The organism is Trinickia sp. (assembly GCF_057351765.1).
The window spans coordinates 57,672-112,861 of the sequence record NZ_JBMRBK010000020.1 but is presented as its reverse complement, the minus strand read 5'-3'; the positions used below and the strand labels follow the sequence as shown (position 1 = coordinate 112,861).

At 63.7% G+C, this 55,190-nt stretch carries 57 protein-coding genes, 1 tRNA gene and 1 riboswitch (2 of these 59 cut by a window edge); of the genes, 21 read left to right on the top strand and 37 right to left on the bottom strand.

Annotated features, from left to right (window positions below; translation table 11 throughout):
* On the bottom strand, nucleotides 1-330 hold the beginning of the coding sequence (locus ACO1XS_RS03965) for a M15 family metallopeptidase (protein WP_440559452.1). It extends 534 nt beyond the left edge of the window; 330 of the gene's 864 nt are visible here — the first part of the coding sequence; it begins with the start codon at nucleotides 328-330; the stop codon falls past the left edge of the window.
* Nucleotides 331-455: 125 nt separating this feature from the next.
* On the opposite strand from ACO1XS_RS03965, the gene ACO1XS_RS03960 reads away from it, so the two are divergent.
* The 6 genes from ACO1XS_RS03960 to ACO1XS_RS03935 all read left to right on the top strand — a co-directional run bounded on the left by ACO1XS_RS03960 (nucleotide 456) and on the right by ACO1XS_RS03935 (nucleotide 4,994).
* Nucleotides 456-1,466, top strand: a complete 1,011-nt coding sequence (locus ACO1XS_RS03960) for a hypothetical protein (RefSeq protein ID WP_486390051.1) — start codon at nucleotides 456-458, stop codon at nucleotides 1,464-1,466.
* Nucleotides 1,467-1,562: 96 nt separating this feature from the next.
* Nucleotides 1,563-2,138 (top strand): thiamine phosphate synthase, encoded by a 576-nt coding sequence (locus ACO1XS_RS03955; RefSeq protein ID WP_331567924.1) that lies wholly within the window; start codon nucleotides 1,563-1,565, stop codon nucleotides 2,136-2,138.
* Nucleotides 2,139-2,258: 120 nt separating this feature from the next.
* On the top strand, nucleotides 2,259-2,753 hold the full coding sequence (locus tag ACO1XS_RS03950) for a YciE/YciF ferroxidase family protein (protein WP_331567923.1): 495 nt from the start codon (nucleotides 2,259-2,261) through the stop codon (nucleotides 2,751-2,753).
* A gap of 93 nt (nucleotides 2,754-2,846) precedes the next feature.
* A complete protein-coding gene (phaP, locus tag ACO1XS_RS03945) occupies nucleotides 2,847-3,392 on the top strand; it encodes a TIGR01841 family phasin (RefSeq protein WP_486390050.1) in 546 nt (181 codons plus the stop codon).
* Nucleotides 3,393-3,470: 78 nt separating this feature from the next.
* Nucleotides 3,471-4,007: a hypothetical protein gene (locus ACO1XS_RS03940; RefSeq protein WP_414720180.1), complete on the top strand. Its 537-nt coding sequence runs from the start codon at nucleotides 3,471-3,473 to the stop codon at nucleotides 4,005-4,007.
* Nucleotides 4,008-4,133: 126 nt separating this feature from the next.
* Complete coding sequence (locus ACO1XS_RS03935; protein ID WP_331567921.1) at nucleotides 4,134-4,994, top strand: MBL fold metallo-hydrolase; 861 nt, start codon at nucleotides 4,134-4,136, stop codon at nucleotides 4,992-4,994.
* Between the two features lie 12 nt (nucleotides 4,995-5,006).
* On the opposite strand, the gene ACO1XS_RS03930 is transcribed toward ACO1XS_RS03935, so the two are convergent.
* A complete protein-coding gene (locus ACO1XS_RS03930) occupies nucleotides 5,007-6,329 on the bottom strand; it encodes an MFS transporter (protein WP_331567920.1) in 1,323 nt (440 codons plus the stop codon).
* A 106-nt stretch (nucleotides 6,330-6,435) separates the two neighbouring features.
* Nucleotides 6,436-6,981: a gluconokinase gene (locus ACO1XS_RS03925; RefSeq protein WP_481580230.1), complete on the bottom strand. Its 546-nt coding sequence runs from the start codon at nucleotides 6,979-6,981 to the stop codon at nucleotides 6,436-6,438.
* Nucleotides 6,982-7,155: 174 nt separating this feature from the next.
* Here ACO1XS_RS03925 and gntR point away from each other — a divergent pair, with 174 nt between their 5' ends.
* Nucleotides 7,156-8,184: an HTH-type transcriptional regulator GntR gene (gntR, locus tag ACO1XS_RS03920; protein WP_486390049.1), complete on the top strand. Its 1,029-nt coding sequence runs from the start codon at nucleotides 7,156-7,158 to the stop codon at nucleotides 8,182-8,184.
* Between the two features lie 60 nt (nucleotides 8,185-8,244).
* Here gntR and ACO1XS_RS03915 read toward each other — a convergent pair whose 3' ends face one another.
* Complete coding sequence (locus ACO1XS_RS03915; RefSeq protein ID WP_331567917.1) at nucleotides 8,245-9,474, bottom strand: multidrug effflux MFS transporter; 1,230 nt, start codon at nucleotides 9,472-9,474, stop codon at nucleotides 8,245-8,247.
* Between the two features lie 184 nt (nucleotides 9,475-9,658).
* On the opposite strand from ACO1XS_RS03915, the gene ACO1XS_RS03910 reads away from it, so the two are divergent.
* The 3 genes from ACO1XS_RS03910 (at nucleotide 9,659) to ACO1XS_RS03900 (ending at nucleotide 12,628) form a co-directional block, all read left to right on the top strand.
* Entirely contained in the window at nucleotides 9,659-10,591 is a 933-nt protein-coding gene (locus ACO1XS_RS03910; RefSeq protein ID WP_486390048.1) for a LysR substrate-binding domain-containing protein, read from the top strand.
* Nucleotides 10,592-10,788: 197 nt separating this feature from the next.
* Entirely contained in the window at nucleotides 10,789-11,535 is a 747-nt protein-coding gene (locus ACO1XS_RS03905; protein WP_331567915.1) for a glucose 1-dehydrogenase, read from the top strand.
* 142 nt (nucleotides 11,536-11,677) lie between these two features.
* Nucleotides 11,678-12,628 carry an HTH-type transcriptional regulator ArgP gene (locus tag ACO1XS_RS03900; protein WP_331567914.1) on the top strand — a complete coding sequence of 317 codons (951 nt, stop codon included), beginning with the start codon at nucleotides 11,678-11,680 and terminating at the stop codon, nucleotides 12,626-12,628.
* On the opposite strand, the gene ACO1XS_RS03895 is transcribed toward ACO1XS_RS03900, so the two are convergent.
* The 12 genes from ACO1XS_RS03895 to ACO1XS_RS03840 all read right to left on the bottom strand — a co-directional run bounded on the left by ACO1XS_RS03895 (nucleotide 12,625) and on the right by ACO1XS_RS03840 (nucleotide 26,270).
* Nucleotides 12,625-13,872: a hypothetical protein gene (locus ACO1XS_RS03895; protein ID WP_331567913.1), complete on the bottom strand. Its 1,248-nt coding sequence runs from the start codon at nucleotides 13,870-13,872 to the stop codon at nucleotides 12,625-12,627. The two genes, ACO1XS_RS03900 and ACO1XS_RS03895, sit on opposite strands and share 4 nt — an antisense overlap.
* Complete coding sequence (locus ACO1XS_RS03890) at nucleotides 13,862-14,890, bottom strand: fatty acid desaturase family protein (protein ID WP_486390047.1); 1,029 nt, start codon at nucleotides 14,888-14,890, stop codon at nucleotides 13,862-13,864. Before ACO1XS_RS03890 ends, ACO1XS_RS03895 begins: the two co-directional genes overlap by 11 nt.
* Nucleotides 14,891-15,029: 139 nt before the next feature.
* Complete coding sequence (locus tag ACO1XS_RS03885) at nucleotides 15,030-15,539, bottom strand: ACT domain-containing protein (protein WP_486390046.1); 510 nt, start codon at nucleotides 15,537-15,539, stop codon at nucleotides 15,030-15,032.
* The gene (locus ACO1XS_RS03880) at nucleotides 15,499-16,017 is read right to left on the bottom strand and encodes an NADPH-dependent FMN reductase (protein WP_331567911.1); all 519 of its coding nucleotides are present in this window, start codon (nucleotides 16,015-16,017) and stop codon (nucleotides 15,499-15,501) included. The genes ACO1XS_RS03885 and ACO1XS_RS03880 overlap by 41 nt, the downstream gene beginning before the upstream one ends.
* 61 nt (nucleotides 16,018-16,078) lie before the next feature.
* Nucleotides 16,079-17,380, bottom strand: coding sequence for a homoserine dehydrogenase (locus tag ACO1XS_RS03875; protein ID WP_331567910.1), 1,302 nt, complete (start codon nucleotides 17,378-17,380; stop codon nucleotides 16,079-16,081).
* Complete coding sequence (locus ACO1XS_RS03870) at nucleotides 17,377-18,234, bottom strand: transporter substrate-binding domain-containing protein (RefSeq protein ID WP_486390045.1); 858 nt, start codon at nucleotides 18,232-18,234, stop codon at nucleotides 17,377-17,379. The genes ACO1XS_RS03875 and ACO1XS_RS03870 overlap by 4 nt, the downstream gene beginning before the upstream one ends.
* A gap of 4 nt (nucleotides 18,235-18,238) precedes the next feature.
* A complete protein-coding gene (locus ACO1XS_RS03865) occupies nucleotides 18,239-18,976 on the bottom strand; it encodes a thioesterase II family protein (RefSeq protein WP_486390044.1) in 738 nt (245 codons plus the stop codon).
* 4 nt (nucleotides 18,977-18,980) lie between these two features.
* A complete protein-coding gene (locus ACO1XS_RS03860) occupies nucleotides 18,981-19,562 on the bottom strand; it encodes a gamma carbonic anhydrase family protein (protein WP_331567907.1) in 582 nt (193 codons plus the stop codon).
* On the bottom strand, nucleotides 19,559-20,719 hold the full coding sequence (locus ACO1XS_RS03855; protein WP_486390043.1) for a MupA/Atu3671 family FMN-dependent luciferase-like monooxygenase: 1,161 nt from the start codon (nucleotides 20,717-20,719) through the stop codon (nucleotides 19,559-19,561). Before ACO1XS_RS03855 ends, ACO1XS_RS03860 begins: the two co-directional genes overlap by 4 nt.
* Complete coding sequence (locus ACO1XS_RS03850; protein WP_486390042.1) at nucleotides 20,712-23,732, bottom strand: beta-ketoacyl synthase N-terminal-like domain-containing protein; 3,021 nt, start codon at nucleotides 23,730-23,732, stop codon at nucleotides 20,712-20,714. Before ACO1XS_RS03850 ends, ACO1XS_RS03855 begins: the two co-directional genes overlap by 8 nt.
* A gap of 3 nt (nucleotides 23,733-23,735) precedes the next feature.
* Nucleotides 23,736-25,622: a non-ribosomal peptide synthetase gene (locus tag ACO1XS_RS03845; RefSeq protein ID WP_486390041.1), complete on the bottom strand. Its 1,887-nt coding sequence runs from the start codon at nucleotides 25,620-25,622 to the stop codon at nucleotides 23,736-23,738.
* A 15-nt stretch (nucleotides 25,623-25,637) separates the two neighbouring features.
* The gene (locus ACO1XS_RS03840) at nucleotides 25,638-26,270 is read right to left on the bottom strand and encodes a LysE family transporter (RefSeq protein ID WP_331567903.1); all 633 of its coding nucleotides are present in this window, start codon (nucleotides 26,268-26,270) and stop codon (nucleotides 25,638-25,640) included.
* Nucleotides 26,271-26,508: 238 nt separating this feature from the next.
* On the opposite strand from ACO1XS_RS03840, the gene ACO1XS_RS03835 reads away from it, so the two are divergent.
* Nucleotides 26,509-26,772 carry an SDR family oxidoreductase gene (locus tag ACO1XS_RS03835; protein ID WP_414720182.1) on the top strand — a complete coding sequence of 88 codons (264 nt, stop codon included), beginning with the start codon at nucleotides 26,509-26,511 and terminating at the stop codon, nucleotides 26,770-26,772.
* 788 nt (nucleotides 26,773-27,560) lie between these two features.
* Nucleotides 27,561-27,833 carry a hypothetical protein gene (locus ACO1XS_RS03830; protein WP_486390040.1) on the top strand — a complete coding sequence of 91 codons (273 nt, stop codon included), beginning with the start codon at nucleotides 27,561-27,563 and terminating at the stop codon, nucleotides 27,831-27,833.
* A 77-nt stretch (nucleotides 27,834-27,910) separates the two neighbouring features.
* Here ACO1XS_RS03830 and ACO1XS_RS03825 read toward each other — a convergent pair.
* The 9 genes from ACO1XS_RS03825 to ACO1XS_RS03785 form a co-directional block, all read right to left on the bottom strand.
* Nucleotides 27,911-27,986, bottom strand: a tRNA-Lys gene (locus ACO1XS_RS03825).
* A gap of 84 nt (nucleotides 27,987-28,070) precedes the next feature.
* Complete coding sequence (gene ybgF / locus ACO1XS_RS03820; RefSeq protein WP_331567901.1) at nucleotides 28,071-28,820, bottom strand: tol-pal system protein YbgF; 750 nt, start codon at nucleotides 28,818-28,820, stop codon at nucleotides 28,071-28,073.
* Between the two features lie 18 nt (nucleotides 28,821-28,838).
* Entirely contained in the window at nucleotides 28,839-29,342 is a 504-nt protein-coding gene (gene pal, locus ACO1XS_RS03815) for a peptidoglycan-associated lipoprotein Pal (RefSeq protein ID WP_331567900.1), read from the bottom strand.
* 19 nt (nucleotides 29,343-29,361) lie between these two features.
* Nucleotides 29,362-30,654, bottom strand: coding sequence for a Tol-Pal system beta propeller repeat protein TolB (tolB, locus tag ACO1XS_RS03810; protein WP_331567899.1), 1,293 nt, complete (start codon nucleotides 30,652-30,654; stop codon nucleotides 29,362-29,364).
* A gap of 109 nt (nucleotides 30,655-30,763) precedes the next feature.
* Complete coding sequence (tolA, locus tag ACO1XS_RS03805; protein WP_331567898.1) at nucleotides 30,764-31,762, bottom strand: cell envelope integrity protein TolA; 999 nt, start codon at nucleotides 31,760-31,762, stop codon at nucleotides 30,764-30,766.
* On the bottom strand, nucleotides 31,759-32,208 hold the full coding sequence (tolR, locus tag ACO1XS_RS03800; protein ID WP_331567897.1) for a protein TolR: 450 nt from the start codon (nucleotides 32,206-32,208) through the stop codon (nucleotides 31,759-31,761). Before tolR ends, tolA begins: the two co-directional genes overlap by 4 nt.
* A 10-nt stretch (nucleotides 32,209-32,218) precedes the next feature.
* Nucleotides 32,219-32,896 carry a protein TolQ gene (gene tolQ / locus ACO1XS_RS03795; protein WP_173256280.1) on the bottom strand — a complete coding sequence of 226 codons (678 nt, stop codon included), beginning with the start codon at nucleotides 32,894-32,896 and terminating at the stop codon, nucleotides 32,219-32,221.
* 158 nt (nucleotides 32,897-33,054) lie between these two features.
* Complete coding sequence (ybgC, locus tag ACO1XS_RS03790) at nucleotides 33,055-33,525, bottom strand: tol-pal system-associated acyl-CoA thioesterase (protein ID WP_331567896.1); 471 nt, start codon at nucleotides 33,523-33,525, stop codon at nucleotides 33,055-33,057.
* Nucleotides 33,526-33,650: 125 nt separating this feature from the next.
* Complete coding sequence (locus tag ACO1XS_RS03785; protein WP_331567895.1) at nucleotides 33,651-34,397, bottom strand: SDR family NAD(P)-dependent oxidoreductase; 747 nt, start codon at nucleotides 34,395-34,397, stop codon at nucleotides 33,651-33,653.
* Between the two features lie 302 nt (nucleotides 34,398-34,699).
* A riboswitch (ZMP/ZTP riboswitch) is annotated at nucleotides 34,700-34,799 on the top strand.
* A gap of 171 nt (nucleotides 34,800-34,970) precedes the next feature.
* Between ACO1XS_RS03785 and glyA the strand changes: the two genes are divergently transcribed.
* The 7 genes from glyA to ACO1XS_RS03750 all read left to right on the top strand — a co-directional run bounded on the left by glyA (nucleotide 34,971) and on the right by ACO1XS_RS03750 (nucleotide 39,736).
* The gene (gene glyA / locus ACO1XS_RS03780) at nucleotides 34,971-36,218 is read left to right on the top strand and encodes a serine hydroxymethyltransferase (RefSeq protein ID WP_331567894.1); all 1,248 of its coding nucleotides are present in this window, start codon (nucleotides 34,971-34,973) and stop codon (nucleotides 36,216-36,218) included.
* Nucleotides 36,219-36,224: 6 nt separating this feature from the next.
* Entirely contained in the window at nucleotides 36,225-36,704 is a 480-nt protein-coding gene (gene nrdR, locus ACO1XS_RS03775; RefSeq protein WP_486390039.1) for a transcriptional regulator NrdR, read from the top strand.
* Between the two features lie 161 nt (nucleotides 36,705-36,865).
* On the top strand, nucleotides 36,866-37,453 hold the full coding sequence (locus ACO1XS_RS03770) for a GspH/FimT family pseudopilin (protein WP_486390038.1): 588 nt from the start codon (nucleotides 36,866-36,868) through the stop codon (nucleotides 37,451-37,453).
* Nucleotides 37,450-37,899: a type IV pilus modification PilV family protein gene (locus tag ACO1XS_RS03765; RefSeq protein WP_486390037.1), complete on the top strand. Its 450-nt coding sequence runs from the start codon at nucleotides 37,450-37,452 to the stop codon at nucleotides 37,897-37,899. The genes ACO1XS_RS03770 and ACO1XS_RS03765 overlap by 4 nt, the downstream gene beginning before the upstream one ends.
* Before the next feature lie 29 nt (nucleotides 37,900-37,928).
* Nucleotides 37,929-38,732, top strand: coding sequence for a PilW family protein (locus ACO1XS_RS03760; protein ID WP_331567890.1), 804 nt, complete (start codon nucleotides 37,929-37,931; stop codon nucleotides 38,730-38,732).
* The gene (locus ACO1XS_RS03755; protein ID WP_331567889.1) at nucleotides 38,729-39,271 is read left to right on the top strand and encodes a pilus assembly PilX family protein; all 543 of its coding nucleotides are present in this window, start codon (nucleotides 38,729-38,731) and stop codon (nucleotides 39,269-39,271) included. Before ACO1XS_RS03760 ends, ACO1XS_RS03755 begins: the two co-directional genes overlap by 4 nt.
* Complete coding sequence (locus ACO1XS_RS03750; protein WP_486390036.1) at nucleotides 39,272-39,736, top strand: type IV pilin protein; 465 nt, start codon at nucleotides 39,272-39,274, stop codon at nucleotides 39,734-39,736.
* A gap of 91 nt (nucleotides 39,737-39,827) precedes the next feature.
* Here ACO1XS_RS03750 and ACO1XS_RS03745 read toward each other — a convergent pair whose 3' ends face one another.
* The 5 genes from ACO1XS_RS03745 to ACO1XS_RS03725 form a co-directional block, all read right to left on the bottom strand.
* The gene (locus tag ACO1XS_RS03745) at nucleotides 39,828-40,289 is read right to left on the bottom strand and encodes a hypothetical protein (protein ID WP_331567888.1); all 462 of its coding nucleotides are present in this window, start codon (nucleotides 40,287-40,289) and stop codon (nucleotides 39,828-39,830) included.
* 76 nt (nucleotides 40,290-40,365) lie between these two features.
* Entirely contained in the window at nucleotides 40,366-40,764 is a 399-nt protein-coding gene (locus ACO1XS_RS03740) for a phage holin family protein (protein WP_331567887.1), read from the bottom strand.
* A 133-nt stretch (nucleotides 40,765-40,897) separates the two neighbouring features.
* Nucleotides 40,898-41,200, bottom strand: a complete 303-nt coding sequence (locus tag ACO1XS_RS03735; protein WP_331567886.1) for an ElaB/YgaM/YqjD family protein — start codon at nucleotides 41,198-41,200, stop codon at nucleotides 40,898-40,900.
* Between the two features lie 229 nt (nucleotides 41,201-41,429).
* On the bottom strand, nucleotides 41,430-42,620 hold the full coding sequence (locus ACO1XS_RS03730; RefSeq protein WP_486390035.1) for an acyl-CoA dehydrogenase: 1,191 nt from the start codon (nucleotides 42,618-42,620) through the stop codon (nucleotides 41,430-41,432).
* Nucleotides 42,621-42,695: 75 nt separating this feature from the next.
* Entirely contained in the window at nucleotides 42,696-43,511 is an 816-nt protein-coding gene (locus ACO1XS_RS03725; protein ID WP_331567884.1) for an EAL domain-containing protein, read from the bottom strand.
* A gap of 180 nt (nucleotides 43,512-43,691) precedes the next feature.
* Here ACO1XS_RS03725 and hmgA point away from each other — a divergent pair, with 180 nt between their 5' ends.
* Entirely contained in the window at nucleotides 43,692-45,035 is a 1,344-nt protein-coding gene (gene hmgA, locus ACO1XS_RS03720) for a homogentisate 1,2-dioxygenase (RefSeq protein WP_331567883.1), read from the top strand.
* A 76-nt stretch (nucleotides 45,036-45,111) separates the two neighbouring features.
* Here hmgA and ACO1XS_RS03715 read toward each other — a convergent pair whose 3' ends face one another.
* From ACO1XS_RS03715 to ACO1XS_RS03685, 7 genes are all read right to left on the bottom strand, one after another.
* Complete coding sequence (locus ACO1XS_RS03715; RefSeq protein ID WP_486390034.1) at nucleotides 45,112-45,765, bottom strand: hypothetical protein; 654 nt, start codon at nucleotides 45,763-45,765, stop codon at nucleotides 45,112-45,114.
* 26 nt (nucleotides 45,766-45,791) lie between these two features.
* Nucleotides 45,792-47,186, bottom strand: coding sequence for a selenium-binding family protein (locus tag ACO1XS_RS03710; RefSeq protein WP_331567881.1), 1,395 nt, complete (start codon nucleotides 47,184-47,186; stop codon nucleotides 45,792-45,794).
* Between the two features lie 103 nt (nucleotides 47,187-47,289).
* The gene (locus ACO1XS_RS03705; RefSeq protein WP_331567880.1) at nucleotides 47,290-47,571 is read right to left on the bottom strand and encodes a DUF6566 family protein; all 282 of its coding nucleotides are present in this window, start codon (nucleotides 47,569-47,571) and stop codon (nucleotides 47,290-47,292) included.
* A gap of 34 nt (nucleotides 47,572-47,605) precedes the next feature.
* Nucleotides 47,606-48,175, bottom strand: a complete 570-nt coding sequence (locus ACO1XS_RS03700) for a hemerythrin domain-containing protein (protein ID WP_331567997.1) — start codon at nucleotides 48,173-48,175, stop codon at nucleotides 47,606-47,608.
* 111 nt (nucleotides 48,176-48,286) lie between these two features.
* Complete coding sequence (locus ACO1XS_RS03695; protein ID WP_486390033.1) at nucleotides 48,287-50,566, bottom strand: FdhF/YdeP family oxidoreductase; 2,280 nt, start codon at nucleotides 50,564-50,566, stop codon at nucleotides 48,287-48,289.
* A gap of 74 nt (nucleotides 50,567-50,640) precedes the next feature.
* Nucleotides 50,641-52,629: a glycoside hydrolase family 28 protein gene (locus ACO1XS_RS03690; RefSeq protein ID WP_486390032.1), complete on the bottom strand. Its 1,989-nt coding sequence runs from the start codon at nucleotides 52,627-52,629 to the stop codon at nucleotides 50,641-50,643.
* A 246-nt stretch (nucleotides 52,630-52,875) separates the two neighbouring features.
* A complete protein-coding gene (locus ACO1XS_RS03685; RefSeq protein ID WP_486390031.1) occupies nucleotides 52,876-54,099 on the bottom strand; it encodes an MFS transporter in 1,224 nt (407 codons plus the stop codon).
* A gap of 280 nt (nucleotides 54,100-54,379) precedes the next feature.
* On the opposite strand from ACO1XS_RS03685, the gene ACO1XS_RS03680 reads away from it, so the two are divergent.
* Nucleotides 54,380-55,190 carry the 5' portion of a TAXI family TRAP transporter solute-binding subunit gene (locus tag ACO1XS_RS03680; RefSeq protein WP_486390030.1) on the top strand. 755 nt of this gene lie beyond the right edge of the window, so only the first 811 of its 1,566 coding nucleotides appear in the window; it begins with the start codon at nucleotides 54,380-54,382; the stop codon falls past the right edge of the window.

The following is a 55,190-nucleotide window of genomic DNA, read 5'->3' as shown; positions in this document are numbered from 1 at the left end:
CCGCGTTTCGCCGTCATACTGAAATAACAGCTTGCCGCGCAGTGCAATTGCAAGCAGTGGAGGCGCGGCAAGGATACCTGTCGTAATGAAAATCATCAAGCGACGTCGAATCAGTATTTTTTTCGTATTTCCGATCGTCGATTGCGAAATTTTTACTGATTTCCTTATGCCATCACGTGCCTGTGTCATACGCAGCGAGGCGCGACGTCCTACACGCCGCTGTATATGAAGCGCGGCATTGATAAGCGCGGTACGCGCCTGTGGCAATAGCAGTACGGCTGCCAGCGTGACGGCGAGAGCAAAATAGGCGGTAAGCGCAACGGCAATCAAGTTCGGCCCCGTAGCTGGGAAATAAATTGTCTTTTGTAATGCTTGATCTTAGAATCTGGCCTGCTGCAAGGCAGGCCGGATTGCATTATCGCGGCGAATTAAACCCAAATTCAATGAGACAGTGAATGAGTGCGCCGGACAGTCCCAGTTCCAAAGCGCGGCCGAGCCTGCTTTCCGAGACGGCCAAGAGCGCCGCTGATAACGATTCGCGGATTCTCGCGAATCTGGAAGGCCGTGTCGCTGCGCAGCCGAATTCGACGCGCCGCTCCAACAAGCTCTGGCTTGTCGTCGTCGCCGCCGCGCTGGGCCTGAGTGCATTCGGCGCCTGGCAGTGGCAACGCGCGTCACGGGATGATGGTCAGACGAGCCCGCGCGTGGCGTCGGCGCTCGACGGTGTTCAAAAGACGGCGGCGGCACCGGCGGCGAGCGCGGCGGCTGCGAGGGTCATAGCCGACGCATCCGGCACCGCGGCCGACACGCTCCAGACGGCGGCATCGGCTCCGCAGCCGGCCGTCATCTTGGCCGATACTGCCGCTAACGATCGCCCGGCCTCCGCGCCTGCCGGTGCGCTTGCCTCGGCGGCGAGCGCTGCACCCGCCGCGACGGCGGCAATCGGTGCGAGTGCGTCCGATAGCGAGCGTCTTTCCCGCGCCTTGAGCGACGGTGCGTCGGCATCGGGCAGTGCGGCCGCGCCGGCGGCGCACGCGAAGAGCGCCGTCGCGGCGCGTGAGGCGACGAATACGACGAAGACCGCGAAGACGACCTCGGCGTCGCACACCGTTCGCGAGGCCGATAAGAAGCACCAGGCACAACGCGTCGCCTCGGCGCATCCGCGCAAGGATGCGAATGGCGGCGCGAAAAAGACTGATCAGGACGTCGATCTGCTGGCCGCGATCGTGGCGCGTACGAAGCCCTACGATGCCAATCACGGCAAGACGTCGGCGAAGACGGCTGCTGCGCAGAAGACGCAAACCGCGACGAGCGGCGCGCCGGGATTGGCCGGGCGCGTTGCCGAATGTTCGACGCGCGGTTTGATCGAAGGCCAGTTTTGCCGGTGGCACGTCTGCGCCGATCACTGGGGCAAGGATCCGGCGTGCCCATCGAGCACCTTTCAATCCGCCGGCTCGAGCAACTAGAGCCTGTAATTAGCGTGAACAGGCCCTAGCGCTTGGCGAGAACCGGCGCGGCGTCGATGCGATGACAGGGCGAGCTTCTTTTGGTAGCTTTGCCGCATGCGCGACGACAAAGTCCTTCCTGAATGGCTGCTCGTGACACCCGAGCCCCCGGCCGACGGGCGCTTCGACCCATTCCTCGCACGTATCGAGCATGCGTTGGCAGGTGGTGTAGCGCTTATCCAACTGCGCTCGAAGCACGCGAGCGCCGAGTCGTTCGACGAATTGGCCGGCGAAGTCCTCGCGATTTGCCGCCGTCATGGCGCGCGGCTCATCCTGAACGGACCTGCCGAAACGACGAAGATACGCGCCGACGGTATCCACTTGAATAGCGAACGATTGCTGCGCTCGACGCGGCGCGCAACATCCGGCTCGCAGTGGGTCAGCGCCGCCTGTCACACACGAGCGCAATTGCGCCACGCGCAGGCCATTGGGGTCGATTTCGTGACGCTTTCTCCCGTGCTGCCGACATCGTCTCACCCCGGCGCGCCGACGCTCGGCTGGCGGCGCTTCGCCGAACTCGTCGCGAGCGTGCAATTGCCGGTCTATGCGCTGGGCGGCATGACACGCGCCGATTGCCGGCTGGCCCGAGCGTTCGGCGCTCAAGGTATCGCCGGCATTTCGGCGTTCTGGTAGCACCGCTTTCCCTCCCATGGCGTTCGAGCGTTTCGAGGCACGTGCGTTGCATCCGTGAGCGGAGCCTTGTGCTTGATCGCAGTTGCGATCGCTTTTCACATCGATCCAAGGGAGTTCGCCATGGCACGCCAAACGCTGGAAGACTTGTTCATTCACGATCTTTCCGATATTTACAGCGCGGAAAAGCAATTGACACGTGCGCTCGGTAAGCTGGCGCGTGCCGCGACCAACGAGCAGTTGTCGCAGGCATTCGAGACGCATCTGCAAGAAACGCACGGCCAGGTCGAGCGCATCGACAAGGTCGTGGAGATGTGCGGTATTCGTTTGAAGCGCATGAAATGCGCCGCGATGGAGGGGCTCATCGAAGAAGGGCAGGAGCTGGTCGAGGAACTCGAGAAGGGGCCCATCCTCGATGCGGGCCTGATCGGCGCCGCTCAGAAAGTGGAGCACTACGAGATCGCCGCGTACGGCACGCTTTGCGCCCTCGGCAAACAGCTTGGCCGGGAGGATGCGGTGAAACTGCTGCATCAAACGCTGGAAGAAGAGAAGGCGACCGATCAGAAGCTCTCGCAGTTTGCCGAAAAGATCGGTAATCCCCAGGCGAAAAAGGGCTGATGGCGTGCGCTTCGCGAGTTGAATGCGTGCCGCGCGAGACGCATCGCGCGGCACGCTTTACAGAGTCCTACCTCTTTCCGACGGAGCAAGAAGATGAATGCACCCGCACTCGAATCGGCCGGTCGCATCGGTAAGTCCGCCATCGGTTCGTTCAGCGATATGGCGGATCGCACCCTCGACGGCCTGCAGCGTATGACCCAGCTCAATGTGCAGACAGTCAAGACGACGCTAGCGGAACAAAAGGAAATCGCCGATGAAGTGCTGTCGACGCGATCGCTCGACTGGGTTCTGGCATTGCCGTCCGCGCAGAGTCAGGCGGCATTGAAAAAGGCGCTGGCCTACTGGGGCCACGCAAGCAATATCGCAATCGAGACGGTGGCCGATAGCGTCGGATGCAGCTGGTCCAGTCTCCACGACTACTCGCGGTGGGCCGCCTCCTTGCTCGAGGATGCGTCGGAACTCGCGCGCACGGGCGCTTATACGTCCGCTTCGACGAGCCTCGTCGTGACGGATCCGAATGCCCAACTGCCGGCTACCGTCGAATCGACCTCGGGGGCGAGCGGGAAAACCGGCGGCAAGGGGCGTTCGGTCAACCTCGTCGATAGCGAAGGAAAAAGCGTATCCTCGACGAAGCAGTAGCGCTACCGCAGCATCGCGTCCCGCGGCATGGACGACGTTGCTTGCCGAAAAAGGACTTGAAAAAAGGAACGCTTCGCGATGAACACGAGATGCGCCCTGGACGGCGAATGTAAAACCTTGCTGCGCGAGGCCATGCGCCGTTTCTCGCCGAGCGAGCGTTCCTCTTTGATCCGGCACGTCGCGGCATCGGGCGCGACGGCCGGCGCGCTGTCGGCCCTCACGGCCGGAAGGCGGGCGCGCATCGACGGTACGACCGTCTATGCGCCGATCAATGCGGTGACGCATTCCTTATGGCCCGATGCAGCCCCACGCGCGACATGCTTCAGTGTCCGCCATACCCTGCTGGGATTGGCCATTCACCAGTGCGCCGCCATGTTCTGGGGCGTATTGTTCGAAGCGCTCGTTCCAAGGTCGCCACGCAAACGCGTGGGCACGACGCTGGCAGTGGCCGCGGCGACGGCCGCGACTGCCTATGCCGTGGACTATCACTGCGTGCCGAAGCGGCTCACGCCGGGCTTCGAGTCGCATCTGTCGCCGCGCTCGATGGTGTGGGTCTACACGGCCATCGCCGGCGGCTTCGCGTTCGCGGCCTTGCTCCGGCGGCAATCGCGCTGAGTGTGTCGTCGCGCGTTCGACGACTGTCGGGATAGATGCCTTTTACGCATGGCGACGAAGGCCTCATCGGTCCCCGAGGCTGATATATTGTCGCGCAAACACATCTCGAACGAACTGGAGGTTGTCATGCGGCCCTTCGTCGAACCTTTTTTCGATTCGGCCACGTCCACATTCAGCTATGTCGTTCACTCGGGCGATGGGACCGATTGCGCGATCGTCGATTCGGTTCTCGACTACGATCCGAAATCGGGTCGCACGTCACGCGCATCGGCCGATCGCATCATCGGCTTCGTGCGCGAGCACGGCTTGCGCGTCCAGTGGCTGCTCGAAACCCATGCCCATGCCGACCATCTATCGGCGGCGCAGTACCTCAAAGCGGAGCTGGGCGGCAAAATCGCGATCGGGGAGGCCATTCAGGTCGTTCAACGCACGTTCAAGGGCATCTTCAACCTGGGGATGGACGTGCCGGCGGACGGTACGCAGTTCGACTACCTTTTCGGCGCGGACGAGACGTTCGCAATCGGCGCGCTGACGGCGCGTGCGATGCATGTGCCGGGGCATACGCCGGCCGATATCGCATACCAGATAGGCGACGCGGTTTTCGTCGGCGATACGCTTTTCATGCCGGATGTCGGTTCGGCCCGTTGCGATTTTCCAGGTGGCAACCCGCACACGCTTTATCGGTCCGTGCGCCGGCTCTTGTCGTTGCCGCCCGAGACGCGTCTGTTCATGTGCCATGACTACCCGCCCGATTCGCGCGAACCGTGCTGCCAAACCACGGTGGCCGAAGAGCGCAATGCCAACGTTCATCTGCACGACGGCATTACGGAGGAAGCATTCGTCGAGATGCGCACGCGCCGCGACAGCACGCTCGGCATGCCCACGTTGATTCTGCCGTCTGTCCAGGTCAACATCCGGGCGGGCGCCATGCCCGCGCCGGAATCGAACGGTGTTCGGTACCTGAAGATTCCGCTCGATGCGCTGTGAGCGCCGGGCGACTCAGGCCACCGATGCTCGATCGCGCGCGCCTTGCTGCTCCGGCTCGGGGATCGCTTCGATGCGGCCCATGACGAACACGAACGAGACGATGCCGATGGCGAGGATCACGCCCGCGATCATGAACGCATTGGTGAACGAGTTCGTCGACCCGACGATGTAGCCGGTGACGATGGGCGCGGCCACGCCCATCAGGTTATTGACGAAGTTCATGATGCCGCCGATGGTGCCCACACCGCCTTTCGGTGCGATCAGCGAGGGCAGCGACCAGCCGACAGGCGCGGCGGAGGCGAGGCCGCCGAGCGCGATCGAGATCCAGAAGATGGCCCAGCCGGGGTTCGTTGTCTGCGTTGCGCCCAGCACGGCGAGGCCAAACAGCATGCCGACCACGAGCACGCCCTTGCGTACGCGCGTTTCGTCGTGGCCGCGGCGAATCAGATGATCAATGAGCCAGCCGCCCACGACGAGGTCCGCCACGGTCGCGACCGCCCACGGAATCGCCGCATATTCGGCCGACGTCAGAATGTTCATGTGCATCGTATGCACGAGATAGCCGGGCAGCCAAGTCAGAAACAAGTAGAACGAATAGCCATAGGCGGCAAAGCCGATCGTGAGCCCCCAGACTTTCGACTTCTTCAGCAAGTAGCCGAGCATGCCGAACACGCTCGCGCTCGCCGTACCTTCCGGCGTCGCGCCGCCTTGGCGGATGTAGTCGAGCTCCGCCGCATTGACCTTGCGGTCCTGGCTAGGATCGCGATAGATCAGAAAGAAGGCGAGGAAGTACGCGAGGCTCAGCAACGCCGTGATGCCGAAGCCCCAGCGCCAGCCCATGCGAACGACGACGAAGGCGACGAGCGGCACGCCGATCACATTGGAGAACTTGGCGGCCGCATCGAAGATTGCCGTGGCGAGCCCGCGTTCGCTGCGCGGGAACCAGTAGCCGGTCGCTTTCGAACTGACGGGAAAGCCGGGTGCCTCGGCGACGCCCAGCATGGCGCGCGCGGCGAAAATGCCGCCGAAACCGCCTGCGAAAGCCGTCACGGCGGAGGCCAGTCCCCACAGAAACGCACCCCAGCGGCCGACGCGCGTGACGCCGAAGCGGTCCAGCAGGATGCCAGCCGGCACCTGCAACAACGCGTACGGCCAGAAGAATGCGCTGAAAAGCAGGCCCATCTCCGCCGGGGTGAGATTGAACGCCTCCTTCAACTGAGGGGCCGCGACCGACAAATTGATGCGGTCGAAATAGTTGATGAGTACGCCGATGCCGAGCAGCACGCCGATTACCCAGCGCCGCTTGGTCATTTGATTGCTTGCCGTTGTGGTCACTTCCTGTCTCCCGAAAACTCCGGGGCGGTCCCCGAATTCGATTGCTGTGGTGTCGGTCTGCGCTGTGCTCACGCACTCGCAGCCGAATGGTTTCTATGGGATAGCGCTATCTTTCGCGTGACAAAAATATCGGCTGCGTGGCTTGATCGCCGCACCAGAGCGCGGCGCGCTCGACGATGGCCGCGAGAGGCGCCGTGGCGGCGAGCGTCAGCGTGGGATGTTCGTCGATCGGTTGCTCGAGATCGGCAAACTGGCTGTTCACGAGCGAGGTCGGCATGAAGTGGCCGGCTCGCGACGCAATGCGTGCGAGCGCCTGCTGTCTCGGGATGTCGAGGAACACGAAGCCCAGCGAGGGGACGGCCGTGCGCAGCCGTTCGCGATAGCGGCGCTTGAGCGCCGAGCAGGCGAGCACCGGTCGCGCACCGAGCGCCGCGACCCGCAGCAGTTCCGCCGCCAGGCTGTCGAGCCAGCCCGCGCGATCCGCATCGGTGAGGGCGACGCCGCGCGACATTTTGTCGACGTTCGCGGCCGGGTGAAACGCGTCGCCTTCGATATAGTGGCCGCCGATACGCTCGGCGAGTGCCTTGGCGACACTCGTCTTGCCGCAGCCTGCCACGCCCATGACGACGATGGCTGAAATCGCCGGATTCATTGATCTGCACTCCCGCTGCTTGAGATAGCGCTGTCTTTCGCGCGCTAAAAAAATCGGCCTTTCACTGGGCCGTGGAGCTACGTCTGGAGGAATTCGCGCGGATCAGCATCAGCGTTTCGTCGCCTTGCTTTTAGCGTTGTCCAGACGATAAGACAGCGCTATCCTAGCCGAACGATGACAACTTCGACACCCAGGAAAACCCGGGCCACGGGCCGGCCGACCCTCGAGGAGGTGGCGCGTCGCGCCGGGGTCAGCACCATCACCGCGTCGCGTGCATTGCGTGGGCTCGCTTCGGTCGGGCCTGAATACGCGACGCGCGTGCAGGCGGCTGCGCGCGAGCTCAACTACGTGGCCAATTCCGCGGCGCGGGCGCTCGCGTCCGCCCGTAGCCACGATGTGACCGTACTGATTCCGTCGCTATCGAACAATGTTTTCACCGATGCGCTCGAAGCGATCCATGCGGTATTGCGGCCGCGCGGCTTCGAGATGCTGATCGGTAACTCGCATTATTCGCGCGACGCGGAAGAGGACTTGTTGCGGCACTACCTCGCGTCGCCGCCGAGCGGGATGATCGTGACCGGGTTCGATCGCACGGAGACGGCCCGGCGGCTCATCGCCGATAGCGGTGTGCCGTGCGTCCACATGATGGAGCTTGCGTCGGCGAACGGAATTCATTGTGTCGGCTTCTCGCAAACGAAAGCCGGTGAGGCGGTGGCGGAGCATCTGATTGCCCGCGGTTGCAAACGCAATGCGTTCGTCGCCGCCCAACTCGATCTGCGGATGATGCAGCGTGGCGAAGGCTTTCGAAGCGTGCTGCAGCGGCGCGGGATCTACGACGCCGACCTTGAAGTCATGACGCCGGCGCCCTCGTCGGTCAGGCTCGGTGGGGAGCTGTTTTTGCAGTTGATGAAGCGGCGGCCGGACGTCGACGGAATTTTCTTCGGCAACGACGACCTCGCACAAGGTGCGCTATACGAGGCCTGCCGCCATGGCGTGCGCGTCCCGGAGCAGGTGGCGATCGTCGGCTTCAACGATCTTGCCGGCTCGGCGGACTCCGTGCCGCGACTGACGACGGTGCGCACCCCGCGCGCTGAAATGGGCCGCATCGCCGCGCAATTGCTGCTGGCCCTCATCGATAACGAGCGCGTTGCCCGGCCGGCTGTCGATCTCGGTTTCGAACTCATCGTGCGCGAGAGCGCTTGAGCGACGTGCGGCCACGTGCGGCGATAAGGCCTGGCGATCGTCCGCACGCCATTGACCTCGTCAGCTTCGGCAGGCGGCAGCCACGGCTGTAACGGTCCGGGGCCGTTCCGAACGCAGCAGCAGAAGCGGAAAAGCGATGCAGCCGAGCGTGGCTACCCCGGCAACGAAAAGAGCCAGGGCGAGCACGGTGGCAGGCAGTGCCGCGATTGCATAAATGGCCAGCGAGCCCGCCGTCAGATGCATGGCGCCCATCAGCCCCGATGCCGCGCCGGCATTCGAAGGAAAGCTCGTCACGCCGCCGGCGAAGGACAACGGAACCAGAAAGCCGTTGGCGAGCGTGATGACGGAAATGGCGAGAATCATCGGCAACGGCGTGCTCACGCCATCCACACCGAGACCGATGAGTGCGAGCGCGCCCAGCGCGAACAGCAGATAGCCGACGCCGAGGAGCCGGTTCAGCGCATAGCGCCTGGCGAAATGCCGCGAAACGAGGTTGCCTGCGATATAGGTGAGCGAAAGGCTGATGTAGCAATGGCTGATGGCCTTGGCGTCGAGTCCCATGGACTCGAGCAGGACGGGCGAAGCAGCCAGGTAGCCCAGGTAGCCGGCGTAGCCCACGCAAAGATTCACGGTATAGGACCAGAAGCGCGGTTGGGCGAGCAGCATCGGGTAGCTTTCGAACGTGCGCCATACCGAGCGTTGGCGGCTCGACTTCGGCACAGTCTCGGGGATGTACATCGCGAGCAGTGCAAGCGCCGCGAGGCCGAGCGCCGCCGTGAAGAAAAACGGCGCTCGCCACGAGATATACGTCGTCAGATAGCCGCCGACCAGCGGCGAGAGGGCCGGCGAAGCGCCCACGATCGGCATGATCGTGGTGAAGGTGTGCGCGGCGGTCTTCGCATCGAAGATGTCGCTGACGATGGCACGGCCGATGACCATGCCCGCGCCGGCTCCGAGCGCCTGTGCGATGCGCGCGACACCGAAGGTCGCGACATCGGGCGCCAATGCGCAGGCGATCGATGCAACCGTGTAGAGCAACATACCGCCCATGACGAGACGGCGGCGTCCGAATGCGTCCGAGAGCGGCCCATACACGGCCTGTGCGATGGCAAGGCCGATGACATAGATGCTGAACGTGTGCTGCAGTGCTGCGATGGGCGTGCCGAATTCATGGGCGGCGAGCGGCATGCCCGGTAGATTGATGTCGGAGGCGATGAGGCCGCTGGCGCTGAGCAGGACGAGTGTCGTGAGCAGTACGCCGGATGCGATGGCGGGTCTTGGGCGTTCCATGGAAGTCACTCTCGATGAAGGTACGTCATCAGGTGGCCGCTGCGCTTGCGCGGCCGGATTGGACCGATGAGCGCACCGAGCAACGACAGGTTATCGAGACGAAAGCTTAGAGCGGCGGATATAATGCCGTCCAAGACTTAATTCGTCACAGTTGATGCCATTACAGTCTTAAGTGAGGTTCGAGATGGAACTGCAGCAGCTACGCTATTTCGTGGCCGTCGCCGAGACCGAGCATGTCGCGCGGGCCGCGGAGCGGTTGCATATTTCGCAATCGCCGTTGAGCCGGCAGATCCGACAGCTCGAGGAGGACTTGGGTTTGCAGCTGTTCGAGCGGATCAAGCAACGCGTTCGATTGACGCCGGCGGGCCGCGCGTTTCTCGACGAGGCGCGCGATCTGCTCGCGCAGGCGAGCCGGCTGGAGGAACGCGCCCGGCAGGTGGGCAAGGGCGAAATGTGTTCCCTGTCGATCGGCTATTGCGAAGGCATCGTGCACAACGGGCGATTGCCCGCGGCGTTGCGGCGCTTTCGCGCGCAGTATCCGGGCGTCGGTCTCAAACTTGCCGCGATGCGCTCGGCCGAGCAGGCGGAGGCACTCGAGCGCGCCTCGATCGATATCGCGCTTGCCTATAACGTGCCCGCGCAGGCGGCCGCGTTCGGCACCCGGCTGCTTTCGCGCGAGCCTTTCGTGTTGGCTTTGGCAGACGATCATCCGTTGGCTGCGCGGCCAGAGTTGCTGCCGGCCGACCTGGACGGCATGCCGTGGATCGCGCTTCCCAAGGCGCTGAACCCCGCGGCGCGCGAGCGGTTCCTTGCGGCATGCGCAGCGAGCGGCTTCCAGCCCGACATCCAATTCGAGGTGGCCCATGTCTCCACGACGCTCGGGCTCGTCAGTGCGGGGCTTGGCGCGGCGATCATGCAGGCGAGCATGCGGCGGATGAACCCGCCGGGCGTCGTTTTCAAATCGATCGAATGGCTGCCGCTTGCGGTCGAGATTCACGCGATGTGGCGCGCGAAGGCCCAAACCGTTGGGGCTCGGCGGTTTCTGGAGGTCCTGCAGGAGTTGGATGGCATCGATGAGGATGTCAAAGCCGGCAGGGCGGTCTTCAGCGAGGCGTGAGCGAGCCGCCCGACGCACGCCCGGTTTGGCGGTGGGCGATTGTTCGAGTTTGGCGAGCGGTTAATTCGCCGCCGCCCGCTTTATCGGATCAGGGGGCGGGCTTAACTTGACAGTGTTTTCTGTCCGTATCGCAGTGTCGAACCAGGGACTCGGCGTCGGACATCCTTCATCGATTACGAACCGTAAAGGAAAGCACCATGAGCAAGCTGTCGGGCAAAGTAGCGATCGTCACCGGCGCATCGAAAGGCATTGGCGCGGGTATTGCCAAGGCGCTCGCTTCCGAAGGCGCCGCCGTTGTCGTCAATTACGCAAGCAGCCGCGCCGGCGCAGAAGCTGTCGTCGATGCGATCGTATCGAAGGGCGGCAAAGCCGTCGCGGTGGGCGCGGATGTATCCAAGGCTGCCGAGGCACAGGCCATCGTCGATGCGGCGATCTCGCAATTCGGCCGCCTCGATATTCTCGTCAATAATTCCGGTATCTATGAATTCGCTCCGCTCGAGGCTATCACCGAAGAGCATTTCCATAAGCAATTCAACGTCAACGTGCTTGGACTTCTGCTGACGACACAAGCCGCGGCCAAGCATCTCGGCGAGGGCGGCAGTATCATCAATGTCAGTTCCGTCGTCACGCGCATCGTTCCGCCGGCCACTGCGGTCTACAGCGGAACGAAGGGGGCGGTCGATGCGATCACCGGTGTACTCGCGCGCGAACTGGGGCCGCGGAACATTCGCGTCAATTCGATCAATCCGGGTGTCGTCGCGACGGAAGGCACGCACAGTGCGGGTGTCATCGGCTCCGACATGGAAGCTCAGGCGATCAGCCAGACTCCGCTTGGACGCACGGGGCAGCCTGACGATATCGGCGCTGTCGCGGTGTTTCTCGCGTCCGACGATTCGCGCTGGATGACGGGCGAGCAGCTCGTGGCTGCTGGCGGTTTGCGGTAGAAGCGCTGCGCGCATTTGCCGCAGTAAAAGATTTTTTAATGCGCGCATCAAATTAATTTTGTGGGCTGAAATGCCGAATTAGGATGGAATATAGTGCACCGCTAAAAAAATTTAGCCGTAAAAATGCTTACGAGGGTGCACTATGCTTGATCGGTTTCAACTGGAGGCCTTTGCGACGGTAGCGGAATACGGCAGTTTCGAGCAGGCGGCCAATGCGCTTCACATTACCCGCGGCGCCGTATCGCAGCGTATCAAGGCGCTGGAGGAAGCGCTCTCCACCGTGCTGCTGGTGCGCGAGCGGCCCGCACTACCCACCGCCGCGGGCGAAGTCGTGCTGCGGCACGTGAAGGCATTGCGCCTGCTCGAGCATGATGTATACGTCAGCCTCAAACTCCGCACTTCAGGTCACGAACGCACGCCGATCGCGATTGCCGTTAATTCGGATTCCCTCGCAACGTGGTTCGACAGATGCTCTGAAGCGTTGCTTCAACAACTGCCCGTGGCGCTCGAAATCAACGTCGACGATCAGGATCACACGCGGCATATGCTGACGCGAGGGGATGTCACGGGTTGCATTTCCACTGAAAGCCGGCCTTCGCAAGGTTTCAACGCGATTTCACTGGGCTCGATGATGTACCGGTGCGCTGCCACGCCAGCGTTCGCGCAACGGTATTTTCCACGCGGGTTGACCTCACATGACGCTAAATCGGCGCCGGCAGTGCTCTTCAATCGCAAGGATTCGCTTCACGACACGTTCCTGAAATCGATGTTCGGTGTCGAGCTGAAACAGTTTCCTCGCCACTATTTCCCATCGCCTTCCGCGCTGTTGAATGCAATCCGGAGCGGCAATGGATATGGCCTCGTTCCGGCCCAGCAGGCGGAAGAACTGTTTGCCTCGGGCCAACTCGTCGATCTCGCGCCGCAGGAAGGACTTTGCATTCCGCTCTTTTGGCATCACTGGCAGCAAGAGCCGCCTCTGGCGCGGCAAGTAACGGAGTTCGTGGTGGAATTCGCGCGCGCAGAGCTCGGTCAGACGGGGCGGCAATGCGCGGCCGCCGGCGATGCGAAGGAAGTCGGCGCCGTGACGATCTAGGCGTTGCGCAGCTCGCGTCGCCGATCGACCTCTAGTGCGAGGACCGACGCGAGTATTCCCGCACTCAGGAATAACATTTCGACATGCCCGCTGACAATGCCTATCCACTTCGTGGCATAAAGCGCGCTCGAGACCGCGAAGCCCGCAAGCAGAGACCGCTGAGCGGCGAATCCCGACACTTCGATCTTCAGCAACTGGTATGCGAATAGCGGCGCAATGCTGGCGATGTATACGATGTTCAAGTCGACCATTGTTTCGACGATCGCTTGTCCCCGCGTCGCTATCACACCCCCTAGCAGCACGACGGCGATCGATACTCGAAGCCTGGCATGCGAACGTGGAGCGGCCGAAAGCGCGAGGACGGCGTCGGTCATGGCGCGAACGATCGCGGCACCGGAGCCAAGGGCCGCGGCGAGCAGCGTCATCAGCATCGCTGCGCCTGCGCCGTGTCCCAGGCGATCCGACATATGGGCGAGAAGCAGCGGAATCGCTTCTTTCGCGTTGTCCGCGTGCGCGATGAGACCTGCGTGCACGGCGGAAAGGACCGCAGCCGCGGGCAACGCACCTACGATCATTAGCACGACGGCGGCGAGCGCACACCCGAGCCGCGCACCGGCGCGATGAGATGCCGCGATGATGAATTGCTGGTAGTCGGCGCCCGTCAGGACGAGAAAGACGACCGCGATCGTCATGGTTGCGACCTGTGCGCTGCCGACTCGAGGTAAGTCGACGGCGAAGCGCGGGAGCGCATGCAGATATGTGTCGATTCCGCGCAGGTCGATGACGGCCACGAGCAGCACGATGCTGCTCGCCAGCAGGCACAACGAAAATACCTTCGATGCCAATCCGAGGCGCAGGTGCGCCGCGATGACGATTAGCGTCAGCACGATTGGCAAGGACAGTGGGCGGGAGACGCCCGCCAGCGCGAGCGTCGTTGCGGCACCCTGGATTTGCGCGGCGAGGACGCCCGTCATCCAGATCATCGAGAGCAAGGCGACATACCGCTTGACGGCGGGGCCATAGGATCGTCCGAAGACATCCCATAGCGGCATGCCCAACTGCCAGACGCGGCCGGCCAGCACCGCGAGAAGCAGCATGCCTAGTGCGGTGAGCCATGGATAGAGGCAGCCTGCCATGCCATACGACACCGCGAGCTCGCCCGAGCCGAACAGGAAGCCGATGCCATAGCTCGCCGAAACCAGCAATGCCGCAACTTGCAGCGGCCCCAGACGTTCATCGCGCATTGTCTGGCCCCGCATTGTTCAAGCAGCGCACAACGGCGCCGCGTCCCCACAAATACGCCGTGCATACGATGCTTCGCGAACGGTAGCTCGGCAACTGCGAAACGGCCTTCCACGCAGCGGGCAGCCGGTAATACGGCACTGAGGGCATCAGATGGTGCGTGAGATGATAGCCGTTGTTGTGCGGGTGAACGAGCCAGCGCCAGCGGCGACGAACAACGATGTCCCGCGTAAACGAGTAGATACCCCCCGGATGCAGGCCATAGTGATCGCACATTTCGCGCAGCACCGTGATGGCGTGAAAGCCCGTCGCTTTGGCTAGATACCATGACACGACGAATACCTCGGCGTACCGCGCTCCGGCGATCGACGCGAGCGAGCCCCATACCGCTATCCACCATGCCAACAACATAAGGCGCCGCATTACGCTGACATGGTGATCGATCACGTGACCGAATAAGGAGGCGAGCCAGCTTCTCCAGGAAAAGAGCAGCCGGCAGTAGGTTCCCCACCAATCGGGAAAGCGCTCCATGCCGGGCCCAATGTAATCGGGATCGTACGCTGGCATGCCCAGCATCGCGTGGTGACGGGCATGCGTAGCGCGGTAGCGTTCCAGGTCGATCAACAACGCCGGCGCAAGGAAGACCCTGGCCACGAAGTCGTTGCATCGGGGCGCGCGATAGAGATTTCGATGCCCCCCTTCATGTAGCAGATTACCGAGCGCGCGTTGTCGGTTCGCAATCACCAGGAACGCGGGCAACGCTACGGCCGCGCCGAAGCGGAAAAGGGCTGACGTCGCGAGGAGAATCAGTGCCCAGTCGAATGCGATGTCGAACGCAGGCCGCGCCGGGTCGATATCGCCCCGAGCCATCGCGTTCAAGTCGCGTTCCGCGAACTCTTTGTGAACCAGCGTGACATCCGCCGATACGAAAGCCGGGCCTACCGTCTGAGAAGTCATCGCAACGCCGTTGAGCAGAAAGAATGCATCGAAGGCCGCGGCGCGATCGAGTCGTGCCGGCATGACCTGCAGCGCGGCATTCTATCTGGGCGTTCCTGGCGCAAACCCTGGTTTAGAAATTTTCGCGGGCCGACAGTCTGGCTGATCGCGGCCAGCCGTCGCGCCATGCCGACAACGCTCGGCAAGGGGGCGGCCCTGCGCGTCAGTCGTCGGCCGCAAGGCTGGGGGGAAATGAAGGAGGGGTGTTCAGGGAACGCAGCACTTCCAGCGCTTTTACAGCCCGATCCACCGGAACGAAGAGATGATCGTGATAGTAGGCCGATACGGCATTGCAGGGTATTCCGGCGCGTGCCAGCGCTGTGCAAATCGCGGCGAGAAAGCCCACGGCGGCGAGATCCGAGTGGATCTCAAGCGTGATCAATCGCGATTCGAAGGACCAGGACAAACCGAGCGATTCGGCTAACGTCTTTTCGACGATCGCGGTGAGGCCTTCGGCCTCGCGGAACTGACAGATCGCCTCGACTCCATCGGGCAGGCGATGATCCTGGAAAGCGCAAAAGACATAATGCGGCGACGTCAGCATGGGGGCCATGTCGCGCAGCAGGACCGCGAGATTACGCTCTGGGCTCACCTGAACTTCCTCGCTTCGGATGACTGGCGGCGCAATACTATCACGCGTGTCCGGCCTGCCGCAGCAGACCGGCAGCGACACAATCCGCTTGCATGAGCAACTCGTTCGACCAGCGGCCGCTGCTCGCATCCCTGTCCTGAGGGCAGACGGCCAACTGCTCCACGATGGCCGGTACGTGTAGCGAGCGCAGCACATGGCGCATGGCGGCCAGGGTGGCCATGCCGCCGCGGGGGCTGCCCGAGGCCGCAACCAGTGCGGCCGGCTTACCTGCGACGAGAGCGCTATCGAGGTGATCGAGAAGATTCTTCAGCCCTGCACTGAAACTGCCGTGATATTCGGGGCTTCCGATTGCCAGCGCGCTGGCGGAGTCGACCGCTTGGCGCCATGCGCGCACACCGGCAGCCCCGCCGTTGCCGAGTCCATAAATCGGCAGATCGAACGTGCCGACGCACACGCGCTGTGTCAAGTGACCGGACTGCTGGAATCGCGCTTCGAGCAGACGCAACGCTTGACTCGTCTGCCCTTGCGGGCGCGGGCTGCCGCAAACGAGGAGAATCATGATCCAGGTCGAGCCCGTCGCAGTCTCGCAACAGCCCTTTGGGGGCTGCAGAATCCTTCGGTCAACATCCGCAGTCCTCCAAGACGGGAAGCACAACCACGGAGTGATCGCGGCCGGCGGCGTGCCGGAGTTGAGGCAGGGTATGGCGCAGCCGTTCCTCGGAGACGGGGTGGGTGATGACGACCAGATCCGTCAGCGAGCCTTGCGCAGCGTCTTGAAGCAGCGAATGCGCCGAGATGCCCGCCGTTGCCAGCACGCGGCTCACTTCGGCTAGCGTACCCGCGCGGTCGTCGAGGCGCAGCCGAATGTAAAACGCATCCATGGATTCCGGCCTACCCTCGGCTATCGCGTCCGTAGGCGCGGCATCGCGAAAGCCCATGTTGTAGGCCCCGGTGGCGGAGTTGGACTCGCTGCCATTGGCCAACTCCAGCAGATCGGCGAGCACGGCGCTCGACGTCTCTTTGCCGCCTGCGCCCGATCCATACAGGAAGGCCGACCCGAGCAGGTCGCCCTGTAACGCGATGCCATTCATCGAGCTACCCACCATGGCCAGCATCGAGCGGTTCGGCACCAGAGTAGGCTGCACGCCGATTACCAGGCCGCCGCCGACACGCTTTGCCTGTGCGATGAGCTTCACTTGATGCCCCAGTCGCTTCGCGAATTCGATGTCTTCGCGCTCGATGTCCGAGATTCCCTTGAAACGGACCTGCTCGAAGTCGATGGGTACGCCAAACGCCAGGGACGCAAGCAGCGTGATCTTGTGCGCCGCATCTTCTCCGTTGATGTCGAGCGTGGGATCGGCTTCCGCATAACCTCGGCGTTGCGCTTCGGCTAGTGCCGTGGAGAAATCGGCACCGTGTTCGCTCATTTGCGAGAGCACGTAATTGGACGTGCCGTTGAGGATGCCTACCACGGACGCAATTCGGTTTGCCGCCGCCGCCTCGCGAAGCGTCTTGATGATGGGTATCGAAACCGCTACAGCGCCTTCAAACAGTACCCGTCGCCCGGCGCGCGCGGCGCAGGCCATGATCTGAGCGCCGTCGCGGGCCAGCAGCGCCTTGTTGGCAGTGATGACATGTTTGCCCTGCTCGAGCGCGCGCAACACCAGCTCACGTCCGAGGGGCACGTTGCCGGTCAATTCGATCACCACGTCCAGTTGCGGGTCGTCGACGAGAGCGTGCGGATCGTTGCCGATCTGACAGCCCACCGGTGCGCGGCCGTGCGCCCGCGATGGCGTGCGGGTGGCGATACGGACGAGCTCGATGGGCACGCGCGCCTTGGCAAGAATGAGATCCTGGTTGGCCAGGAAGCTTTCAATGGTGGCGGCCGCAACATTGCCGAAGCCGAGAATGCCTACTTTCATGTACTTCCTCGAGGATGACGGTTGGGAGGTATCCGTTGCTGTCCGGCGGCCGATTCCGGACCCGCGCGGGTCAGGCGAGCCAGTTGATGCTCGAAGTCGAGGCCCAGGCTGAATCCGAGACCCGGCAGTGGACGATCGAACCAGCGAGCGTGGCGACTGACGAAGTCCGGCGCTTGCAGCACGGCGCCCAGTGCATGGTTCATTGCCTCATGGAACGCGCGATCGGCGTGCCGCATCATGAAGCCGTAGTGCTCGCTGCCGAGGCGCGCCTTGGTGAACGTGAGTCCGCCCTGAGGAGAGCGCAGAACGAGACCGGCCAGGATGACCTCGTCCGCCACGATACCGTCGATCTCGCCGTCTTCCAGAAACGCGGAGAATGCTTCGCCGATGCTCGGGTGGCCAACGAAGTGCGGCGTGCATCCGGCTACGCTTGCATCGAGCAATGCGCGATGGCTGGTCGAACCGGTGATACCCGTGATACGAATCGTGCGCTGGCTCGAGACCGAACGCTCGGCCTTCAGCGCGATGCGGTGCGCGGTATGGAAGATGGGACGGCTGAACGCGACGTGGCGTTGGCGCTCTTCGGTAATCGTGGTGGAGCCGCACTCGATGTCGATATCTCCGCTGATCAGGCGATCAGTCCGCGTAGCCGACGTGACCTCGACGGGCAGCATGCGCAACGTTGTGCCCAACCGGGCGGCAAGCGCGCCGGTCACCTCGGTGGCCAGTGCCACGGAATAACCGATCGGCCATTGCTGCGGAGTCGCATACGAAAACGGCGGGGTATGCCGCTGAAAGCCGATGCGGATCTCGCCGCGCAGGCGCAAGCGCTCAAGCGTTGGGAGGGAGCACATATCGTCATTCCTCGTCGAGAAGTCGGCGTAGCAAGGCGAGGGCGGCCGCTGGCCGCGCGCACAGTTCAAGGTGCCCGCCGGGGAGCCGGTGAAGCGTGAATTGTCCCGTGATCGCTGCCTGCCAGCGCAGCATGTCCTGCGCGCGCACCAGCTTGTCCGATTCCCAAACGAGGCCGTCCACCGTCAGAGGTAGCGGTCCCGGAAGCGGGTGCGCGAATTCGCGCCGCATCCATGCGATGTCGGCGTCCAATGTCGCACTCAGGATGGCCTGCATCTCCGGACCGTCCAATGTGGCTGGCAACGGCTCGCCGAGCTCCGCATACCAGGCGCAAAGGTCGCCCCGACGCCAGGTCGGGATCGCCGCCGGCAGGCCGGGCGCTTGAGCGGAAACGATCAATCGGCAACGTCGGCCGTGGCGCCGCCAGAGCGCGGCCGCCACCCACCACGCGACGGTGCCGCCCATGCTATGCCCGAAGAGAATAAGATCCCGATGTCCGGTGCGATCGAGGGCGGACGCGATTTCCTCCGAGAGAGCCGGCAAGGAATCGTCGAGCGGCTCCGCATAGCGGTCTTCCCGTCCCTTCAACTGCACGCGGGCGAAATCCGCGTGAAGTTCGGCTTCGACCGGCCAACCCGCGAAGGTCGATGCGCCGGCGCCGGCGTGATGGAAGCAGACAAGGAGGCGTGATCGTCCGCTATCGTGTGCATTCGCGCTCACACGCACGAGTGGGCGATCCCGCATGCCGTTATGCACTTGCGTCGGCCCATAGCGCCGGCGCGCCCAAGCCGGCAGCGATCTCGTCGGGCTGCAAGCGATGCAGCTCGCTGCGGTAAGCGTCGGCCAGTGCCTTATATTCTCTCGCGGTCTCGCGCAGCCCTTCGATCTCACTGGCACCGAGCGTCATCAGTACGCGAGCCGGATTCCCCGAAATCAGGCTGTTGTCCGCAAACCGGGGACCGGCGCCCAGTTGCGAACCCGCGGTGACGAGACTGCATGAACCGACCTGCGACCCGTTCAGCAAAATCGCACCGATGCCAATCACTGAGTGTGCTCCGACGTGGCAGCCGTGCAGCATCACGCCATGTCCGATCGTCACGTTTTCTTCGAGGGTGAGCGCATAGCCCGGGTCGGCATGGAGCATCGCATGCTCCTGGATATTGCTGTTCGCGCCGATGGCGATGCGGGCCTTGTCGCCACGGATAGTGACGCCCGGCCAGATGCTCGCACCTGGACCGATGTGGACATCGCCGATGATGATAGCGTCTTCGAACACATAGGCATCGGGATGGATTTGAGGCCGCAGCCCCTGAAATGCAAAGAGCTTCATTTCTTTCGATGTTCGAGCAGTCGGGACAGCAGGCGCAGGCTGTCGAGCACTTGGGTTTTGTCCAGGCCGAAGTCGACGAGGCACGCCACCTCGTCGACGCCAATACGGCGGAAGGCTTCGAGCCGTGTTTGCACTTCTTGCAGATCGCCGATCAATGAACTCGTGTCGACGTAACGCGAGAAGACCATCTCGATGAAGTCGTCGCGATCGTTGCCCAGGCTCCGAAGCGTGCGCACCTTCTCGCTGGCATCGGCCTGATCGGCGCTCTGATGCTGCGAAACGAACGACTTCAGGTACTCGGTCAACGCGGGGCGGACTCGCTCGATGGCGCGAGGCGCATCCGTATCGACGTAGGTGTGCAGCATCAACGAAACGATGCCCGCGCCCGGGTCCCATCCCGCGGCGCGACGGGCCGCACGATAGATGCCGATGCGGCGCTCCAGATCTTTGGGGCCGAAATTGATCAGCGCAGTCAGCACGTTGAAGCCGCTGCGGCCAGCGAACTCCCACGCTTGCTCTCGCTGCGATGTGGTGAGCCAAATCGGCAACTCCGGCTGGATCGGCCGTGGATAAGTGACTATCGCATGAGACTGGCCGAATGCATCGAGGCGCTCGATGGATTGACCTCGCCATGCCGTGCGTAGCAGCTCTCGATAGTCGTTCAGGATATCGAATTTGTTTTGGAAGTTTTCAGGCTTGAGCACGAAATCTCGCACGTGCCAACCGGGCGCGATTGCGATGTCGACGCGCCCGTTCGACAGCTGGTCGACGACAGCCCACTCCTCTGCCACGCGTAGCGGATCATGCAGCGGCAGGTTGATGCTGCCGGCGCGCAGGCGCACGCGATGTGTCACCGTAGCCAGTGCCGCCGCGAGCAGCGCGGGATTCGGATAGGCCCCGCCGACCTCGGTGAAATGCCGCTCCGGGGTCCAGACCGCATGGAAGCCCGCTTCGTCCGCGTAGCGGGCCACATCCAGTAGCAGCTCGTAAGGCTCGAGTCCGCGCGTGAGTCCGGAAAAGAAAATAATGCCGAGCTCGGGCAGGGCTGCGTGCGCGGGGGCCTCGATCTCGCCGCTGGCCGAAACGGCCCCCACGCGCTCGAGCCTGGCGGTCAGGCGAGCCACTTGATCGCGGGACAGCGAAGCGGATTCAGACACTGGCCGGCTCCTCGAGCAATTGGCGGGCTATCTCGCGCGAGATAGCGGCGATAGAGCTGTGCTCATAGAAGCGTCGCAAGGGAATTTCCACTTGGAACGTTTCCCGGAGCCGATTGACCAGTTGGATAGCCAACAAGGAGTTGCCGCCGAGCTCGAAGAAGCTCGGTGCCGTACTGAGTTCCGTGCCGCCGAGGAACGTCCGATAGATGTCGGCGACCGGTCCTTCCACGGGGTTGGACTCACCGGCGTCGACCATTTGATTGGCAGACGGCTCGCCGTTTGCATCGGCGCCAACGGTTGTGGCGGAACTCGCCTCGGAGGCCAGGGCGCAAGACCGGCTGACCGGCTCCGGTTCGATCGACGGGGCTGGGCGGCGTGGCTGGAAACCGATCACGGGGGGCACCCAATGGGTGTCGCGTGCAAACGGATAGACCGGCAGGGAGATCTTGCGCCGGCCATCGATATGGGCGTCGATGCCGACTTCCGGCGCGAGCGTCCAGCCTAGCGCGACCGCCTCCAGGAAATGCGTGTATTCATGATCCACGCTGGCCATCGCGGGCACGATCACGGCTTCTTGGGCCGCGCTTTCTCGCAGGTTGCCGCGAAGCAGATTGCCCATCGCATGGCCGTGGCCGATTTCGATGAAATGACGCACGCCGAGATCGGCGAGCGTACCGACCGACGCTGCGAACTGAACCGTGCGAACTAGATGGTCGGACCAATACGAGGGGTTGCGGTACTCGTATTCGGTCAGCAGTCGGCCGGTAACGTTGGAGACGATGGGCGTGCGCGCCGTGCCGAAGTCCACGTCGCGCAGATGATCGCGGAACATCCGCGCAGCGGGTGCCATCATGGGCGAGTGAAATGCATGCGACGTTTTGAGCCGCTGATAGGCGAGACCACATGCCTGCGCCGTCGCCTCGGCCTCCTCGACGGTCTCGATCGACCCCGACAGCACGTATTGTCGCGGCGAATTGTGCGCCGCCAGCGCGAGTAGACCAGCATCGAGCATCGACTGGAACGGTTCCGGGTGTTCGACGCTGAGCATCGCGCCAGCGTGGCAAGCTGCCATGAGGCGCGCGCGCGTCGCTACGATGGCGCCGGCTGTTTCCAGATCGAAGACGCCGCTGACCGAGGCGGCGACCACTTCGCCCAGACTGTGCCCCATGAGGTAGCCGGGCCGCACACCGCTATCGATCAAGGTTTGCGCGAGTGCGTACTCGACAGCAAAGATGAGCGGCTGGGCCACGTCGGTAGGCAGCAGGTCAGCGTCGGACGTGGCCTGCCACAGGCAGGCTCGCAGGCACGTTTCGCCGGCCGGATCGAGCGCATGCACGGCGTGCTCCAGATGCTCCCGATACGCGGGCCACTCCGCAGCCAGGCCCCTGCCCATGCCGAGCCGTTGCGTACCCTGTCCTCCGAACACGAACGCCAACGAAGGCGGCCTGGAATGGCGGCTACGCGGGAAGTCGTGCGAGCGCAATCGCGCGGCCGCCTCCGGCGCGTGTCGAGCGACCACGGCAGCTCGCACGGGCAGTTGCGTGCGAGCCAGCCGGAGCGTATACGCCGCGTCTGCCAGCGGTGTCTCGGGCGCTGCCTCGAACTGATCGGCAAGGAGCGAGGCCATACGCTCGAGTGCCTCGTCCGATCGGGCGGAGAACGTCAACAACTGCGCACGGGCGGCGGTAGTCGGCGCAATGCGTGGCACATTGGGCGCGCTGCGCAGCACGAGGTGGGAGTTGGTTCCGCCCATGCCGAAGGCGCTCACCGCCGCGTAGCGGGGCCGGCTCATGTCGAGTTCGATCTGACGGTCCGCAATAAAAAAGCGCGATCCGTCCAGTCCCAGTTGCGGATTCACGCGCTGCAGATTCAGAGTCGCGGGCACGATGCCGTTCTTGAGCACGAGGGCAGTCTTGATGAGACCGATAATTCCTGCCGCAATGTTGAAATGGCCAAAATGGCCTTTCAGCGAGCCGATCGCGCATGGTTTGCCCTCGGTCCCGTAAGCTTGGCGAACAGCCTCGAGTTCGATGGGGTCGCCTAGCAAAGTCCCAGTGCCGTGCGCCTCGATGAACTGCATGTCGCCCGGCGATACGCCCGCCACCGCCAGTGCTTCGGCTAGCACTTCGCTCTGGCCGCTCACGCTGGGCGCAGTGAATCCCACCTTTTTCGACCCGTCGTTATTGATAGCCGATCCGGCGATTACGGCCACGATGTCGTCGCCGTCTTCGACGGCGTCGCGCACGCGCTTCAACAAAATGAGGCCGAGGCCATTGGTAAAGACGGTGCCGCGAGCGTCGGCATCGAATGGACGGCAAACGCCATCGGGCGAAAGCACGCCGTCGGCCTGGTACTTGTAGCCGGCCTGCTGAGGCAGGCGGATGTGGACCGCGCCCGCGATCGCCAGGTCGCATTCGCCCAGCAAGAGGCTCTGCACAGCGCTGTGGACCGCCACCAGGCCGGTCGAGCAGGAGGTCTGGACGTTGACGCTCGGGCCTTGCAGATTCAGCTGGTATGAGATCCGATTTGCCAGAAAATCCTTGTCGTTGCCGTGGCGGACCAGCATTTCGCCCAGCGCGTCGACGAGTTCCGGCTGCTCCAGCACGCCGAACAGGTAAGAACTGAAGCTCGAGCCCGCAAATACGCCAATGCGCCGTCCGCCACGGGCGGGATCGATGTTGCCGCGGTTGAGCAGCGTCACCGCGGCTTCCAGCATCATCCGTTGCTGCACATCGACCACGTCGGCCTCGCGAGCGCTCATGTCGAAGTAGGCGGCATCGAACTTGTCGACGTTCTCCAAAATTGCGGCGCGCTTGACGTAGTCTGGGTGCGATCGCAACGCTGGCGGCACGCCGGCGTCGGCGAGTTGATCGTCGCTCAGATCCTGAATCGTGCAGTGATTTTCCAGCAGGAGTTCCCAGAGCTTGTCGACATTGTCGGCACCGGGAACACGGCATTCCATCGCTACGATGGCGATGGCGTTGTCGTCATATTCGCAGTCAGTGAGGGTCATGGTTCAAGCCTGAGCGTCCGGGTTCTGACGCTCGCTCCAGTGAGATTGCGTTGGTCGGGGGCTGCGACGTCGCGCGTCCAGGATGCGCGTGCGCACGCCGTGCGATGCGGTAGGCGCTCGTGGCGCCGCGGCCCTACCGGAGCCCGCGTCGCCAGCCAGCATCGCGGCTTGCGAGGCGAGTGTGACGTGCTCGAAGAGCCGCACGATCGGAAGCCGAATCCGAAACGTCTCCTCGAGGCGGGCGTGCAATTCGACGATCGTCAACGATGTGCCGCCCGACTCGAAGAAGTTGCGATGCGGATCGACCGAGTCGGATCGCAGCACGGCTCTCCATAGCGACTCGAGCCGCTCCGTCGCCGTCGCGCCGCCCAAGCGAAGCGACGCCGCCGTCGGCAGGGTCGCCGGAGGGCTTGCCGCGGCGAGACGGGACAACTCGGTTCTGTCGAGTTTGCCGTTGGGCAATCGGGGCAACGCGGGGAGCGTCAGGATCCGCGAGGGCACCATCGCGGCTGGCAGGAGTCGGCGAAGATGCACCGACAGCGGCGCGCCGATGTCCCGCGCAGCCTCGATGACAGCCACGAGGCTACGTTGGTAGCCTGCCCCCGTCGCGCAGACAAAGACGTCGCGAACGCCCGCAAACGAGGCGATTGCGGACTTCACTTCCAGCAGTTCGATGCGCACGCCATTGATCTTGACTTGATCGTCGAGACGGCCGCGGATTTCGATTTCACCACTGGCGCTGCGCAGGCCGAGATCGCCAGTGCGATAGACGCTGCGGGTCGGGCCATCTGGTGGCTGAAAGGCCACGAACGGCGCGCGCAGGCCCGCCTCATCTAGATACCCGTGCGAACGCCAGCGCGTCTCGATGCAGATTTCGCCCACGACGCCCTCGGCGCAGGGGCGCAACTGCTCATCGAGGATATGCGTTGTCGATCCGGGAATCGGATGGCCCACGGGCTGAACGCCATCGAGCGGTTGTGAAGGCACGCGTTTGAAATGCTTTGCGAGCGTGGTTTCCGTGGGGCCGTAGAGGTTGATCACTTCGCACGATGGAAAGCGCGCTTGCCATCGCCGCACGAGCACGCCCTCCAGCGGTTCGCCGGCAAAGAACGCCAGCCGCATCGTGGCGATGGCCGGGCGCGCGGGCGCGCTGTTGATCCAGTGATTGGCGACCGATGGTACGACGTGCATGGCGGTGATGGCGTGCGCCTCGAGAAAATCGAAGAGATCGCGCGCGCCGAGATGGCGATAGTCGGGAACGCATAAAGTTGCGCCGCTGGCTAGCGGCGTAAAGGCGTCTCGTAGCCAGACATCGAATGACAGGTTGGTCAGATGTGCGAAGCGGTCGTGCGGGCCGATGCCGAACTCGCGGCTTTGCCACTGCACGAAGTGAGACATACCCTGGTGACTGCCCAGGATCGCCTTGGGGCGCCCGGTCGATCCCGAGGTGAACGCGATGTAGGCGTGGTCGATGTCGACGGGCGCGAAGCGGGCCGGTGACGCCTGGGCCAGTTCGACTTGCGTCGTCGCGCCGCAGCGCAGCGTTGCGGCAGGCGGGACGCTGCGGAACATCAGGTGTTGGCGTTCCTCCGGCAAGCCGTCGTCCACGTTCATCAGCACGCAGCCAAGCGACCAGACGGCTAAAGCCGCCACGATGGTCTCGACGCTCCGATGACCCACGACGGCGACGACGCTGCCGGGCGCGACGATCTGAGCCAAGCGCAAGCGCATCGCTTCGATCCGTTGCGCCAGCTCGGCGTAACGGACGGCCTGCCCGAGTTCCTCGATGGCGACCCGATCGGCGTATCGTGCGCAGCTCCGGCGTACCAGTTCGTGCACCGCAGGCCCTCCTGACAGGTCGGACGTATGCTGACCGGGATCACGGTTCATGGACTGGTTCATGGCTCAGTGGACGACGCGCTGGAACGTCGCCAGCACGATCGCCGCCAGCATGAACAACGAACCGAAGGTCTTGTTCAGCATTGCGATGTGCTTCTCTGTTTTCAGATAGACGAGTGCTTTCGAGGCAAGGCCCGTATAGCCGGCCATCACCACGAGGTCGGTGAACGCGAAGGTCAGGGCGATAGCGATGTACTGCGATGTCAGCGGGGCGTTCGAGTCGATGAACTGCGGAATGACCGCCAGCATGAAGAGGTAACCCTTCGGGTTCACCGAGTTCAGTGCGATGCCTTTGCCGATGAGCTTGAGGACGCCGATCTTGGCCGTGTCGGAGCGCGAAACATGGATCGGCGCGCCCTTGGCGCGCCACTGGCCGAATCCGAGGTGAAAGAGGTAGGCTACGCCAGCCCACTTGATGATATTAAACGTTATCGGCGAGGCCTGAATCACCGCACCGAGTCCAACCACTACCGCGAAAAATACCGACCAGAGGCCGAGTACCAGACCGACGACGCCGAAGTATCCACGCTTGAATCCATAATTCAGTCCGTTGGTCATTGAAAACACGGAACCCGAACCCGGGGATAGCGAGAAGATCCAGGAGGCGAGAAAACAGGTAATCCAGGTATCGATTTTCATGGTGGCAGTTTTCGAGAAATAGGCGAGCGCTGATGCCGTCGAACGCCACATGCGTGACGAACCGTCGCGGGGGCGTGCGCGCGCGTTTCAACGCTTATGGAAAGGAGTTTCTGACGCTGGCCTCTGTTCGGATCGCAAAAGCCAGTTCGCGGACTTGTCCGAGTGGTCCGGCAACTCAGACGACAATGCTATCAATGGCGGAATGCAATGAAGCGAAAATCAAACACTTTCGTTGTCGGTGAATTTTTTTAAACATGCAGCTTCGAATGGTCGATCCGCAATTTTGCGTGCTGGCCAATTCGGCTCTTTCGGGCGTTGTCGTGACGAAGGCACCCGGAGCGGGTGTCGTCGATCGGATAGGGAGGCTCACGCGGCCAGCCGGACGCCGCTGGGACGTACCGGCCGGCCTGACGATATCCGTGGCGTTGCGGTGTTTGTCGTTTCCGACGATTCGCAGGGGATGATGGGCAAGCAGCTCATGGCTGCGGGCCGACGGCGGTAGGCGGTAGGCGCGGTTTGGCCCCGGTTGAATTGGGCGCTAACGGGAGCGGGGCCTGTATGCCAACGCTGCGGTTCGTTGTTACCGCATCTGTTTGCTTCGGTGCCTACGTTTCCGTCGGGTCGGGTGTCGTCGCCTCGTCGGCCGGTGATTCCGGTGGTTTGCGCCCGAAGGCCGCGCGTAGATCTCGCGGTGCTGGCCGGCTCAGTGGCGGGCGATCTGTGCGCGGTACGGCCGTCGAGGTGGGTTCCAAACTTGGAGCCGTGGAATTGAATTGGCGCGTGTGTGCATGCTGGGCGCCCGAGGCGAACGGGCTGCGCTTGGGAAGACCGCCTACCGTGCCGGATGCTTCTGGGGCTGCAGTAGGTTCGCCTTCCTTGGCGTCGCTGGTCTGCTCCGCGTTGTCGACATTGCCGTTGTCGCTGGCGGGCGGCGGACCTCCAACCGGAGGAGTGGACATGGACATGATCGATACCCTCGCTGATGTTTCGGTAGGCGCATCGTCACATTCTTCGTGATTCCCTTACCCCGCAGCTGCGAAGCAGGGGCAGCCGCTGCGAAAACGCTGGTGGGAGGCTGCCGTGCTTACTCGCCGTCCCTGACGACAGACTGGGTCGGACTCGGAGCGCAGTCGGCGCCGTCCCCTATAATTCATAAGACAAAAGAGGGCCGCGTCATGCCAGCCAGTTGCGTTTTTGCGCTTAACGCAAGCTGCGCCAATTCCTCCTGGCGCAAGAGACGAACGTGATTCCGGGCACGAACATCAAGTACTAAGGAACGGTGGAGGTGCGATGAGGCGATTGCTGAGCGCGCTGCTGGCCGTCGTGCTAACGCTGCCGGTGTTTCTCGCTCTAACGCGAATCGGTGCTATCCCCGGGTGGCTACACAGTGAACGGGGCTACGCTGTACTCGATCCGCTGTTTCGCATGTTCGGCGCGGTGGGAGTCGAGGGCCACGAGGATGTCGTTGCTGGCGTTTTGTTGGTTGCCAGCTTCGTTGTCGCCGCGTTGATCGTATGGGGAGGCTCGGTCGTGTGGCGAATCGCTCGCCGTTCGAGTCAGTAGCCGGGGCCGGACGTTTGGCGGTTGCCGATGGCTCAGATGCGGAAAGGGCCGCGCAACGCGCAGCCCTTTGATTTTCTTGGTAGGCCGTACTGGATTCGAACCAGTGACCAACGGATTAAAAGTCCGCTGCTCTACCAGCTGAGCTAACGACCCGAAAGACGAAAAATTATAGAGGGGGGAGGGCGGATCGTCAAGCTTGGGCTCGCGCCGTCTTGCCGTGCCGCCCGACCCGCCTCCTTACTTGATCTGCCCCAGCTTGGTCTGCGCCGATTGCGCGACTTCCGAGCCGGCATACTGCGACACGATCTGCTGCAACGTCTTTCGGGCCTGCGCCTTCTGACCTTGTTCCAGCTGATTGTTCGCGATTGCCAGCAACGCCTCGGGCGCGCGCGGATGCTGCGGGTAGTTCTTGACGATGTTTTGCCAGACCGCGGTCGAACCTTTGTAGTCCCGCTGCGCATAAAGCGCATTGCCGAGCCAGTACTGCGCCGTCGGCTGATAGGGGCTTTGCGGGTACTTCGCGATGAAATCGCGAAACGATGCCGCGGCCGTCTTGAAGTCGCCCGCCCGGAATTCTTGCGACGCCTTGTTGAAAGCATCCGTTTCGCCCGGCTCCACCGTGCCCTGCACACCATCGACAGTCTGCTGCTGCGGCTCGAACTTCTTGAGCCGACCGTCGAGATCGGTGTAGTAATCCTTTTGCTGCTTTTGCAGGGTGGTCAGCTGGTTGGCCATGTCCTCGTTTTGCCCGCGCAACGTCGCGACCTGCTGATTGAGCTGATCGATGCGATTGGACTGGTCGAGGAGCGCCCGCTGGGCCGCCGACAACTGGCTCGAGAGATTATCGGTCTTGCTGCGCAAGTCGAGAATCGCCTGACGAGCCTGGTCGTCGTCGAATATGCCGGCGTGAGCAGGCAGCGCGACAAGCGCCGAGGCAGCCATGCCGACGGCTGCGACGCCGCGCAGCCAGGAAAAACGGTGCTTCATATACGTCGCCTGTTACGGTTATTGATAGAGGATGTCCGCGCGGCGGTTTTGCGCCCACGACGCCTCGTCATGACCGCTAGCCAAGGGCTTTTCCTTGCCCAGGCTCACGGCTTCCATTTGCGAATCGGGCACGCCGAGCGTGCGCAGCGCGCTGCGCACGGCTTCGGCACGCTTTTGACCCAGCGCGAGGTTGTATTCGCTCGTGCCGCGCTCGTCAGTGTTGCCCTGAATCAGAATGTGGCGGTCCGGGTGGCTCTTCATGTATTGCGCATGGGCCTGCAGCAGCGATTGATATTCGTCCTTGACCGAATAGCTGTCGAAGTCGAAGTACACGCTACGTTTGGCGAGCGGGCTGTTCGGATTGTTGAGCTCGTCGACGGTGACGGGCGCCACTGCGTTCGGATTCGGCTGTTGACCGACCGTGCCATTGGCTCCCTTGTCATTGAGCTTCACACCCGAATGGCAGGCTGCCAACGCGCCCACGAGCAACGCTGCAAACACCATACGAAGTTTCGACATCATTTCTTACTCTCCTTGTGTGTCATTGCATAAACGGACCCCAGGACGGCTCGCGTACGCTGCCGCCCGGAACGGACAGGATTTGCCGCGTCCGACCGTCCGTCGAAACTGCGGCCAGCACGCCACGGCCGTTCACCTGAGTGGCGTAAAGGATGTACTGACCGTTCGCCGCGAAGCTCGGCGATTCGTCATGTGTCGTATCGGTAAGCGCCGTTGCCACGCCGCTTTGCAAATCCTGCACGTAGAGCTTGAATGCACCGCCGACGCGCGAAATATACGCGAGTTGCTTGCCGTCCGGACTCACACGCGGGCTTGTGTTGTAACTACCCGTAAAAGTCACGCGCTGCGCCGCGCCCGCTTGCTCGCCTTGCGCGGGCATCCGGTAGATCTGCGGCTGGCCGCCTCGGTCGCTCGTGAAGTAGATCCATTGCCCATCGGGCGAGTAGGCCGGTTCGGTATCGATCGAGCCGCTCTGCGAAAGGCGCCGCAAGCCGCTGCCGTCCGCGTTGACTGCGAAGATCTGCGTGTTGCCGGTTCGCGAGAGCGCGACCGCCAGCGTGCGGCCGTCCGGCGACCACGCGGGCGCACTGTTGTTGCCCTTCTGGTCCGAGATGATGACGCGCCTGCCCGTCGGCAAATCGTGGACATACACGATCGGCTTGCGCTTTTCGAACGATACGTAGGCCACCTTCGTGCCGTCAGGCGACCACGCCGGCGAGATGATCGGTTCAGGGCTCGACAGCGCGACATGCACGTCTTGACCGTCGGAATCCGAGACCTGCAACAAGTAGCGGTTGCCGCTCTTGACGACATAGGAAAGCCGCGTCGCAAAGACGCCGCGCGTGCCGAGCAGCTTCTGATAGATGTAATCGGCGATCTTGTGCGCAGTCATGCGCAGACCGCTTTCCGGGGTGGTCAGCGACAGGCCGCCGAGGTTTTGCTGCTTGGCCGTGTCGTACAGCTTGAAACGCACTTCATACGTGCCGTTCGCGGCGCGCGTCACGCTGCCCGCGACGAACGCATCGGCGCCTTTTGCCTTCCAACCGCCAAGATCGACCGAATCGGTCTCGGAGACGGGGGCGCTGCCCGCATCGATATTCGTGAACTTGCCGCTGCGTTTCAGATCCTCGCGCACGATCGCGCTGATCTGCTGCGGTGCGCTGGTTTCATTCGCGAAATTCGCCGTTGCGATCGGAAGTTGCGCCGAACCGGTGCCCGTCACGACGACGGTCAGCTCCGCGTTCGCGGCACCACATGCAGCGATCAGGCACGACGCCACCCATGTCTTCAAGCCTAGCTTCGTCATCAAACTCATGCGAGAAATCCCAAAAAACAAGTTGTCACAACTGCAAAGAGACCGTCGAGTGCATCTTTCGTTCCCGCTTCCGGTCCATCGCACCGACTTTGCCACCCCGCGGCGTTCGTTATTGCGGTGGCCTTACCTTGATGGAAAAGCTCGCCGGCGCCTGCCCATTGGTATCGAGCGGCATTGGATCGGACTCCCGTACCGCACGCAGTGCGGCGTCGTCGAATGCCGGGTTGCCGCTGCTGTGCTGGATCGTTGCCGACAGCAGGGTGCCCGTCGGCGCGCAACGCACGGCGATCAGGGTTTCGAGCGAGTTGTCCGGCGGCCAATGAACGTTCGGCGCCACGCGCCTGCGCACTTTGTCCGCGTATCCGGGCGAGGCGGCTGTGCCGCCCGAGCCCGTTCCGGTGCCGCCCTTGGCGAGCCCGTTGCCGCTCGAGCTTTCACCGGCGAGGCCTTGCAACTGCGCGAGCCGCGCGCGGCGCTCCTGGTCGAGCTGCTGTTTTTGTTTCGCCTGCTGCTGCGCCAGGGCCTTGGCCTTCGCCGCTTTCTCGGCCTCCGCCTTCTTTTGCGCGTCGAGCTGCTGCTGCTTGAGTTCCTCTTCCTTCTGTTGCTTTTGTTGCTCCTGCTTTTGCTGCTCGGCCAATTGCTGCTGGCGAAGCTTCTCTGCCTGCTGCTTTTTGAGTTTGTCGGCCGCGGCCTTTTGCGCGGCCAGCTCGGCCTGCTGCTGGAGCTCGCGCTGCCGTTTCGCCTGTGCCTCTTGCTCGGCGAGTTGCCGCTGACGTTCCTGCTGCTCGAGCAACGCCGCTCGCGCGGCGGCTTCCTGCTGCTGGCGTTTTTTCTGCTGCAGCGCGATGTCGGCCTGCTCGTCCGGGACCGGCGGAGCAGGCGGCGCTACACGCACGGGCGGGGCCGGCGGGGGCGGCGTCTGCTGCTGCGGAATATCGGTCCACAACTCGGCTTCAGCCCCCGCAGGCGTGCTGTTTTGCCAATGAATGCCGTGATAGAGGAACAACCCGAGCAACACGTGCATCAAGAGCGCGAGCGTGAACGCGCGCGTCGTCCCGCGTTCGCGGGGCGGTTGCGGGGGGAAAGAATCCGACTTGCCGGGTTTCATTGCGATTTAACGAGCAGCCCAACGCGCTTGACGCCGCGCGCCTTCAAATCCGACATGACCTGCATCACGGCTTCGTACTTGACCGTCTTGTCAGCGGCAATGACCACCGGCTGATCGGGGTGCGAGGTTTCGCGCTCGGTCACGAAGCCGGTCAGCTCCGCACGGGTCATCTGTTCCTGTTGCGTCGCGCCCGCGTCGTCCTTGTAACGAACGCTCATCTTGCCGTCCGCGCCGATATTCACCACGACGGGCGGTGTTTGTTGTTGCGGTGCGGCACCGCCCACCGTGGGCAGATTGACGATCGACGGTGCGACGAGCGGCGCCGTGACCATGAAGATCACGAGCAGCACGAGCATCACGTCGATGTAAGGGACGACGTTGATGTCAGACATCGCGCGGCGGGAGCGGCTGCCGCGCATGGACGAACGATTGGTCGAGCCGGCCATCGCGTGCTCCTTAATGCGCCTGGCGCTGCAAGATATTCGAGAATTCTTCGATGAACGTTTCGAAGCGGATCGCGAGGCGATCGATGTCGTGCGCGTAACGGTTGTATGCCACCACGGCCGGGATAGCGGCGAAAAGGCCGATCGCCGTCGCCGTCAGCGCCTCGGCGATCCCCGGCGCGACGTTTGCGAGCGTTGCCTGTTGCACGTTCGCGAGACCGCGGAAGGCGTTCATGATCCCCCATACGGTACCGAACAAGCCGATATATGGGCTCACCGAGCCGACCGATGCCAAGAACGCGAGATTGGCTTCGAGTGCGTCCATTTCACGCTGAAACGCTGCGCGCATGGCACGCCTCGCGCCATCCAGGATTGCGCCGGGATCGTTCAGGCGCTTTTCCTTGCCTTTCAAGAATTCACGCATGCCCGATTCGAAAATTCTCTCGAGCGCGCCGATCGTATGGCGGTTGTTTGCCGCGCTCTGATAGAGCGCTTGCAGATCGCCGCCCGACCAGAAGTCGCGTTCGAACTGTTCAGTTTGCGCGCGGGCGCGCCGAATGGCAAACCACTTGCGGAAGATAAACGTCCAGGACATCAGGGACAGCAGCAGCAAGAGCCCCATGACGGCCTGCGCGAGGACGCTCGCGTTGAGGACAAGAGAAATAATCGACAGATCTTGTGCGTTGTTCATAGATATTTTGCTTTTGCATCCGAAGGGCGGCCGTCACGGGCGGTAAGCCGCCGAAGCGGTCCCAGTCGGCAACCTGAAAGCTCGGCGGCACGCGCAGCCGGGCTCCAATGGGTAACGATGCGGACAATACAAGGCCACTGACGAACTCTCAACGGTGTTCATGCATCGGCCGTTGACATTCCGGCGTGCACGACGCCGGGGCCTCGCCGCAGCGCTGCGAGCACGTCGGGTGGAATGGGCGCGGGTTTGAACGTGGCGCGCTCGACGCAGGCGACGCGAATCTCGCCGGTGGCAAGCAGGCGATCGTCGCACCACGCGTGTTGCACGAAATCGACACTCGCGCGACCAAGCCGCTCGATGTGGCTCTCGATCGTCAGCAGATCGTCCAGACGCGCGGGCGCTCGATAGTCGAGCGCCGTGCCGCGTACGACGAAGACGATCCCGATCTCCCGGTCGAGGCGGCCTTGTTCGATGCCGCACGCGCGGAGCCATTCGGTTCTCGCGCGCTCGAAGAACTTAAGGTAGTTCGCGTAAAAGACGATGCCGCCCGCATCCGTATCTTCGTAATACACGCGCAGCGGCCATAAAAAGCCGCGGCCCGTTGCTGGGCGACTGCTAGGCATATTCATGGGCGCATTTTACCGGAACCCGTACGACCATCTCGAAATTACATGTCGAGCGCGGGACGCAGGGCACCGGATACGGTCGTCCGGCCATGCCTACGCGCTCGGAGCGCGGGCGTTGCCGAGCGGTTTCAGCCACGATGGATCGACAAGCCCGCGAACGATTGCGCCACCGGCATCAGCTCGATCGTATTGACGTTCATGTGGGCGGGCAGCGTGGCGATCCAGTAGATCGAATCGGCGATGTCTTGCGGCGAAAGCGGCGTTACACCGCGGTAGAGGCCGGCTGCCTTGGTGTCGTCTCCCTTGAAACGCACGTTCGAAAACTCCGTGCCGCCGCAGAGCCCCGGCTCCACGCAGGTGACGCGTACGGCCGTACCCGAGAGGTCGGCGCGCAGATTCAGGCTGAACTGGTGCACGAAAGCCTTCGTTGCCCCGTAGACGTTGCCGCCCGAATACGGGTAGCTGCCCGCCGTCGAGCCGAGGTTGAATATATGGCCGCGATTGCGCTCGACCATTCCTGGCAGCAGAGCATGCGTGACGGCGGCGAGGCCGGTGCAGTTCGTCTCGATCATCCGGGACCAATCGTCGAGATCGGCCCGCTGTGCGGGTTCCAGTCCAAGGGCGAGCCCCGCATTGTTGACGAGCACGTCCACGGACGCGAACGCCTCGGGCAGCCGCCCCGGCAACGCTTGTACGGCGGCGCGGTCGCACACGTCGAGCTCGAGCGGCAAAAGTGCCGGTCCAAGCTCCTCGGCGAGCGCCTCCAGGCGATCGAGGCGGCGAGCGGTGGCGATCACGCGGTGGCCGCCATTGACGAAACTGCGAGCGATGGCGGCGCCGAAGCCGGCGGATGCGCCCGTGACTAAAACGATCATTGCTGCTCCTGGCTGGTCGAACCCGGCAGGCCTCATGGCCTTGCCGGCATAAGCAAGAACTACCGAAGGCGAAAAACGGAACGGGCCGATGATACCCGCCGTATCCCGGTCGCGGTATGAAGGCTTCCAATTCTTTCGAAATGCTTTCGGTGGAGTGGCGGGCGCGCGCCGAGGGCTCCGGGTACCTTTCGCGGGCGGGTTGGCGCGGTAAGCGGTACGCGCAAGCCCGCCGCGATGCGGCCGTGCTGGCACTGTGGCCGGCCAATTGCCTATTGGTTGCGCTGCCAGTACACTAACGCGCTCAACCCTTGCGTAACTGGCGATAGCACCCTCCGGGGTCAAGGTGGAGCGACCCACCGTGAAGCGCAAGGTGCCGTTTTGCCGTTCGCCTGGGCAGCCGAAAACCGCGCGCGTTCGCTTGCGCAGCGGCGGTTGCCCCGCGGGTGCAACGGAGCTTCGATCATTCGAATTTTCCGCCACGCCAGTGCCGGCCCCTCCGCCATCCAGTGCAAGCGTACGTTCGTATGCATTCCGCGCATTTCGGCCAACCTGTAAACCTTCAACGGAATCCGTATGTTTGACAGAGCCCAAAGCACCATTGCCGCCATCGATCCCGAGATCTGGCAAGCGATCGAACAGGAAAACCGCCGTCAGGAAGAACACATCGAACTGATCGCATCGGAAAACTACACGAGCCCGGCCGTGATGGCCGCCCAGGGCTCGCAGCTCACCAACAAATACGCCGAAGGCTATCCGGGCAAGCGCTATTACGGTGGCTGCGAATACGTCGACATCGTCGAGCGGCTGGCCATCGAGCGCGTGAAGGCGATCTTCGGCGCCGAGGCCGCGAACGTGCAGCCGAACTCCGGCTCGCAGGCGAATCAGGGTGTCTTTTTCGCGATGCTCAAGCCGGGCGATACGATCATGGGCATGAGCCTCGCCGAAGGCGGTCACCTGACGCATGGCTCGCCGGTCAACATGTCCGGCAAATGGTTCAATGTGGTCAGCTACGGCTTGAACGAGGCGGAAGACATCGACTACGACGCCGCGGCCAAGCTTGCCGAGGAGCACAAGCCGAAGCTGATCGTTGCGGGCGCATCGGCGTTCGCGCTGAAGATCGACTTCGAGCGCCTCGCGAAGATCGCGAAATCGGTCGGCGCGTATTTGATGGTGGATATGGCGCACTATGCGGGGCTCATCGCCGCCGGTGTGTATCCCAATCCGGTTCCCCATGCCGATTTCGTCACGACGACGACCCACAAGAGCCTGCGCGGCCCGCGCGGCGGCGTGATCCTGATGAAGGCCGAATACGAGAAGCAGATCAATTCGGCCATCTTCCCCGGCATTCAGGGCGGCCCGCTCATGCATGTGATCGCCGCGAAGGCTGTCGCATTCAAGGAGGCGCTCTCGCCTGAGTTCAAGGCCTACCAGCAGCGCGTGGTCGATAATGCGCGCGTGCTGGCCGAGACGCTCGTCAAGCGCGGCTTGCGCATCGTGTCGGGCCGTACGGAAAGCCACGTGATGCTGGTCGACCTGCGCGCGAAGAACATCACCGGCAAGGCGGCCGAAGCCGCGCTGGGCGCGGCGCATATCACCGTCAACAAGAACGCGATTCCGAACGATCCGGAAAAGCCGTTCGTCACGAGCGGGATCCGCCTCGGTTCGCCCGCCATGACGACGCGTGGCTTCGGTGCGCAAGAAGCGGAGCAAGTGGGGAATCTGATTGCCGACGTGCTCGAGAACCCGGAAGACGCGGGGACGATCGAGCGCGTGCGCGCGCAGGTTGCCGAACTCACCAAGCGCTTCCCGGTTTATCGCTGAGCCACCATGCGCTGCCCCTTTTGCCGGCACGAGGATACCCAGGTCGTCGATTCGCGCGTATCCGAGGACGGCGCCGCGATTCGGCGCCCCCGCCGGTGTCCGGCCTGCGACAAGCGTTTCACGACGTACGAGCGAGTCGAGCTCATGTTGCCGGCGGTGGTGAAAAAGAATGGCAGCCGCACCGAATTCGATCGCCGCAAGATCGTCGCGAGCATGCAACTGGCGCTTAGAAAGCGCCCCGTTGCGGCGGACGCGATCGACGCGGCGGTTGCCCGCATCGAGTATCAATTGCTGGGCAGCGGCGAACGCGAAGTGCGCAGCGAGCGCCTTGGCGAGCTCGTGATGAACGAGCTGCGTCAGCTCGATACCATCGCTTACGTTCGCTTTGCATCGGTCTACCGGCGCTTCGAGGATGTATCCGAATTCGAGGACGTCATCGAAGAGTTTCGTCGCGCCGCTCCCGCCAAACCGTCGCGCAAGCGTTGATCGGTCTCGTCGTTTCATCGTTTTCCTTCCCTTGCATATTGACGTGACGCGCCATTGTCGGCGCGTCGATACCTGCTCGCCACTCGGCCGAACGGACGATGGTGCTGTACGTGCACGTCCGCTAGATTGATCGAATCGAACAACGGACAACGGAGCTGGGAATGCGGTTCGGTGCAAGCGGGGCAGGCATTGAGCGCCGACGTGCGCGGCACGCGCGCGGATTCACATTCGTCGAAACGCTGATCGTCTGCGCCGTGATGCTGTTGCTCGCGACGCTGGCGATACCGTCGTTTGCCACCTGGCAGCAACGCCAGCGCGTCGAAGCGAGCATGCGCATATTGCTGGCGAGCATGTCGTACGCGCGCAGCGAAGCGGTTCGTATCGGTTTGCCGGTCGTGATTTGCCGCACTGATGGTTATGGACGATGCGTCCATAACGGCGGATATGACTTCGGCCGGGACCGTGTTCCCGTCGATTGGGCGACGGGTTGGGTCGTCGCGCTTGAAACCGGTTACGGACAGCGGGTATTGCGCACGCATGTTCCGGCGCCCGGCGTGCGGATCCGCGGCGCCGCGCATGCGATCCGGTTTCGCCCGCCAGCCGGGCAGGTGATCGGCGGGTTTCGCAGCTTCGAGATCGCGCCGACAGGCGCTCGTCATGGTGCGTCTGCGCAAGCCGCGAGGCGCTGCGTTTCGATCGCTGCCGGCGGCAGGGCGAGGGTGAGCGCCGAGTGCGGGCGGCACGCATGAATGCCTCGCCGCGAATCCCGGGCCGGCAAACTGGAGGCTCGCTGCTTGAAGTTGCGATCGCACTGGGCATCGCCGCGTTGTCTCTTGTTGGCACGATCTCGAGCCAGCTCGTGGCCGTGCGTACCGAAAAGAGTTCTGCGCAGCGCGAGGTGGCATCGCTGATTGCGGCTTCTGCCGCCGATGCGCTGCGCGAACGATCCGCGGCGGCGGGTGGGATGGAGTACTGGCGTGCCCAGGCCATGCAGGCATTGCCGCGTGGCGACATCGTCGTACGCGATGCAGGTGGCGGTGCCGCATTCGTCGCGGTGCGCTGGGCGAGTTCGCAAGCGGGTGGGCACGCGCTTGGGCGAGCGCGCCCGACACGTTTCGATGGATGTCCGCCCGAGTTCGCCGCCCCCGAGCTTTCTTGCAGCGTAGCGCCTCTGTTTCTGGGGGCGACGCCATGAGGCCGGGCGCTTCGCGCGGGGCGAAATCGATGAGGCGCGGCTCAGTGGGAGGGCGCAGCCGCGGGCATACGCTCATCGAGTTGATGGTTGCAACGGCATTGGGGCTCTTCGTCGTGGCGATGATCGCATCGCTCTACCATACGGTGCGTCAGTTTTATGCCGCGTCTGCCGATACGGCGCTGATGCGCGAGGCCGGTATGACATCCCTGTTGCTGATGAGCGAGCAGATCCAGATGGCGGGGTTTGTGCCGCCAGGGTTGCCGGCGCTGTCGGGAGATATCGCGCCGGGACTATTCGGCTGTACGTCGGGACATCCGGTCGAAACGGCGGGCGGGCTTCGTTGCGAGCGCGATGCGAGCGGCTCCGACGGCATCGTTATCCGCTATGTCGACGATGCCGTGGCGACGTGGCCCACCGAGGCGGGGCAAACGACGGATTGCCTGGGGCAGGGTATCGGGCGAGCCGGAGAGCCGGTCGTCGTCTCCAATCGCTTTTTCGTGGGGACATCGCGGGATGGCGGCACCCCCGAGCTTTATTGCGAAGGCAACGGCGGTCTTGCCCGGCAACCGGCTGTTGCGGGTGTCGAACGGCTGGCTTTCAGGTATTGGATACGCGGGGCCGCCCGAGCCGTTCGTGCCGACGCCGTCGCGCCAAACGATTGGCAGCATGTCACTGCCGTGGATATCTGTGTGCGTGTCCGCGGGAGGCGGACGGCCGCACGCGGTCAGCCTGTCGATTGCGACCCGATGGCGACGCGCTATTTCGACGGCCTCGCTCGGCAGGTATTCCGGCGCCGCGTTGCGATACGGAATCATGAGCAGGCGGGCCGATGAGCAATGCGTCGGCATACGGTCTGGTGCCACGGACCCATCGAGCCTGCCGTCTTGCCGGGCACGCATCCGGGGCGGCGTTGCCGGTTGCGCTCATGCTGACGTCGATGGTATCGGCGGCGGCCATCGCCTCGTTCGACGCGACCATCATGGGTGTGCGGCGCGCATCGAACTTCGAGGATGCGCTGCATAGCATGCAGGCGGCCAATGTCGCGCTCGAGCTTTGCCTCCGGGAGCACGAGGCCGGCCGCGCGCCGCTGCTGCTGCCGAGCCGCGCGGAGGCGATGCGTTGGCAAGAGCGCGATCCGTTCGCCGATGCCGCTGCATTTTCGCCGCTACCGAACTGGCCCGGTGGTCGCAGGCCGCCTCAGTGTCTGATCGAAGGGCTGCGCATTGCGGAGCGGCCGCACGCGCGGGGATATGTCGTCACGGCGAGAGGCTTTGGCGCAAGCGTGGATGCGCAAGCGTGGGCACAGGTCTTCGTGGTTCGCGAAGCGGGTAAGGAATCGCGCCACTGGCGCCGCATCGTGAGGAGACGGTAATTGAACGCCAGGGACGCTACGCGCACGCCGGCTCGCTGGGCCGCGGCATTCTCTCTGATGGAGTTGGTGGTGGCGCTGGCGATCGTCGCTGCGTTGGCCGCTTACGCGCTGCCGAGTTACCGCGAGCATGTGGCGCGCGCCCATCGCGCCGATGCTGCGATGGCGCTCTACCGCGCGGCGCAGTTTCTGGAAGCGGGCTCGGACGCGCATGCGGGCGGGGCGGTCGTCTTGCCGGCTGGACTCGACCAGGCGCCGCCTGTCGGCGCGCCGGTCTATCGGCTCCATGTGGTCGATGGCGACCGCGCGAGCGGATACTACGCGCTGGAGGCGCGGCCTGTCGATGCCGGCCCGATGGCCGGCGATGCATGCGGGACATTCATTCTGGATGTGCTCGGCGAGCGTATGAACCGGAGAGCTGGCTCGCGCGGCACCATGGACCCCGGCTGCTGGCTGGCCCGCCGGTAGCGGCAACCGCGGACATGAGCCGCGGAAATCGAACCGGCTCGGCTCAGCTCGCGGAGATAAGAGCGCTCAGCGGCGCACCGCTGCAAGCGCGTTACGGCGCATCGCCGGTCTGCGTGGCCGACCGCGCGTGCTCGCGGTGAATCGCTTGCGCGAGAAAGCGATACCCCGCCCATGCGGCCGCGCCGAGCGATCCCCACTTGATGAGCGGCTTGGTGCCGGCGGCCAGCGTCGCGCGCAGCGGCTTGGCCAGTATCAACGACGCGAGCGAGCTCACCAGCGGGTGGCCGGTGAACCAATCGGTCAGCGAGGCGTTGATGCTTTTGCCGCCCGCCCTGGACCGATGGCTGGAAAAGCCCGGGACGAACAGCTTCAGCCAGCCGAAGCTCGACAGACTATGATGAAGCTCCATACGCGCGTGCACGAACTCGGAACGCTCGACCTCGGCGCGCAACAGCAGCAACTCCTTGCGGACCGTGCGCAATTGCGGAGAACTCAGGTCCTTGACGGGACCGTGCGCGCGGGCACGTGCGTGATGCTCGTTAGTCTGGCTCATGGCGGGCAGTGAATCTCGGTTCGATTGGGGCGCTCAACGGTAATCAACGGTAATCAACGGCAAGGATCACCCAAAACTAAGGCTGACGGAACATCTCGCGGTCTTTCTCGAACTCGTTGAGCGTCGCTTGAAAAACGATCGGCGCGTCGTGCAAACCGCTGCGTGCCTTGAGCGCGCACAAAAGCGCGCCGATTCCATAGACGCCGGTAATGCCTGCAAGAACCTGCCATCGATAGGTGTCCCAGAATGCCACGGCAATCAGGGCTGTCAGGCTGATGAGCGCCATCATCGCGAACATGACGGCGATGAGGCCGAGAAACAGTACGGCCAGAATGCGCTCGCGCTCTTCCGCGAGCTCGATGCCGATGAGCTCGAGCCGCGTTTGCAACAGCGCGTAGAGCGAACTCAGCATCCGTCGCAGCGGTCCGTGCTGGTTGGCGGATGAATGCGGCGATGGGTTGTCGTCGTTTGGCATGAAGTTCGGACGGATTAGCGCATAACCCCGCGCGGGCAGACGGCGCCAGCAATTTGCCGTACAGGCTCACGGCCGACCGGGCCAGCTCGGCGGCAGCCTGACGGGCACCGGCGCGCCGGCCGGCGCACCCGGATTACTTGCGGTTGATGAGAAGGCCGAGCACCATGCCGATCCCCGCTGCAACGCCGATAGCCGTCCACGGGTGTTCATGCACGTAGTCGTCCGTTGCGCGCGCAGCCTTTTTGCCTTTTTCCACGACGACGACCTGGACGTCGGCCGCTTTTTCCTTGGCTTGCTTGAGCCGGGAGAGCGCGGTTTCGCGCAATTCCGAGGCGCGTTCGCCTGTGGCATTCGCGGCTTGCTTCAAGAGGTCCTCGGCATCCGCGAGGACGGTTCTGATATCGGACATCAATCTCTCCTTGTTAACTTCAGCCATTCGAATCCCCTAGTTTCCATCCACGCGTGCATCGTACCAAAGATAGGACAGCCGGCGGGCATATGCCACACCCGATGCACATGCAGAATCCATTCCCGGCCCGATTCGCATAACCGATGCGCCTCACCGGACGGCTTTATCGCAGACTGCGCGCGGCTTGAAGAAGTTTCGTCGGCGCGACGCCGAATTTACACAGGCACCGGCCGATATACGGCCGGGTGCCACGCGCTCAGAAGAATGCTTGAATGCCTGTTTGGGCGCGTCCGAGGATGAGGGCGTGGATGTCGTGTGTGCCTTCGTAGGTATTGACGACTTCGAGATTGACGAGATGGCGCGCAACGCCGAATTCGTCCGAGATGCCGTTGCCGCCGAGCATATCGCGCGCTAGACGGGCAATGTCCAATGCCTTGCCGCAGGAGTTGCGCTTCATGATCGACGTGATTTCGGACGCCGCGATGCCTTCATCCTTCATGCGGCCGAGGCGCAGCACGCCTTGCAAGCCGAGCGTGATTTCGGTTTGCATGTCGGCGAGCTTTTTTTGCACGAGCTGATTGGCCGCGAGCGGGCGGCCGAACTGCTTGCGCTCGAGCACGTACTGACGCGCCGTATGCCAGCATGATTCCGCCGCCCCGAGCGCGCCCCAGGCAATGCCGTAGCGCGCGGAATTCAAGCAGGTAAACGGTCCGCGCAAGCCGCTTACATCGGGCAGCATGTTCTCGCGCGGCACCAGGACATCGTCGAGTACGATTTCGCCGGTGATCGATGCGCGCAGTCCGACCTTGCCGTGGATGGCCGGCGCACTGAGGCCTTTCATGCCTTTTTCGAGGATGAAGCCGCGGATGGTGTCCTTGCCGTCTTCTTCGAGCTTGGCCCAGACGACGAACACATCGGCGATCGGCGAATTGGTGATCCACATCTTGGCGCCGGTCAGCACATAGCCGTCCTCGACCTTGCGTGCGCGCGTGACCATGCTGCCCGGATCGGAGCCGTGATCGGGTTCCGTGAGCCCGAAGCAGCCAATCCATTCGCCGGTGGCGAGTTTCGGCAGATAGCGGGCCTTCTGCGCATCGGAGCCGAACTCGTAGATCGGCACCATCACGAGCGACGACTGCACCGACATCATCGAGCGGTAGCCCGAGTCGACCCGCTCGACTTCACGTGCGATCAGGCCGTAGCTGACGAAATTGAGACCCGGCCCGCCGTACTCGTCCGGAATGGTCGGACCGAGCAGACCGATGGCGCCCATTTCGCGGAAGACCTCGATATCGGTGCGCTCGTGACGAAACGCTTCGGTGACGCGCGGCAGCAGTTTGTCTTGCGCATAGGCGTGCGCCGCGTCGCGCACCATGCGTTCCTCTTGGGTCAACTGCTCGTTGAGCAGCAGCGGATCGTCCCAGTGAAACCGGGCAGGCTCGGCCATCGTGATCTCCTTTCAGGTCTGTTGTCGCGAAAGCATCGCACCGCCGCGCGAAGCGCTGGAGCGGGATGCCCCGCGTTAGCGGATCCGCGCGTGCGGCTCGAACAGCGGCCCTTGCACGAAGCGCGCGCCGAACTGCTGGAGCGCATCGAATTGCGCTTCCGTCGCCACCCGATCGAAAATCAGCGGAATGTGCAGTCGGTTGGCGTACGCGATGAGCGGCTTGGTCATGGCATCTCTCAAGACAGCTGCACCGTCGATCTTCAGAAAGTCGAGCCGCGCCATGTCCGATACCGACATGATGTGTCCGGCATTCGGCAGATTACCCGCCACTTTGAACCCGAAGCGCTGGTAACTCTTCGTGAGATAGCCGAGAAACGTGCGATGGGCGACCGCGATACCGGGCAGTTCGATCACGATACGCGCGGGGTTGAGGCCGAGCGAGACGAGCACCGTGGAAAAGTGCTGGCCGTGATCGTACTTGACGCTCTTGAGCAGACGCTCGTGCACGCGCAGAAAAAGCAGCCCGTGCTGTTGCGAGCCGAAAAAGTTGATTGCATGCAGCGTGCGCGCGAGGCGATCGCGCGCGACGAGTTCCTGGTCGTCCTCGACGCGTTCGCAAGGATCGAACGGCGTGCCGCCGGGCGCGAGCGTCAGTGCCTGAAAGCCCAGCTCGTCGCCGAAGCGGTCTGCGCTGTCGGGCGCGGACCAGAGCGTTTGTATGCCGTTCATGCTCACGTCGAAGATGGGCTGATAGCCGCTTTCGAGGCGCAAGCCGTCCAGGTGCGCATAGGCAAAGCCCGGCGGCGTGTCGCCGCCGGACGACAAGTGCTCGCGCAAGAAAGGATGAGCGGCGGCGTGTTCGAGGAGCGCGGGAATGGTCGGGGGGATCATGGGCAGGCGTGGGAGGGGCGCTGTGTCGATGGTAGCAGCACCCTGGCCGGCAGCATCGGTACTTCGTCGTTACTTATATCGATATTGTCCGGTAGTGCTCCATCAGGGTTTACGTTGAATCAACAATGAGTAATTGGTTTTACCATGCGTAAATCCAGAAGCACCACGGAGATAGGATTCATGCACCCAGCCTCCAGCCACAGCGGACCTGACGGCTATCAGTCGGGTTTTGCCAACGAGTTCGCCACCGAAGCGCTACCCGGCGCGCTGCCCGTCGGCCGTAATTCCCCGCAGCGCGCACCGTACGGCCTGTACGCCGAGCAACTGTCGGGGACCGCATTCACGGCACCGCGCGCGCATAACCGCCGCTCGTGGCTTTACCGAATCCGCCCGGCGGCGGTCCACCAGCCTTTCGAGCGCATGCCGGCGGACGATGCTGGCGGGCCATCGCCGCGACTCGTCGCGAACTTTGCTCAAGTTCCGCCGACTCCGCCGAACCAGCTCCGATGGGACCCGCTGCCGCTGCCCGATACGCCGACCGATTTCGTCGAAGGGCTCGTTACGATGGCCGGCAACGGCAGTGCCGCGGCGATGTCGGGTTGTGCGATCCATCTCTATGCGGCCAATCGCTCGATGCATGACCGCTTCTTCTATAGCGCGGACGGCGAACTGCTGATCGTGCCGCAAGCAGGGCGGCTGGCGATCGCCACGGAGATGGGACGGATCGACGTCGAACCGTCGGAGATCGCCGTCATTCCGCGCGGCGTGCGATTTTCGGTGGCGCTGCCGGACGCAAGCGCGCGCGGTTACGTCTGCGAGAATTTCGGTGCACTGTTGCGCCTGCCCGATCTCGGACCGATCGGCTCGAACGGGCTCGCGAATCCGCGCGACTTCCTGACGCCGCAGGCCGCATACGAAGACCGGGAGGGCGCCTTCGAGCTGGTGGCAAAGCTCGACGGCTTGCTCTGGCGCGCCGATATCGGACACTCGCCGCTCGACGTCGTGGCGTGGCACGGCAATTACGCGCCTTATAAGTACGATTTGCGCCGCTTCAACGCGATCGGCTCGATCGGCTTCGATCATCCCGATCCGTCGATCTTCCTCGTGCTGCAATCCCCAAGCGACACGCCGGGTGTCGATTCGCTCGACTTCGTGATTTTCCCGCCGCGTTGGCTCGTGGGCGAAGATACCTTCCGACCGCCCTGGTTTCATCGCAATGTCGCGAGCGAGTTCATGGGGCTGGTCCACGGCGTCTACGATGCAAAAGAGGAGGGCTTCATGCCGGGCGGTGCGAGCCTGCACAACTGCATGGCCGGACACGGCCCCGATGCGGCCACGTTCGAAAAGGCGTCGACGATGGATACGACCAAGCCGCAAAAGGTAGCCGACACGCTCGCTTTCATGTTCGAGACGCGCACGTTGTTGCGGCCGACGCGTTTTGCGCTCGAAAGCGCTCAGTTGCAGGCGCGCTACTTCGAGTGTTGGCAGGGGCTGCGCAAATGCTTCGACGCTGCCCGCCGCTGACGATCGTTCGAGGAAGACATCGGATCGGCTTCCAGACGCCCGGGCACGGCGGTCGCGGCGCGCGCAGGACCGGGTTTCAGCCGAACGCCAGCAGGAACGTGCCGGCCGCGACGAGAGCGGCCGACCAGAGCCAGTCGAAGTTGATCCAGCCGCGCCGCAAGACGCCGAGCCCCACATACTGATAGGCAACGAACGCGAGGATCGCGCTGGTCGCGGTTGCAACGGCCGTATGCAGCAGCGTGGCCGCGGCGGCGGGACCGAGCGGCCCGCCCGGCGGTCCGAACGCGCCGCTCGTGCAAAGCGGCATCAGCGCGGGAACGAGCATGAGCCCGGCGCCATGCAGCGTCGCCGTCGCGGCGGACCACAAGGCCAGCCCCGCGAATCCAGCCGTCATGCCCACTGCGATGCGGTGCCGATGCCCGTAGAGATGGTGATAGATGCCCCATGCGATCAGCATCGCCCCGAGTGCGAGCTGCATATGCAGCGTACGCGCGAGCACGCCGAACGCGAGCGCCGAGCTCGTCACGGCGAATACCGACACGGCGTGTCCGAGCGCCAGCGGCGGCAGCGCGGCCCAAAGCGCCTGGCGGCTGCCGCGCTGCAGCCCGAGGGCAGTCGCGAACAGCCATCCCATGGCCGGATTGACGCCGTGAAAGACGCCGCTGCCGACGATGGCTACCCAGCTCGTCGCGACGGTGGCGGCGCTTGCCGCGCTCAGTGTCGCACTCATACGGATCCCACGCCTCCCGCGGCGTCTCACGGATAGCAGTAGGAATCCGACGACGCGTCGCCGCCTTCGAGCCGGATCTGATGGGGCCGATGGGTGTCATGCCACGGCAGATAGAACTCCCGGTCGAACTCGAGCCCGCCGCCGGCTGGCGCATCGAGCTTGACCATCCAGCCGGCGATGCCGTCGGGATAGAACTGTTCGTCGATCGCTCCGTAAAGCGAGTTCGTGAAGTAGACGCGTTCGCCGTCACGGCTGACTTCGACCATTTGCGGTCCCCCGTTGAGCGGACGGCCGTCGGCGCAGGGATGCGTGGCGCGCGAGGCGATGCCGCCCACGCGCACCGTGCCCGTCAACTCCGGGTGAAACGGATCGGAAACGTCGTAGCGGTGCATGTCGCCGGTGCCCCAGCAGGCGACGAACAGCGACTTGTCGTCGAGGGAAAGCGCGATATCGGTAACGAGCGGCGGGACGGCGGAAAACCCCTTGAGCATCGGCGGCAGGATCGCCGGGTCCGCCGGTTCGGCCGGGATTTCGATGATTTTGCGCGCGGCCCAGCGGTTGCCGTCTCGATACCAGGTCCAGATCGATGCCGACAGGTCCTTCAAACTGATGACCGAATTGACGAAACCGTAGGCCTTGGTCGGATCGTGCGCCGGCCGCAGCTCGAAGACGAGTTGATGTTCGGCGCCAAAATCGAGGGTTTGCTGGTGTTTGCGCGTGTTGAGATCCCAGAAGTGCAGCCGATGGCCATACTGCCCGCCGAGCAGTACCTCGGGCACGAGGCCGTTTTCGAACGTGGCCGGCAGCCCCCATTCGCTGGACACGAGCGTGTCGAAGCCGAGATGCCACCAGGCATCGTAGGCGAGCTCTTGCGGTCCGCGCTCGATTTCCCAGCGGCCGCGGACATCGAACGTCTCGTGATCGATCAGCATGACACCGCCGGGCGCTTCGCCCTCGGCGTTCGCGAGCGCGGTCACGTAGATTCCCTGCGGGCCGCAATGGACGGTATGCGGGCGCGTATAGCCCGCTTTGCGTTTGAGCTCCTCGGGCTCGATCACGCGTACGATGGCCGGGCGGCGTGGGTCGGGCTTCGTATCGAGGATGTGGATGCGCGACGAGCGCAGCCCCGGCACGACGAGATAGCGGCGCTCGGAGTGCGGGTGGGGCGCGTTCGGACACAGGCACGAGCTGCAGGCGTTCCAGCCGAAGTGATGCAGCTCGTCACCGGTATTGGGCATGGCGACGCGGTGAACGATGGTGCCGTAGCTCGGCGAATCCGCATCGAGATCGACGACGGCGATTTCATCGGGCGTGGCGCGCTTCGGATCGAAGCTCGCCACGTAGGCCAGCGTTTCCGGGGGAGCGTCTGCGGCGAGCCGGGCAGACGGGTAGAACGTCGGATCGGGTTTCCAGGACGGCATGAGCCTCTCCAAGAGAGGGGGGAGGCTCACTATCGTAGGTGGCCGTCGTATGGAAAATCAAGGAATCGTTTGGAATAAGGTAAGACCCGTTCAGGCGGGGCCCTCATCTCGGCCGCGCCGGGTTGCGAAGGGCGAGCACTCCGTCGCGCTGATCCAATAGGTAGCGCACGCGTTCGATGCCCGCCCGTTGCGCTTCCTCCCGCGTGCCCCAAACCGGTACGACGGTCTCGGGTCCCTCCAGTTGCACGGGTTGTCCGTCGCGTTCGACATCGATGACGGCGAGCCAGCTGTTGCGCTCGTTGCGCTGCGTGTGCACGGTCACGCTGTAGCCGCGATACACGAAGCGCTCGGGCGGAAACTCGTCGCGATCAGAGGGGAAGGGCATGAGCGGGCGCCCGTGTCGGACAATGCGCGGCGGTTCATGCCGCGCGCGCGTGTCGATTGCCCCTGACTAGCCGCGCCACGCCGCAGGCGAGCACGGTCGCCACGACGGCTGTGGCAACAGGGAATGTACCGGCCGTATTGACTGCCATCTCGACGGGATGTTCTCCCAGCAACTGCATTCGCCGGCGCATCATTTGCGCGCCCAGCGTGCGCAATTCGGGACCGAGCGCGCGCTCCGCGAGGGGTAGCAGCTTCGTTTCCTCATCGGCGACATGGTGCAGGGTATCGCGCATCAACTCCATGAACAGCGAATCGTAGGCGGCGTTCTCCGGGCCCATGCCACGCAGCTTCGCGATGATTTCGCGCAGTTGGTCATGCTCGGACTGGCTCTTCTTCAGAATTTCGTCAGTCGGTGCGATGCGCGCAAGGGCAGGGTAGAAGAATTCTTCTTCGAGCTGTGCATGTATTTCAAGCGCTCTGCAGACGGAGGTGACGATCGCACGTTTGCGCCACCATGCGGTTTCGCTACCGTAGCGATGAAATGCAGATACGGCGTGGGAGTGATCGAGACGAATCATCGTCGTGATGGTGGGCACGTAGGGCATGGTATCGACCTCTGATGGTGGGGACACGGTAAGGGACCGTGCGCGTTCCGGTGAGCATGCTGCGTTCCCGCGCGGCACCCTCACCGCAAAGCAGTCGGACGTGAACGGGTCCTAGACGATGCGCACCGGGATCGATTTCGCACCCGGTACCTTGCTTTCCTTCGCGTAGTGCCAAAGCGGCAGCAATACGTTGCATTCCGGGTAGTAGCCGCCGATACAACCCTCGGGTATCGCATACGCCTTGATTTCGAGCCCTTCGAGGCGCCGATCGATTCCGTCGTCGGCGATCGTTTGCAGCGTCACTTTCTGGCCTTCATGCAAGTGACGTTTTTCGATATCCGCTTTATTCATCAGAATGACCATGCGCGTATTCTTCACGCCGCGAAAACGGTCTCCGGTGTTGTAGATCGTCGTATTGAACTGGCTGTCGCTGCGCAATGTCATCAGACGCAGCGCTTCAGGCACTTTCTCCGGCATGTCGGGGTCTTCGCCCAGCGAGTGGGGCGTGAGGAACTCGGCCTTGCCCGATTGGGTTTTCCACTGGCGATGACGTGCGGCAAGCGGCCGGTGGAAGCCGCCCGGCTGCCACATGCGCGCGTTGAAGTCGTGGAAGATGTCGGGATAGGTCTTGGCGATTTCCTCGCGCACGAGCGAATAGTCGTCGCGCCAGGCGTCCCAGTCGACGGTGGAACGCTCGCCCAGCGTTGCTTTGGCGATGCCCGCCACGATGTATTGTTCCGGCCGGGCTTTTTCGCTGGCGGGTTCCGTGACGCCTTTCGAGCCATGCATGCACCCCGTGCTGTCTTCCATCGAAACGGCTTGTTCGCCTAGTGGCGTACGGTGAATTTCGATTCGGCTCAGGCACGGGAGGACGTACGAGACTTCGCCGTGAACGAGGTGGCTGCGGTTGAGCTTCGTCGCCACATTGACGGTCAAGCGCAGACCTGCCCATGCCGGTTCCGCGCGCAGCCGATCCGGGACCGAGCGTACGAGATTGCCGCCCAGATTGACGACGGCTTTCACCTCACCATTCAGCATTGCTTCGAACGCTTCAACGGTGTTCAGCCCTTTGCTCCTCGGAGGCTCGAACGAGAACTGCGTCGCGAGCTGATCGAGCGGCGCCAGTTCCGGCTTCTCGGTGATGCCCACCGTGCGCTGGCCCTGCACGTTGGAGTGTCCGCGCACCGGCGAGGGGCCGGCGCCCGGCTTGCCGATGTTCCCGCGCAACAGCAAAAGGTTGGTGAGCATGCGGACGTTCTGCACGCCGAGCCGATGCTGCGTCAAACCCATCCCAAAGTGCGCCATTACCGCGTTGGCCCGCATGTATTCGTCGGCCGCATCGAGCAGAGCAGCGCGCGTGAGGCCGCTCACACGTTCGATCTCGCTCCAGTCGGTTGCCCGCGCATAGGCAGCGAACTCCTCGAAGCCGATCGTGTGTTCATCGATAAAGGCGACATCGAGGACGCGAGGCAAGCCCTGCGCTGTGGCTCGATCGTCCGCTTCGATGACCGCCTTGCAGATGCCGAGGATCGCCGCCGTATCGCCGCCCGTCTTCACCTGGTGGTACTGCGTGCTGATCGGTGTCTGCGCGGGTGTCAACATCTGCACGGGCGACTGCGGGTTCGCGAACGAAACGAGGCCTGGCTCGACCAGCGGATTGAACGTGATGATGGGAACGCCGCGATTGCGTGCTTCCTGCAACTGGTGGAGCATTCGAGGACTGTTGGTGCCGACGTTCTGTCCGAAGAAAAACATCAGGTCGGTCTTTTCGAAGTCTTCGAGCGTGATCGTGCCGACCCCGACTCCAATGGCTTCCTTCAGTCCGACGCTGGTGCTCTCGTGGCACATGTTCGAGCTGTCGGGAAGGTTGTTGCAGCCATACATTCGCACGAAAAGCTGATACATGTATGACGTTTCGAGGGATGCTCGCCCCGACGTGTAGAAAACGACGCTCTTGGGATCGAGCGCGGCCAGTTCCCGGCCGATCTCGCGAAAGGCGTCCTCCCAGCTGACTTCGACGTATCGATCGGTAGCAGCGTCGTACTTCATCGGCGCGGTGAGTCTTCCGGCCTCCTCGAGGTCATGGTCGGGCCAGTTCAGCAGCGAACTCACCGTATTGAGTTCGAAGAACTCGGGTGTCATGCGCTTCGCAGTGAGGTCCCACGCGGTCGCTTTTGCTCCGCTTTCGCAGAACTCGAACGTGTGAGGATCGGCCGGCTTTGCCCACGAACAACTGACGCACATGAATCCGTCGGGCTTGTTCTGCCTGAGCAGAACCGCACTGTCTTTCAGTGTGATCTTTTCCTGCGCGAGGATGTTCGTTACCGCTTTCAGCGATCCCCAACCGCCGGACGCGAACGGATATGACGGACTCTTGTTTGCCTTGCTCATGGCGGGATGCTCCGGAGAAACAGCGCTACGCAGGTCCGTAGCGAGCAATCTCCATTCCATCCCGCCCCGAGGGCTTAGCGCTTGTCGACGATCGTCGTGTTGACGATCTGGCCCGCGATGACCGTATTCGAGAGCGCGATCGCGTTCACGTTGTAGGCATAAATCGGCCCGGGCGAGGTGACCGTGGCAGGACCCGCCGCGACCGGGGTGCCGAAGTCGCAGTTGCTGATCGAGACGCCCGAGATCGGCACGACGGCCGGCGCGGGTGTGGGGCCGTTGTAGTCGGATGCGACGGGACCTTGCGCGACGATCGCCTGAAAACAGGAGGCGGTTACGCCGTTCAACGTCACGTTGCTTGCCTTGACGTCCGATATCGTGATGTTTTGCACGACGGGCGGCCGCGTTCTGACGGCATCGTTAGCGGGCTGATAGTCGCAGTCGAACGTGACGATTCCGCCTTGAGCCGCTGCCGGATTGCCGGCCGCCGGCGTGACGACGCCCAGCGGCACGCTCGCATTGATCGGACTGCCGGCGAGAAACGCGCTGCCGTAGCCACCGCCTTTGAGACTGACGCCGTTCGGCAGCGTCACGCCTTTGACGTGGAAGTCCTTCACGTAGCCGCCGCGATTCATGTTCGTTTTCACGCGAATGGCGATATTGAGCGGATTGGTTTGCCAGTTTGCGTTGAGCATCGACAGGTTCGTCGCGAAGATCTGCTCGACGCCGCCGCCCATCTCGCTGCCTAGCGTAATGCCGCCATGGCCGCTGTTCATCGTGCAATCGCGAATCAAATGGCGTTTGGCCGGCCCGTATTCGGTGTCGAGATTCTTGCCCGATTTGATGGCGATGCAATCGTCGCCGGTGTTGAACGTACAGTTTTCCACGAGGACGTTGGTGCAGGCCTCGGGATCGAACCCGTCGTTGTTGGGACCGATGCTGTCGGTCGTCACGCCGCGAAATACGACGTTCATGCAGGCCGTGGGATGGTGCTGCCAGAACGGCGTGTTTTGCGTCTGGTAGTTTTCCATCAGCACGTTCTTGCAGTCGATGAATTCCACCAGGCACGGACGCAGATAATGGCCGAGCCCGAAGATGCGTTTTTCGACGGGCACGCCGGCTTCGGAAAGCGCCGGCAAGTAGTTCTGGTCCTGCTGCCACGGGGTGCTGGGCGAGGTCAGCAGCGCATAGAGCGCATCGGAGATGCCGGGCGCCACGAGACGCAAATCGACGTTGTTCGGGTTGGCATACGCCTGGCTCGGCACCGATGCGCCTGCTCCGTAGGCGCCGGACGAGCCCTTGTACGTCCACCAGCAGACGCTGTTGTTGCCGCTGCCGGAGAAGGGTGTCATCGCTTGCCCGTTGAGCACCGAACTCGGACCTTCGCCCGTCAGCGCGATGTTGATCGCATTGCGCGCATAGACCGGAGCGCCGAAGTTCAGGCAGTCGTCGGCCTGCCAGCGGCTGTAGTAGAGCCGGCCGTTGGCGCCGCAATCCACGGGACCGTCCTTCGCGTAGTCGGCAGGGTTCGGGCTGAAATAGATCGTGCAGTTCGCGCTCAGGTGAAAGCGGACGTTGCTTTGCAGGACGATCGGCCCAGCGCAGTACCAATTGCCGGGCGGAACGACGACACGACCGCCGCCTTCGCGGTGGCAGGCGTCGATCGCGGCCAGGAATGCCGGGCGCGAGTCGAACGCATTGGGGGCGGGCGTTTTCTCGGAGCCTGGGCTGACAGGCGACTTGGCCACGTTCGTGTAGGGCGAGGTGGCCGCCACGACGCTCACGGACTGTGCGCCGTAAGCCGTCACGTCGTAATCGCGCGGACGAAAGAGCGTGTTCGAAACATGCGCCACCATCGCCGCGATCCTCGCGGCCGCGCCGTGTTCGCCCCAAATGAGATCGACCTGGGGAATGCCGGGCGCCGCGGCGAACGCGCGCACGGCGCTCAGCGGTCCGAGCGTGCTGGCGAGCGCCGCACCGCCGAGGCCGACGAATGCGCGGCGCGTGAGGCGGACGTTCGATATGGCGGAAATCGATGATGCACGACGACGGCTTTTTGCTGTCATTTGGAACGCCTCCTGGATAGGGTCGGCGAGCGGCAAGGGACGCGCGGCCCGCGCTGAGTCTTATGTTGTCGTACTACGTCGAGCAGTGTAGTTCCGAACCGTTCCGGCTGAGAAATCTCGTAAACCCGCGGAGCTAGTGCGATTGCGGGCGAGCGGAGCCGCGGCACGTGTCATCAGTCATCGTATGACATACGTGCGCAATGAGCGGACATGGGGCGGCTAACCGCCGGATTCGAACGACGCGGCCTAAAACGCCGGGGCGGCGCCGTTGCGCACGTAACGTACGTAGAGGCTCGCGCTCAGCACTGCGGCTGCGGCGGCGGCCAGCGCAGCCATGAGGAACACCGAGCCATACCCGAAAGCGCCTGCGACATAGCCCGCCAGGGGCCCCATGATGCCGAGCGAGAGGTCGAAGAACACCGAGTACGCCGACAGCGCCGCACCGCGGCTCGCGGGTGGCACGAGTCCCACGGCCTCGACGCCGAGTGCGGGGAAGACGAGCGCGAAGCCGAAGCCGGTCAGCGCCGCACCGGCCAGCGCGGCATGCGGGGTGCCGGCCAGCCACAGCAGGATCAGGCCGGCGCATTCCAACGAGAACGATGCGATGGCAATGCGCAACCCGCCATATGTTTTGATGGCATTGGCGAATGCGAGGCGGGCGCCGACGAACAGCATGCCGAATACGCTGAGCGCGAGAGCCGGGTGTTGCCAGCCGCGCGCGGCGTAGTAGAGCGCGATGAATGTCGCGATGGCGCCGAAGCCCGCGGTGCCGAGCGCGAGGCCAAGGCCATGGGGCAGGACGCGCATGAAGACGCTCGCATACGACATCCGTTCGCCATGGACAGGCGGGACCGGCGCGACCCGGCGCGCGAACGCGTAGCCGAGCGCCGCGAGGACGACGGTGACGGCGCCTAGCGCCCACGGGCCGCCGAGCGCATGGGCCAGCGCGGCGCCGGCCGGCGCGCCGACGGCAATGGCGCCGTAGGTGGCGACGCCGTTCCACGAAATCACGCGTGCGCTGTGATGCGCGCCGACGCGTCCGATGCCCCAGAGAATCGCGCCCGTGCCGACGAAGCTTTCGCCGAAGCCGAGAACGAGCCGCGAGAGCAAGAGGACGCCGAGGCTTGCGATACGCCACTCGGTCAACATGCTGGCGATGAGCAGCAGCGCGCCGCTCGCACCGCACGCGGCAAGGCCGGTGAGCACGGTGCGCCGGGCACCCCGTGCGTCCGCGCTGCGGCCTGCGTGCGGCCGCGAAGCGAGTGTCGCCGCGTATTGGACGCTGACGGCCGCGCCGGCCAGGACCGAGCCGAAGCCGAGGTCGCCGTTGACGAAGCCCGGCAAGACGGGCAGCGGGATCCCGATCGTCAAATAGCAGATGAATGTGAAACAAACGACGCTGACGATGCGCGCGGTCGCCATGCGATCGGACAACGCGGGTTCAGATGCGGAGGCGGACTCGGCGGACATGGGCTCGGCGGCGGGACTGGGCAAGACGTAAAACCGGAAACCAAGGATACGCGGCACATCCGCTGCCGGGGAGCCCGTGAACCGGGCGGCGTTCCCCATGCGGCTCGCCGCAAAGCCGCGATTGTCTCATGGAACCGGTTTCGTTGCATTGCAGCAAAGGACGCGGCCTGGCGCCGAACGGGATGCGCGACGGCGCGAATCCTGTACCATCGGCGGGCGCCGCGGTCCAAGACACGGCGGCGCGATGTTCACTGTTCCGACGTGTCCGATCCCACTATCGATGAAACCGACTTCCGACCGCCCACGCCGCGCGCCGCGCCTGGTCGCGCGTTTCGTAGCCATTTCCTGGCGCGATCTCGCGGTCTCGTTCGGCCCGATCCTGCTCGTGTCGGCGGCCGCAATCTGGGGTGCCATCCGCCTCATTCAGCCAGCGCCGCCGACCACGCTCACCATCACCGCGGGTCCGCCGGGCAGCTCGTTCTGGAACGCCGCCATCGGCTATCGGCGCATTCTGGCGCGCAACGGCATCAAGCTGATCGTGCTGAGTTCGGAAGGGTCGCAGGAGAACCTGGAGCGGCTTTCCAACGCGCACTCGGGTGTCGATGTCGGTTTCGTGCAAAGCGGACTCGTGGCGCCGCCGCCTGAGCTGTCGGCGGCGAGCGCGTCGGCGCCTTCGTCGGCGTCGTCGGGTTCATCGGCCTCCCAGCCGGTCGCGGCCTCTGCGTCCGCCGCGCCGGCTCCCGGGGTGTCGCCATCCGCCTCCACGTTGGCGCTGGCGCTGGCCGCATCGGATGGTACGCCGCCGTCGGCTGCATCGGACGCCGCCTCGGCGCCCGACGGCGGCGCGGTACCGCGGCCAGTGCCGAAAGGGCTCGTGTCGCTCGGTAGCGTCGCCTACGTGCCGCTCGCCGTGTTCTACAACGGACACGCCCGGTACACGAGGCTGTCCGCGTTCGCCGGCAAGCGCCTGGCCATCGGGCCCGAAGGCAGCGGCGCACGCGCCTTGGCGCTCACGCTGTTGAAGGCCAACGGGATCGAGCCGGGCAGCAGTACCACGTTGCTGCCATTTACCGGCGAACAAGCGGCCGATG

Bases quoted from the DNA above. Each gene is read 5' to 3' on its own strand.
- ybgF (WP_331567901.1), bottom strand. From the start codon at position 28,820: ATGAAGCACCGTTTTTCCTGGCTGCGCGGCGTCGCAGCCGTCGGCATG.
- ACO1XS_RS03685 (WP_486390031.1), bottom strand. From the start codon at position 54,099: ATGTCCGCCGAGTCCGCCTCCGCATCTGAACCCGCGTTGTCCGATCGC.
- ACO1XS_RS03895 (WP_331567913.1), bottom strand. From the start codon at position 13,872: ATGCGCGATGAACGTCTGGGGCCGCTGCAAGTTGCGGCATTGCTGGTT.
- ACO1XS_RS03710 (WP_331567881.1), bottom strand. From the start codon at position 47,186: ATGCCGTCCTGGAAACCCGATCCGACGTTCTACCCGTCTGCCCGGCTC.
- ACO1XS_RS03850 (WP_486390042.1), bottom strand. From the start codon at position 23,732: ATGACCCTCACTGACTGCGAATATGACGACAACGCCATCGCCATCGTA.
- nrdR (WP_486390039.1), top strand. From the start codon at position 36,225: ATGCGCTGCCCCTTTTGCCGGCACGAGGATACCCAGGTCGTCGATTCG.
- ACO1XS_RS03880 (WP_331567911.1), bottom strand. From the start codon at position 16,017: ATGATTCTCCTCGTTTGCGGCAGCCCGCGCCCGCAAGGGCAGACGAGT.
- ACO1XS_RS03745 (WP_331567888.1), bottom strand. From the start codon at position 40,289: ATGAGCCAGACTAACGAGCATCACGCACGTGCCCGCGCGCACGGTCCC.
- ACO1XS_RS03955 (WP_331567924.1), top strand. From the start codon at position 1,563: ATGCGCGACGACAAAGTCCTTCCTGAATGGCTGCTCGTGACACCCGAG.
- ACO1XS_RS03725 (WP_331567884.1), bottom strand. From the start codon at position 43,511: ATGATCCCCCCGACCATTCCCGCGCTCCTCGAACACGCCGCCGCTCAT.
- ACO1XS_RS03840 (WP_331567903.1), bottom strand. From the start codon at position 26,270: ATGAAAATCGATACCTGGATTACCTGTTTTCTCGCCTCCTGGATCTTC.
- gntR (WP_486390049.1), top strand. From the start codon at position 7,156: ATGACAACTTCGACACCCAGGAAAACCCGGGCCACGGGCCGGCCGACC.
- ACO1XS_RS03960 (WP_486390051.1), top strand. From the start codon at position 456: ATGAGTGCGCCGGACAGTCCCAGTTCCAAAGCGCGGCCGAGCCTGCTT.
- tolR (WP_331567897.1), bottom strand. From the start codon at position 32,208: ATGGCCGGCTCGACCAATCGTTCGTCCATGCGCGGCAGCCGCTCCCGC.
- ACO1XS_RS03705 (WP_331567880.1), bottom strand. From the start codon at position 47,571: ATGCCCTTCCCCTCTGATCGCGACGAGTTTCCGCCCGAGCGCTTCGTG.
- tolA (WP_331567898.1), bottom strand. From the start codon at position 31,762: ATGAAACCCGGCAAGTCGGATTCTTTCCCCCCGCAACCGCCCCGCGAA.
- ACO1XS_RS03740 (WP_331567887.1), bottom strand. From the start codon at position 40,764: ATGCCAAACGACGACAACCCATCGCCGCATTCATCCGCCAACCAGCAC.
- ACO1XS_RS03735 (WP_331567886.1), bottom strand. From the start codon at position 41,200: ATGGCTGAAGTTAACAAGGAGAGATTGATGTCCGATATCAGAACCGTC.
- ACO1XS_RS03770 (WP_486390038.1), top strand. From the start codon at position 36,866: ATGCGGTTCGGTGCAAGCGGGGCAGGCATTGAGCGCCGACGTGCGCGG.
- ACO1XS_RS03830 (WP_486390040.1), top strand. From the start codon at position 27,561: ATGAGGCGATTGCTGAGCGCGCTGCTGGCCGTCGTGCTAACGCTGCCG.
- glyA (WP_331567894.1), top strand. From the start codon at position 34,971: ATGTTTGACAGAGCCCAAAGCACCATTGCCGCCATCGATCCCGAGATC.
- ACO1XS_RS03700 (WP_331567997.1), bottom strand. From the start codon at position 48,175: ATGCCCTACGTGCCCACCATCACGACGATGATTCGTCTCGATCACTCC.
- ACO1XS_RS03890 (WP_486390047.1), bottom strand. From the start codon at position 14,890: ATGCCGGCACGACTCGATCGCGCCGCGGCCTTCGATGCATTCTTTCTG.
- ACO1XS_RS03915 (WP_331567917.1), bottom strand. From the start codon at position 9,474: ATGGAACGCCCAAGACCCGCCATCGCATCCGGCGTACTGCTCACGACA.
- phaP (WP_486390050.1), top strand. From the start codon at position 2,847: ATGAATGCACCCGCACTCGAATCGGCCGGTCGCATCGGTAAGTCCGCC.
- ACO1XS_RS03875 (WP_331567910.1), bottom strand. From the start codon at position 17,380: ATGAAAGTAGGCATTCTCGGCTTCGGCAATGTTGCGGCCGCCACCATT.
- ACO1XS_RS03690 (WP_486390032.1), bottom strand. From the start codon at position 52,629: ATGACAGCAAAAAGCCGTCGTCGTGCATCATCGATTTCCGCCATATCG.
- ACO1XS_RS03765 (WP_486390037.1), top strand. From the start codon at position 37,450: ATGAATGCCTCGCCGCGAATCCCGGGCCGGCAAACTGGAGGCTCGCTG.
- ACO1XS_RS03845 (WP_486390041.1), bottom strand. From the start codon at position 25,622: ATGAACCGTGATCCCGGTCAGCATACGTCCGACCTGTCAGGAGGGCCT.
- ACO1XS_RS03860 (WP_331567907.1), bottom strand. From the start codon at position 19,562: ATGAAGCTCTTTGCATTTCAGGGGCTGCGGCCTCAAATCCATCCCGAT.
- ACO1XS_RS03940 (WP_414720180.1), top strand. From the start codon at position 3,471: ATGAACACGAGATGCGCCCTGGACGGCGAATGTAAAACCTTGCTGCGC.
- ACO1XS_RS03910 (WP_486390048.1), top strand. From the start codon at position 9,659: ATGGAACTGCAGCAGCTACGCTATTTCGTGGCCGTCGCCGAGACCGAG.
- ACO1XS_RS03900 (WP_331567914.1), top strand. From the start codon at position 11,678: ATGCTTGATCGGTTTCAACTGGAGGCCTTTGCGACGGTAGCGGAATAC.
- ACO1XS_RS03925 (WP_481580230.1), bottom strand. From the start codon at position 6,981: ATGAATCCGGCGATTTCAGCCATCGTCGTCATGGGCGTGGCAGGCTGC.
- ACO1XS_RS03865 (WP_486390044.1), bottom strand. From the start codon at position 18,976: ATGCGGGATCGCCCACTCGTGCGTGTGAGCGCGAATGCACACGATAGC.
- ACO1XS_RS03950 (WP_331567923.1), top strand. From the start codon at position 2,259: ATGGCACGCCAAACGCTGGAAGACTTGTTCATTCACGATCTTTCCGAT.
- ACO1XS_RS03935 (WP_331567921.1), top strand. From the start codon at position 4,134: ATGCGGCCCTTCGTCGAACCTTTTTTCGATTCGGCCACGTCCACATTC.
- ACO1XS_RS03755 (WP_331567889.1), top strand. From the start codon at position 38,729: ATGAGCAATGCGTCGGCATACGGTCTGGTGCCACGGACCCATCGAGCC.
- ACO1XS_RS03905 (WP_331567915.1), top strand. From the start codon at position 10,789: ATGAGCAAGCTGTCGGGCAAAGTAGCGATCGTCACCGGCGCATCGAAA.
- pal (WP_331567900.1), bottom strand. From the start codon at position 29,342: ATGATGTCGAAACTTCGTATGGTGTTTGCAGCGTTGCTCGTGGGCGCG.
- tolQ (WP_173256280.1), bottom strand. From the start codon at position 32,896: ATGAACAACGCACAAGATCTGTCGATTATTTCTCTTGTCCTCAACGCG.
- ACO1XS_RS03785 (WP_331567895.1), bottom strand. From the start codon at position 34,397: ATGATCGTTTTAGTCACGGGCGCATCCGCCGGCTTCGGCGCCGCCATC.
- tolB (WP_331567899.1), bottom strand. From the start codon at position 30,654: ATGAGTTTGATGACGAAGCTAGGCTTGAAGACATGGGTGGCGTCGTGC.
- ACO1XS_RS03730 (WP_486390035.1), bottom strand. From the start codon at position 42,620: ATGGCCGAGCCTGCCCGGTTTCACTGGGACGATCCGCTGCTGCTCAAC.
- ybgC (WP_331567896.1), bottom strand. From the start codon at position 33,525: ATGAATATGCCTAGCAGTCGCCCAGCAACGGGCCGCGGCTTTTTATGG.
- ACO1XS_RS03715 (WP_486390034.1), bottom strand. From the start codon at position 45,765: ATGAGTGCGACACTGAGCGCGGCAAGCGCCGCCACCGTCGCGACGAGC.
- hmgA (WP_331567883.1), top strand. From the start codon at position 43,692: ATGCACCCAGCCTCCAGCCACAGCGGACCTGACGGCTATCAGTCGGGT.
- ACO1XS_RS03695 (WP_486390033.1), bottom strand. From the start codon at position 50,566: ATGAGCAAGGCAAACAAGAGTCCGTCATATCCGTTCGCGTCCGGCGGT.
- ACO1XS_RS03870 (WP_486390045.1), bottom strand. From the start codon at position 18,234: ATGTGCTCCCTCCCAACGCTTGAGCGCTTGCGCCTGCGCGGCGAGATC.
- ACO1XS_RS03760 (WP_331567890.1), top strand. From the start codon at position 37,929: ATGAGGCGCGGCTCAGTGGGAGGGCGCAGCCGCGGGCATACGCTCATC.